This is a genomic window from Arthrobacter sp. zg-Y238 (genome assembly GCF_024385525.1).
GTDB lineage: Bacteria > Actinomycetota > Actinomycetes > Actinomycetales > Micrococcaceae > Arthrobacter_B > Arthrobacter_B jinronghuae.
Map to the genome: position 1 here is coordinate 1 of NZ_JANFLU010000007.1, position 56022 is coordinate 56022.

General features: G+C 66.3%; 59 protein-coding genes, 2 tRNA genes and 1 rRNA gene (1 of these 62 only partly in view). 47 read left to right on the forward strand and 15 right to left on the reverse strand.

The genetic code is table 11. From position 1 onward, the window contains the following. Positions 1-266: 266 nt before the first annotated feature. The 9 genes from rrf (at position 267) to thiL (ending at position 6462) form a co-directional block, all read left to right on the forward strand. A 5S ribosomal RNA gene (rrf, locus tag NNX38_RS06980) occupies positions 267-383 on the forward strand. Positions 384-467: 84 nt separating this feature from the next. Further along, positions 468-1217 (forward strand): DUF1648 domain-containing protein, encoded by a 750-nt coding sequence (locus NNX38_RS06985; protein ID WP_255797354.1) that lies wholly within the window; start codon positions 468-470, stop codon positions 1215-1217. A 45-nt stretch (positions 1218-1262) separates the two neighbouring features. After that, entirely contained in the window at positions 1263-2036 is a 774-nt protein-coding gene (locus tag NNX38_RS06990; RefSeq protein WP_227923562.1) for a fumarylacetoacetate hydrolase family protein, read from the forward strand. Positions 2037-2077: 41 nt separating this feature from the next. Continuing rightward, the gene (locus tag NNX38_RS06995; protein ID WP_255797355.1) at positions 2078-2638 is read left to right on the forward strand and encodes a hypothetical protein; all 561 of its coding nucleotides are present in this window, start codon (positions 2078-2080) and stop codon (positions 2636-2638) included. A gap of 39 nt (positions 2639-2677) precedes the next feature. Beyond that, positions 2678-4195: a glutamate--tRNA ligase gene (gene gltX / locus NNX38_RS07000; protein ID WP_255797356.1), complete on the forward strand. Its 1518-nt coding sequence runs from the start codon at positions 2678-2680 to the stop codon at positions 4193-4195. Between the two features lie 10 nt (positions 4196-4205). Then, positions 4206-4931, forward strand: a complete 726-nt coding sequence (locus tag NNX38_RS07005; RefSeq protein WP_255797357.1) for an HAD family hydrolase — start codon at positions 4206-4208, stop codon at positions 4929-4931. Between the two features lie 112 nt (positions 4932-5043). Further along, a tRNA-Gln gene (locus NNX38_RS07010) sits at positions 5044-5115 on the forward strand. A gap of 124 nt (positions 5116-5239) precedes the next feature. Continuing rightward, positions 5240-5312: transfer RNA gene (locus tag NNX38_RS07015), tRNA-Glu, on the forward strand. A 136-nt stretch (positions 5313-5448) separates the two neighbouring features. Continuing rightward, positions 5449-6462, forward strand: coding sequence for a thiamine-phosphate kinase (thiL, locus tag NNX38_RS07020; protein WP_255797358.1), 1014 nt, complete (start codon positions 5449-5451; stop codon positions 6460-6462). Between the two features lie 35 nt (positions 6463-6497). Here thiL and NNX38_RS07025 read toward each other — a convergent pair whose 3' ends face one another. Continuing rightward, on the reverse strand, positions 6498-6926 hold the full coding sequence (locus NNX38_RS07025) for a potassium channel family protein (RefSeq protein ID WP_255797359.1): 429 nt from the start codon (positions 6924-6926) through the stop codon (positions 6498-6500). A gap of 47 nt (positions 6927-6973) precedes the next feature. Continuing rightward, a complete protein-coding gene (locus NNX38_RS07030) occupies positions 6974-7693 on the reverse strand; it encodes an IclR family transcriptional regulator (RefSeq protein WP_227923577.1) in 720 nt (239 codons plus the stop codon). Positions 7694-7806: 113 nt separating this feature from the next. On the opposite strand from NNX38_RS07030, the gene leuC reads away from it, so the two are divergent. From leuC to NNX38_RS07060, 6 genes are all read left to right on the forward strand, one after another. Next, entirely contained in the window at positions 7807-9258 is a 1452-nt protein-coding gene (gene leuC / locus NNX38_RS07035; protein WP_255797360.1) for a 3-isopropylmalate dehydratase large subunit, read from the forward strand. A gap of 10 nt (positions 9259-9268) precedes the next feature. Beyond that, positions 9269-9868, forward strand: a complete 600-nt coding sequence (gene leuD, locus NNX38_RS07040) for a 3-isopropylmalate dehydratase small subunit (protein WP_255797361.1) — start codon at positions 9269-9271, stop codon at positions 9866-9868. 274 nt (positions 9869-10142) lie between these two features. Further along, a complete protein-coding gene (gene murA / locus NNX38_RS07045; RefSeq protein WP_255797362.1) occupies positions 10143-11483 on the forward strand; it encodes a UDP-N-acetylglucosamine 1-carboxyvinyltransferase in 1341 nt (446 codons plus the stop codon). 9 nt (positions 11484-11492) lie between these two features. Continuing rightward, complete coding sequence (locus tag NNX38_RS07050) at positions 11493-12287, forward strand: 1-acyl-sn-glycerol-3-phosphate acyltransferase (RefSeq protein WP_255797363.1); 795 nt, start codon at positions 11493-11495, stop codon at positions 12285-12287. Then, positions 12284-13327, forward strand: a complete 1044-nt coding sequence (locus NNX38_RS07055; protein WP_255797364.1) for an NAD(P)H-dependent glycerol-3-phosphate dehydrogenase — start codon at positions 12284-12286, stop codon at positions 13325-13327. The genes NNX38_RS07050 and NNX38_RS07055 overlap by 4 nt, the downstream gene beginning before the upstream one ends. 11 nt (positions 13328-13338) lie before the next feature. After that, entirely contained in the window at positions 13339-14481 is a 1143-nt protein-coding gene (locus tag NNX38_RS07060; RefSeq protein ID WP_255797451.1) for a D-alanine--D-alanine ligase family protein, read from the forward strand. Here NNX38_RS07060 and NNX38_RS07065 read toward each other — a convergent pair. Then, entirely contained in the window at positions 14478-14957 is a 480-nt protein-coding gene (locus NNX38_RS07065; RefSeq protein ID WP_255797365.1) for a DUF3515 domain-containing protein, read from the reverse strand. The two genes, NNX38_RS07060 and NNX38_RS07065, sit on opposite strands and share 4 nt — an antisense overlap. Positions 14958-15039: 82 nt before the next feature. On the opposite strand from NNX38_RS07065, the gene NNX38_RS07070 reads away from it, so the two are divergent. From NNX38_RS07070 to rsmD, 4 genes are all read left to right on the forward strand, one after another. Beyond that, on the forward strand, positions 15040-16062 hold the full coding sequence (locus NNX38_RS07070) for an LCP family protein (protein ID WP_255797366.1): 1023 nt from the start codon (positions 15040-15042) through the stop codon (positions 16060-16062). Positions 16063-16266: 204 nt separating this feature from the next. After that, complete coding sequence (locus NNX38_RS07075; protein WP_255797452.1) at positions 16267-17226, forward strand: DAK2 domain-containing protein; 960 nt, start codon at positions 16267-16269, stop codon at positions 17224-17226. Beyond that, positions 17216-19441, forward strand: coding sequence for an ATP-dependent DNA helicase RecG (locus tag NNX38_RS07080; protein ID WP_255797367.1), 2226 nt, complete (start codon positions 17216-17218; stop codon positions 19439-19441). Before NNX38_RS07075 ends, NNX38_RS07080 begins: the two co-directional genes overlap by 11 nt. A gap of 48 nt (positions 19442-19489) precedes the next feature. Further along, complete coding sequence (rsmD, locus tag NNX38_RS07085) at positions 19490-20098, forward strand: 16S rRNA (guanine(966)-N(2))-methyltransferase RsmD (protein ID WP_255797368.1); 609 nt, start codon at positions 19490-19492, stop codon at positions 20096-20098. Here the strand turns inward: rsmD and NNX38_RS07090 are convergent. Together NNX38_RS07090 and NNX38_RS07095 are read right to left on the reverse strand one after the other, a co-directional pair. Then, positions 20095-20886 (reverse strand): fused MFS/spermidine synthase, encoded by a 792-nt coding sequence (locus NNX38_RS07090; RefSeq protein ID WP_255797369.1) that lies wholly within the window; start codon positions 20884-20886, stop codon positions 20095-20097. The genes rsmD and NNX38_RS07090 overlap by 4 nt on opposite strands. Beyond that, positions 20883-22136 (reverse strand): aminotransferase class I/II-fold pyridoxal phosphate-dependent enzyme, encoded by a 1254-nt coding sequence (locus tag NNX38_RS07095; protein WP_255797370.1) that lies wholly within the window; start codon positions 22134-22136, stop codon positions 20883-20885. The genes NNX38_RS07090 and NNX38_RS07095 overlap by 4 nt, the downstream gene beginning before the upstream one ends. 40 nt (positions 22137-22176) lie before the next feature. Here NNX38_RS07095 and coaD point away from each other — a divergent pair, with 40 nt between their 5' ends. From coaD to mutM, 5 genes are all read left to right on the forward strand, one after another. Continuing rightward, positions 22177-22659 (forward strand): pantetheine-phosphate adenylyltransferase, encoded by a 483-nt coding sequence (gene coaD, locus NNX38_RS07100; RefSeq protein ID WP_255797371.1) that lies wholly within the window; start codon positions 22177-22179, stop codon positions 22657-22659. A gap of 236 nt (positions 22660-22895) precedes the next feature. After that, complete coding sequence (locus tag NNX38_RS07105; RefSeq protein ID WP_255797453.1) at positions 22896-23462, forward strand: DUF177 domain-containing protein; 567 nt, start codon at positions 22896-22898, stop codon at positions 23460-23462. A gap of 2 nt (positions 23463-23464) precedes the next feature. After that, positions 23465-23668 (forward strand): 50S ribosomal protein L32, encoded by a 204-nt coding sequence (gene rpmF, locus NNX38_RS07110; protein ID WP_146364453.1) that lies wholly within the window; start codon positions 23465-23467, stop codon positions 23666-23668. An 85-nt stretch (positions 23669-23753) separates the two neighbouring features. Further along, positions 23754-24461: a ribonuclease III gene (gene rnc / locus NNX38_RS07115; protein ID WP_227923609.1), complete on the forward strand. Its 708-nt coding sequence runs from the start codon at positions 23754-23756 to the stop codon at positions 24459-24461. Between the two features lie 12 nt (positions 24462-24473). After that, a complete protein-coding gene (gene mutM, locus NNX38_RS07120) occupies positions 24474-25460 on the forward strand; it encodes a bifunctional DNA-formamidopyrimidine glycosylase/DNA-(apurinic or apyrimidinic site) lyase (RefSeq protein WP_255797372.1) in 987 nt (328 codons plus the stop codon). On the opposite strand, the gene NNX38_RS07125 is transcribed toward mutM, so the two are convergent. From NNX38_RS07125 to NNX38_RS07135, 3 genes are read right to left on the reverse strand one after another with little or no spacing between them, the layout of a single operon-like run. Further along, complete coding sequence (locus tag NNX38_RS07125; RefSeq protein ID WP_255797373.1) at positions 25396-25848, reverse strand: VOC family protein; 453 nt, start codon at positions 25846-25848, stop codon at positions 25396-25398. The genes mutM and NNX38_RS07125 overlap by 65 nt on opposite strands. A gap of 47 nt (positions 25849-25895) precedes the next feature. Next, a complete protein-coding gene (locus NNX38_RS07130; RefSeq protein ID WP_255797374.1) occupies positions 25896-26198 on the reverse strand; it encodes a transcriptional regulator in 303 nt (100 codons plus the stop codon). Further along, complete coding sequence (locus tag NNX38_RS07135; protein WP_255797375.1) at positions 26198-26668, reverse strand: hypothetical protein; 471 nt, start codon at positions 26666-26668, stop codon at positions 26198-26200. The genes NNX38_RS07130 and NNX38_RS07135 overlap by 1 nt, the downstream gene beginning before the upstream one ends. Before the next feature lie 134 nt (positions 26669-26802). On the opposite strand from NNX38_RS07135, the gene NNX38_RS07140 reads away from it, so the two are divergent. The 4 genes from NNX38_RS07140 to NNX38_RS07155 all read left to right on the forward strand — a co-directional run bounded on the left by NNX38_RS07140 (position 26803) and on the right by NNX38_RS07155 (position 30786). Then, on the forward strand, positions 26803-27315 hold the full coding sequence (locus NNX38_RS07140) for a helix-turn-helix domain-containing protein (RefSeq protein ID WP_255797376.1): 513 nt from the start codon (positions 26803-26805) through the stop codon (positions 27313-27315). 1 nt (position 27316) lies between these two features. Further along, a complete protein-coding gene (locus NNX38_RS07145; protein WP_255797377.1) occupies positions 27317-28402 on the forward strand; it encodes a serine hydrolase in 1086 nt (361 codons plus the stop codon). Further along, positions 28402-29082: a hypothetical protein gene (locus NNX38_RS07150; RefSeq protein WP_255797378.1), complete on the forward strand. Its 681-nt coding sequence runs from the start codon at positions 28402-28404 to the stop codon at positions 29080-29082. Before NNX38_RS07145 ends, NNX38_RS07150 begins: the two co-directional genes overlap by 1 nt. A 120-nt stretch (positions 29083-29202) precedes the next feature. Beyond that, positions 29203-30786, forward strand: a complete 1584-nt coding sequence (locus NNX38_RS07155) for an HNH endonuclease signature motif containing protein (RefSeq protein WP_255797379.1) — start codon at positions 29203-29205, stop codon at positions 30784-30786. A 62-nt stretch (positions 30787-30848) separates the two neighbouring features. On the opposite strand, the gene NNX38_RS07160 is transcribed toward NNX38_RS07155, so the two are convergent. Genes NNX38_RS07160 through NNX38_RS07175 form a run of 4 tightly spaced genes read right to left on the reverse strand, consistent with a single transcriptional unit; the run spans position 30849 to position 36322 of the window. Beyond that, positions 30849-31667: a serine hydrolase domain-containing protein gene (locus NNX38_RS07160; protein ID WP_370646385.1), complete on the reverse strand. Its 819-nt coding sequence runs from the start codon at positions 31665-31667 to the stop codon at positions 30849-30851. Positions 31668-31677: 10 nt separating this feature from the next. Continuing rightward, complete coding sequence (locus NNX38_RS07165; protein ID WP_255797381.1) at positions 31678-32676, reverse strand: NAD(P)-dependent oxidoreductase; 999 nt, start codon at positions 32674-32676, stop codon at positions 31678-31680. Next, a complete protein-coding gene (locus NNX38_RS07170) occupies positions 32673-35303 on the reverse strand; it encodes an alpha/beta fold hydrolase (protein ID WP_255797382.1) in 2631 nt (876 codons plus the stop codon). Before NNX38_RS07170 ends, NNX38_RS07165 begins: the two co-directional genes overlap by 4 nt. Further along, a complete protein-coding gene (locus NNX38_RS07175; protein WP_229951615.1) occupies positions 35297-36322 on the reverse strand; it encodes a 3-oxoacyl-ACP synthase III in 1026 nt (341 codons plus the stop codon). The genes NNX38_RS07170 and NNX38_RS07175 overlap by 7 nt, the downstream gene beginning before the upstream one ends. 214 nt (positions 36323-36536) lie before the next feature. Here NNX38_RS07175 and smc point away from each other — a divergent pair, with 214 nt between their 5' ends. Then, positions 36537-40154 (forward strand): chromosome segregation protein SMC, encoded by a 3618-nt coding sequence (gene smc / locus NNX38_RS07180; protein WP_255797383.1) that lies wholly within the window; start codon positions 36537-36539, stop codon positions 40152-40154. On the opposite strand, the gene NNX38_RS07185 is transcribed toward smc, so the two are convergent. Together NNX38_RS07185 and NNX38_RS07190 are read right to left on the reverse strand one after the other, a co-directional pair. Continuing rightward, positions 40151-40882 carry a glutamine amidotransferase gene (locus NNX38_RS07185; RefSeq protein WP_255797384.1) on the reverse strand — a complete coding sequence of 244 codons (732 nt, stop codon included), beginning with the start codon at positions 40880-40882 and terminating at the stop codon, positions 40151-40153. The two genes, smc and NNX38_RS07185, sit on opposite strands and share 4 nt — an antisense overlap. Next, a complete protein-coding gene (locus tag NNX38_RS07190; RefSeq protein ID WP_255797385.1) occupies positions 40879-42108 on the reverse strand; it encodes an MFS transporter in 1230 nt (409 codons plus the stop codon). Before NNX38_RS07190 ends, NNX38_RS07185 begins: the two co-directional genes overlap by 4 nt. A gap of 62 nt (positions 42109-42170) precedes the next feature. Here NNX38_RS07190 and ftsY point away from each other — a divergent pair, with 62 nt between their 5' ends. The 17 genes from ftsY to NNX38_RS07275 all read left to right on the forward strand — a co-directional run bounded on the left by ftsY (position 42171) and on the right by NNX38_RS07275 (position 55194). After that, on the forward strand, positions 42171-43358 hold the full coding sequence (gene ftsY, locus NNX38_RS07195) for a signal recognition particle-docking protein FtsY (protein WP_229951591.1): 1188 nt from the start codon (positions 42171-42173) through the stop codon (positions 43356-43358). Positions 43359-43568: 210 nt separating this feature from the next. Beyond that, entirely contained in the window at positions 43569-44867 is a 1299-nt protein-coding gene (locus tag NNX38_RS07200) for an ammonium transporter (RefSeq protein ID WP_255797386.1), read from the forward strand. Next, complete coding sequence (locus tag NNX38_RS07205) at positions 44864-45202, forward strand: P-II family nitrogen regulator (protein WP_146364419.1); 339 nt, start codon at positions 44864-44866, stop codon at positions 45200-45202. Before NNX38_RS07200 ends, NNX38_RS07205 begins: the two co-directional genes overlap by 4 nt. A gap of 176 nt (positions 45203-45378) precedes the next feature. Continuing rightward, positions 45379-46962: a signal recognition particle protein gene (gene ffh / locus NNX38_RS07210; protein WP_229951593.1), complete on the forward strand. Its 1584-nt coding sequence runs from the start codon at positions 45379-45381 to the stop codon at positions 46960-46962. A 135-nt stretch (positions 46963-47097) separates the two neighbouring features. Further along, positions 47098-47640 carry an NUDIX domain-containing protein gene (locus NNX38_RS07215; RefSeq protein ID WP_255797387.1) on the forward strand — a complete coding sequence of 181 codons (543 nt, stop codon included), beginning with the start codon at positions 47098-47100 and terminating at the stop codon, positions 47638-47640. Positions 47641-47648: 8 nt separating this feature from the next. Continuing rightward, on the forward strand, positions 47649-48221 hold the full coding sequence (locus NNX38_RS07220) for an alpha/beta fold hydrolase (protein WP_255797388.1): 573 nt from the start codon (positions 47649-47651) through the stop codon (positions 48219-48221). Next, on the forward strand, positions 48221-48718 hold the full coding sequence (locus tag NNX38_RS07225) for a GNAT family N-acetyltransferase (protein ID WP_255797389.1): 498 nt from the start codon (positions 48221-48223) through the stop codon (positions 48716-48718). Before NNX38_RS07220 ends, NNX38_RS07225 begins: the two co-directional genes overlap by 1 nt. Positions 48719-48786: 68 nt before the next feature. Next, entirely contained in the window at positions 48787-49674 is an 888-nt protein-coding gene (locus NNX38_RS07230) for a VOC family protein (protein WP_255797390.1), read from the forward strand. A gap of 194 nt (positions 49675-49868) precedes the next feature. Then, positions 49869-50276 (forward strand): 30S ribosomal protein S16, encoded by a 408-nt coding sequence (gene rpsP / locus NNX38_RS07235; RefSeq protein ID WP_255766527.1) that lies wholly within the window; start codon positions 49869-49871, stop codon positions 50274-50276. A gap of 1 nt (position 50277) precedes the next feature. Further along, complete coding sequence (locus NNX38_RS07240; protein ID WP_146364407.1) at positions 50278-50520, forward strand: RNA-binding protein; 243 nt, start codon at positions 50278-50280, stop codon at positions 50518-50520. Between the two features lie 178 nt (positions 50521-50698). Next, positions 50699-51262, forward strand: coding sequence for a ribosome maturation factor RimM (gene rimM / locus NNX38_RS07245; protein ID WP_255797391.1), 564 nt, complete (start codon positions 50699-50701; stop codon positions 51260-51262). Continuing rightward, positions 51263-52042, forward strand: coding sequence for a tRNA (guanosine(37)-N1)-methyltransferase TrmD (gene trmD / locus NNX38_RS07250; protein WP_227923667.1), 780 nt, complete (start codon positions 51263-51265; stop codon positions 52040-52042). It begins immediately after the preceding gene. 238 nt (positions 52043-52280) lie between these two features. Then, positions 52281-52640 carry a 50S ribosomal protein L19 gene (rplS, locus tag NNX38_RS07255; protein ID WP_146364401.1) on the forward strand — a complete coding sequence of 120 codons (360 nt, stop codon included), beginning with the start codon at positions 52281-52283 and terminating at the stop codon, positions 52638-52640. A gap of 5 nt (positions 52641-52645) precedes the next feature. Then, positions 52646-53356, forward strand: coding sequence for a signal peptidase I (gene lepB, locus NNX38_RS07260; RefSeq protein WP_255797392.1), 711 nt, complete (start codon positions 52646-52648; stop codon positions 53354-53356). A gap of 11 nt (positions 53357-53367) precedes the next feature. Next, entirely contained in the window at positions 53368-54132 is a 765-nt protein-coding gene (gene lepB, locus NNX38_RS07265; protein WP_229951602.1) for a signal peptidase I, read from the forward strand. After that, the gene (locus tag NNX38_RS07270) at positions 54129-54866 is read left to right on the forward strand and encodes a ribonuclease HII (protein WP_255797393.1); all 738 of its coding nucleotides are present in this window, start codon (positions 54129-54131) and stop codon (positions 54864-54866) included. Before lepB (NNX38_RS07265) ends, NNX38_RS07270 begins: the two co-directional genes overlap by 4 nt. A gap of 7 nt (positions 54867-54873) precedes the next feature. After that, positions 54874-55194 carry a DUF2469 domain-containing protein gene (locus NNX38_RS07275; RefSeq protein ID WP_227901490.1) on the forward strand — a complete coding sequence of 107 codons (321 nt, stop codon included), beginning with the start codon at positions 54874-54876 and terminating at the stop codon, positions 55192-55194. On the opposite strand, the gene NNX38_RS07280 is transcribed toward NNX38_RS07275, so the two are convergent. After that, positions 55166-55756 (reverse strand): GNAT family N-acetyltransferase, encoded by a 591-nt coding sequence (locus NNX38_RS07280; protein ID WP_255797394.1) that lies wholly within the window; start codon positions 55754-55756, stop codon positions 55166-55168. The genes NNX38_RS07275 and NNX38_RS07280 overlap by 29 nt on opposite strands. A 43-nt stretch (positions 55757-55799) precedes the next feature. Here NNX38_RS07280 and NNX38_RS07285 point away from each other — a divergent pair, with 43 nt between their 5' ends. Continuing rightward, positions 55800-56022, forward strand: partial view of a 2'-5' RNA ligase family protein gene (locus tag NNX38_RS07285; protein ID WP_255797395.1) — the beginning only. Its footprint extends 365 nt past the window's final position; 223 of the gene's 588 nt are visible here — the first part of the coding sequence; its start codon is at positions 55800-55802; its stop codon lies off the right edge, out of view.

The window sequence follows — 56022 nt, forward strand, 5'->3', positions numbered from 1 at the left end:
ACACCAGCACCTGGACGGACACGACTTCAAACGGTCCGTCAAAGTATAAAGGGTGTTGTAGATCATGCTGCTTGCGTCCACTATGTGGTTCCCGGACAACAACCGTTGGTTGCTGTGCCTGGAACACGAACCATTGCCCCTTGTCCAGGGGGCGGGTTCACATTTTTACCGCACTGCCCGGCACCCCTCTTTTTTGGGGTGGTTCCGGGGGAGTGTTGTAACCATTGTTTTCCCCTCCCGCCTTTGGCGGGTGCGGGTAGAAGGGTTACGGCGGTCATAGCGTGGGGGAAACGCCCGGTCCCATTCCGAACCCGGAAGCTAAGACCCACAGCGCCGATGGTACTGCATCCGGGAGGATGTGGGAGAGTAGGTCACCGCCGGACAATAATTAGTACAGAGGGTCAGGTCCCGCGCCATTGGTGCGGGACCTGACCTGTTTAACCCGCAAATCCGGATAGGTTAAATGCATGGAATCCAGAGTCGAGACAAAAATCACCAGCGGGCGCGGTCTTCTCTGGCTGATCCATTTCGCTGCAGTGCTTGTTCTGGCGGCCTGTTTTGCCTATGGGACCACGATTTACGATTCCCTGCCGGAAACGATTCCGACCCACTGGGGGGCCGGCGGCCGCCCGGATGCCTGGGGCGCCAAGTCCTTCGGGACCGCCTTCTTCCCTCTGCTGATGGGCGCCGGTACCAGTGCACTCCTGGCCTTGGTGGCCGCCGTCGTACCCGCCATGGTGCCCCCTGAAAAGAATCCGTCGGACTGGGAGCTGTATCTCCGGGAGGGAATGATCCGCGGCACGGTTGTTGCCCTGGGTGGGACTTCTGTCCTGATAGCGGCGCTGATCGGCGCGCTCACGGTTGCCGGCTGGCTGGCCCCGGACCATGTGCCCGCCGGGCCGGCCCTGGTGATGATTCCGCTGATCCTTGGCTTCTTGGTCCTTTCCTATACTGCTGCCGCCCGCTGGGCACGGCGCACGGCTGAGCGGCACGGTGTCCGCCCCACAGTCGAGGAACAGGAAGAGGATAAGCGGTGGGTCGGCGGCATCCTCTACAACGATCCGAATGATCCCCACATCCTGGTACCCAAGCGCAGCGGGTCCGGCACCGGACTGACGGTGAATGTCGGCAACCGCAGGGGGCGCACTGCCGTCGTGGTGTTCCTGGTGGTCTTTGTTGTCCTTCCTGCTGTTTTCGGAGTCTTCCTGGCCCTCTAGGTACCGCCTGCCGGCGGAGTCCGTTTCTCCACTAGGCTTATACCCATGCGTATTGCTCGATTTGTACAGGACAGCGACCCCGCCTTCGGCGTGGTCGGCGGAGAAGAAGGCAGCGAAGAAATCGCCGTCATTAAGGGTGACCCGTTCTTTTCGGGCGTCCAGCTGACGGGGGAGCGGCACAAGCTGGAAGACGTGCGCCTGCTGGCCCCGATCATCCCGCGAAGCAAGGTGGTCGGCATCGGCCGCAACTACGCGGACCACGCCAGCGAAATGGGCAACGACGTGCCGCCGGCGCCGTTGATGTTCCTCAAGCCCAACACCTCGGTGATCGGCCCCAACGATCCCGTGGTGCTGCCGTCCTTCTCGGACGAGGTTTCCTACGAAGCCGAACTGGCCGTTGTTATCGGACGCATCTGCAAGGATGTCCCGATCGAGCGCGTGGACGAAGTCATCTTCGGTTACACCTGCGCCAACGACCTCACCGCCCGTGATGCCCAGCGCACCGACGACCAGTGGGCCCGTGCCAAGGGCTTTGACACCTCCTGCCCGCTGGGCCCGTGGATCGAAACAGAGCTGGATCCCGAGAACACCGCGGTCCGCGGTTACCTCAACGGTGAACTGGTCCAGGACGGCAACACCAACTCGATGATCTGGGGCGTCAAGGAACTGGTTTCCTACGTCTCGCAGGCCTTCACCCTGCTGCCGGGCGACGTCATCCTCACCGGCACCCCCGCAGGCGTCGGCATCATCAGCGACGGCGAACGCTTCGAGGTTGATATCGAAGGCATCGGCCGGCTGGTCAACACTGTCCGCAGCTGATGCCCCGCGGAGCGGCCCGGGAGTCCGGCCGGAACACAGCCGTGTCTGGGCTGATCTGGTCCTTGATCCTCCTGGCCGCTCCGTTTCTCGGCTTTCCACCCGCTGCCGCCCTTCCGTGGGGTGCCGGTGCGGCGCTGCTGATGGGTGTTTTCCCGGCAGTCCTGGTCACCTATCTGCAGCACACCAACGACCTCCGCAGCCTGCCGCCGTCGTCCCTGCCGCCCGCAGTGCTGGGTGCGGCGGCGCTGGCGTTTATGTTCCAGCGGCTCATCCTCTGGCTGGACGGGCCGCTGCCGCTCTCCGCAGCGGTCTTCGCCCTGCTGGCTGCCGCGGTCGTGCTGCTGGTCGCCAATGCGTTCACGTCCTGGTCCTGGCTGGACCTCACCCTGGGGGCGGGCATCGTGATCCTCGGTTCGACGGCGCTCCTGCTGTTCCCGGGACTGGCGGGCACCGTGGCAGGTGTCGTTCTTGCCGGCGTGCTGGCACTTTCCCTTACTGCCCGGCTGCGGCAGGGACGCCCGGCAAGACATCTCGCCGCCGCTGGTGCCGGAGCGGCAGCCGGCGGGGGAGTCTTCCTCTGGCTGCTGTCCTACGCGCAATAAGGCGGCCGGCGGACGGAAGAGTCTAAACTGGGAAACATCATGACTAACGCTCCCACACCCTTAGCTGACCTTCCCACCGTTACCGATGACACGCCCGTACGCGTGCGCTTCTGCCCGTCTCCCACGGGCACCCCGCACGTCGGCCTCATCCGGACCGCCCTGTTCAACTGGGCCTATGCCAAGCACACCAAGGGCACCATGGTGTTCCGCATCGAAGATACCGACACTGCACGTGACAGCGAGGAGAGCTACCTCCAGCTCCTCGACGCGCTGAAGTGGCTTGGCATCACGTGGGATGAAGGCGTGGAAGTGGGCGGGCCGCACGAACCCTACCGCCAGTCCCAGCGCGGCGAGATCTACCAGGACGTCATCGCGAAGCTGCGCGACGCCGGCTACGTCTACGAGTCCTACTCCACCCCGGAAGAGATCGAAGCGCGCCACCGCGCCGCCGGACGCGACATCAAGCTGGGCTATGACAACTATGACCGCGACCTGACCCCGGAACAGATCGAAGCCTTCCGGGCCGAAGGCCGTTCACCCGTGCTGCGCGTCCGGATGCCGGATGAAGACATCACCTTCACGGACCTGGTCCGCGGCGAGATCACCTTCAAGGCCGGAACCGTTCCCGACTTCGTAGTGGTCCGGGCCAACGGTGCACCGCTCTACACGCTGGTCAACCCGGTGGACGACGCGCTCATGGGCATCACCCACATCCTGCGCGGCGAGGACCTGCTGTCCTCCACCCCGCGCCAGATTGCGCTTTACCGCGCCCTGATCGACGTCGGCGTGGCCAAGTACATGCCCCTGTTCGGTCACCTTCCGTACGTCATGGGTGCCGGCAACAAGAAGCTGTCCAAGCGCGATCCGGAGTCCAGCCTCTTCCTGCACCGGGAACGCGGCTTCATCCCCGAAGGCCTGCTCAACTACCTGTCCCTGCTGGGCTGGTCGCTGTCCGCAGACGAGGACATCTTCACCGTCGACCAGCTGGTGGAAAACTTCGACATCCACAACGTGCTGGCCAACCCTGCCCGCTTCGACCTGAAGAAGGCCGAGGCCATCAACGGCACCCACGTACGCATGCTCGAGGCCGAAGACTTCCGTAACCGGCTGGTTCCCTACCTGCAGCAGGCCGGTCTGGTAGGGGAGACCCTCACGCCGCGTGAAGAGGAAATCCTGACCGAAGCCGCGCCCCTGGTACAGGAACGCATCACTCTGCTGGGTGAGGCTCCGGACATGCTCGGCTTCCTGTTCAAGGCCGACGACGCCGTCGACGTTGGCGACGACGCCCGGAAGGGCCTGCCGGCGAACCTGGCAGAGGTGCTCGACGCCGCCCTGGCAGCCCTGGAATCCGTGTCCGACTGGACAGCGGAGAACATCCAGGCAGCTCTGCGCCAGGCACTCGTGGAAGACATGGGCATCAAGCCGCGCCTGGCCTTCGGTCCGGTGCGCACGGCCGTCTCCGGACGCCGGATTTCGCCGCCCCTGTTCGAGTCCATGGTCATCCTTGGCCGGGAATCCTCGCTGGCACGGATCCGCGCGTTCCGCGCAGCAGCCTAGGAACACCGAAATGGGCAGGTTCCTCGATGCGGTTTTGTTTGACATTGACGAGACCCTCATCGACCTGCAGGCTGCCATGGGCACCACGCTCCAGGCGGTCAGCGCCGATGACCTGACCCATTTCACGGCGGCGGACTGGGAGGCCTATACCTCCTTGTTCTCCGCCGACCCCCAGGGGCACTACAACGCCTACCTCGCTGGCCGGCTGAGCTTTGCCGACCAACGGGTACTTCGTCTGCAGCACGCCCGTGAACAGGCGGGGCTGGCACCCCTGGACAGCGATGCGGCCCGGGCATGGAACCAAGCCTATGAACAAGCCCTGCCGCAGTACTTCCGCGCCTTTGACGATGTGGATCCGCTCCTTGATGCCTTGGAAGCGCGCGGCATTGCGTACGGGGCGGTCAGCAACAACGTGCACGACTACCAGCGGGCCAAGCTCGACGCCGCCGGACTGCAGCGCATCAAGGTCCTGGTGGGCATTGACACCGTCGGTGCCGCGAAACCGGAACCGGCAATCTTCCATGAGGGAGTGCGCCTGCTCGGCAGCACGCCGGAACGGACTGCCTACGTAGGGGACAACCTGCAGGTAGACGCCGTGGGAGCGGCAGGCGCCGGCCTGGTGGGCGTCTGGCTCGACCGTACGGGCAATCCTTCTCCGGTGCGCGACGAGCGAGCAGCAGCGCCTTCGGAGGTGCCAACCATCGGGTCGCTTGGCGAGCTGCTGGAGCTGATCTGATGCGGCCCTCGGGTCCGTTTTGTACTTGGTCCGAAACCCGTGTATAGTTATATCTCGTGCTGAGGGGCTGCGGCCGGGGATAACTCCTCGAGAAGCAGCCGGGAAAGTGCATTGGGATATGGTGTAATTGGCAACACATCGGTTTCTGGTACCGACATTCTAGGTTCGAGTCCTGGTATCCCAGCGGTAATCAATTGGTGGTTTAGCCCCGATTGGTCTCCTCTGACGGAGTATGAAATACTCTACAGGCCGGTTCATCGAAACCGGCAAGGAAGTGCCTGGGTTGAAAGACTCGGAGCACTGTACACGGCCCCATCGTATAGCGGCCTAGTACGCTGCCCTCTCACGGCGGTAACGCGGGTTCGAATCCCGCTGGGGTCACAGATTGCCGGCTCCGGACATTATGTCCGGGGCCGGTTTTGTTTTGCCCTGCTGATATTGGCTGCGATGCTGCCAGGATTACCGCCGTGCTAATTTCGAAACTGAAGCCGCAAAACAATAACCAGAGGAACAGCCCGTGCCGTCCGAAGCCCTGACCGTGGACCAGCTCGATGAGAAGGCGCTCCTGGCCCGGATCTTTCCGAGGCTCGGACCGACTACGGCACTCGTGGGTCCCGGTGATGACGCCGCCGTAATCGCTGCGCCGGACGGCCGGACCGTAATCTCCATCGACACCCTCGTCCAGGACGCCGACTTCCGTCTGCTCTGGCCCTCGGGGTACCGAACTACCGGATACAACGTGGGCTGGAAATGCGCAGCGCAGAACCTTTCCGACATCAACGCCATGGGTGCCGTACCTACCTCGCTGGTTGTCAGCCTCACGCTTCCTGGCAGCACCGAGGTGGCATGGGTGGAGGATCTGGCGACCGGACTTGCGGCGGCCGTACAAACACTGATGCACGACGCCGGCCGCTGCTCGGTGGTGGGCGGAGACCTGGGCCGGGGCAGCCAGATTGTCGTCACGGCCGCCGTCACCGGTGATCTAGAGGGCCGCCGGCCGGTTCTGCGTTCCGAAGCCCGTCCCGGAGACGTTCTGGCACACTCCGGGGCACTGGGAGCTGCCGCAGGCGGGCTGGCCGTGCTGGAAAGCAGCCTGGACTATTCAGCCGTCCGTGAGGAAGCCGACCAGCTCCTCGCCACGCTGGTGGCCTCGCAAAACCGGCCCCATCCGCCCGTGCACCGCGGTCCGCGGGCGGCGGTTGCCGGCGCCACGGCCATGCTGGATGTGTCCGACGGCCTGGTGCGCGACGCCGGCCGGATCGCACGTGCCTCGGGCGTGGCCATTGACCTCGACGCCGGCTATCTCACCTCCCGGGCCGAGGTGCTGGCTCCGGCCGCGGCCCGGCTGGGAGCGGACCCGCTGGCCTGGGTGCTGGGCGGGGGAGAAGACCACGGCCTGCTGGCAACCTTCCCGCCGGACGCGGTCCTGCCAGAGGGGTTTGTGCGCATTGGAGAGGTAACGGACGGCGCGGGAGTCACGTTTGGCGGAGAGGCGCCGCCGGCCATCGGCTGGGACCACTTCGCCGGCTAGCTGCAGGCGGCTGGCTCCGCTGCCACGGCAGCCGCTCAGGAGTCCGGCATGATGCGCCGGTTGCGGATCCTTTCGGCAAGGTCCAGCAGCTGCTCCCGTGACAGGTCCGGCAGGTGCTCCAGCTCCTTGACGAAGTCATCCAGTGCGGTGGTGGCACGGGCCTTGAGGAGTTCGGTATAGAAGCCCACAATAATGCCGGTCATGAGGGCCACCACGAGGATCCCGTAGAGGGTCACGACCACCGTGATAATCCGGCCAGCCGGTCCGGTGGCCACATAATCGCCGAAGCCGACGGTGGTGAAGGACACGAACAGGTACCAGAGGCCGTCGCCGAAATCGCTGAATTCCGGTTCGAGCCGCGGCAGCAGGAAGCTGGCGACCCCAAGGACAATCAGGAAGCCAAAGAAAATGTAGTCCGCGCCGGAGATTCGGATAATGTGCCACAGCACCCGCATCCGCTTCATGGGAACTCCCTTGGGTTTTCGATCCCCAACGGTTTCCCAATATAGGGTTACTCGCCGCTGTTGCGCAGTGCCTCGGTGAGCTGGGCTCCGGCCTTGGCCACCACTTCGGCGTGAACGCGGCCCGGCTGGCGGGTGAGGCGTTCTATCGGCCCTGAAATCGACACGGCGGCAATCACCCGGCCGGACGGCCCGCGCACCGGAGCGGAAACGGAGGCGACGCCGGGTTCACGTTCGCCCAGGCTCTGGGCCCAGCCGCGGCGTCGGACGCCGGCCAGGACGGTAGGGGTGAAGCGGGCATTCTGCAGGCCCTCGAGGAGCCGGTCATGGTCCTCCCAGGCCAGCAGGCACTGGGCGGCGGAACCGGCTTTCATGGACAGCTGGGTGCCCACCGGTATCGTGTCCCGCAGGCCGATGGGCCGCTCGGCGGAGGCGACGCAGACCCGCCACTCACCCTGCCGCCGGAAGACCTGCGAGCTTTCGCCCGTGGCATCGCGCAGCGACAGCAGCACCGGTCCGGCGGAGGCTATCAAACGGTCCTCACCGGCCGCGGAGGCGAGTTCCACCAGGCGTCCGCCCAGGACAAACCGGCCCTGGATATCGCGGCCGACCAGCCGGTGGTGCACCAGTGCCAGCGCAAGCCGGTGCACCGTGGGGCGCGCGAGTCCCGTCGCGGAAACCAACTGCGCGAGCGTGGTGGGGCCGGCTTCCAGTGCATCCAGCACCATGGCCGCTTTATCGATGACGCCTACCCCGCTGACTGTGTCCATAAGCTGATACTGCCGTCTCACTATCTGAGATACAAATCGAAAAGCTGGACCGCCGGCTCCGCCTGCTGGTTCTCTTGAGGAACTAGGGACTGAACCAAATGAGGGGTAGCGGTATGGGTGAGCATGTGGCAGGCAGGACGCTGGCGCAGAAAGTCTGGGACGAGCACGTGGTCCGCAAGGGGGAGGACGGTGCTCCCGACTTGCTCTACATCGATCTCCACCTCGTCCATGAAGTCACCTCCCCGCAGGCCTTCGAGGGCCTGCGGCTGTCAGGCCGCGGACTGCGCCGCCCGGACCTGACCATTGCCACCGAGGACCACAACACTCCCACCCTGGCCATCGACAAGCCCATTGCCGACCCGGTGAGCCGCACCCAGATTGAAACACTGCGGGCCAACTGCGCCGAGTTCGGTGTGCGTCTGCATCCGCTGGGGGATGCCGAGCAGGGCATCGTCCATGTGGTGGGCCCGCAGCTTGGCCTGACCCAGCCGGGACTCACGGTGGTCTGCGGCGACTCCCACACCTCGACACACGGCGCGTTCGGCGCGCTGGCGATGGGTATCGGCACCTCCGAGGTTGAGCACGTGATGGCCACCCAGACCCTGTCCCTCAAGCCGTTTCGGACCATGGCGATCAATGTCGAGGGAACCCTGCGGCCCGGTGTTACGTCCAAGGACATCATCCTGGCGGTGATCGCCAAGATCGGCACCGGCGGCGGCCAGGGCTACGTGCTGGAATACCGCGGCTCCGCCATTCGCGCACTGTCGATGGAAGCGCGGATGACCATCTGCAACATGTCCATCGAGGCCGGTGCCCGGGCCGGGATGGTCGCCCCGGACGAAACCACCTTCGCCTACCTCAAGCACCGCCCGCACGCACCTCAGGGCCGGGACTGGGACGCCGCCGTCGAGCACTGGAAATCCCTTGCCACGGACACCGACGCCGAGTTCGACGCCGAGGTTTTCCTGGACGCAGACACCCTGGAGCCGTTCGTCACCTGGGGAACCAATCCCGGACAGGGAGTCTCGCTCTCCGAAGCCGTGCCAGCACCCGAAGATTTCAGCGATGAAAACGCCCGCGCCGCCGCCGAACGCGCGCTGGCCTACATGGACCTGGCCGCCGGCACCCCCATGAAGGACATCCGCGTGGACACTGTCTTCCTGGGCTCCTGTACCAACAGCCGCATCGAGGACCTGCGGATAGCCGCGGATATTATCCGCGGCCGGCAGAAGGACCCCGCAGTCCGGATGATGGTGGTGCCCGGCTCCGCACGGGTGCGTCTGGAGGCCGAGGCGGAGGGATTGGACCGGGTATTCAAGGACTTCGGTGCCGAATGGCGGTTTGCCGGCTGTTCCATGTGCCTGGGCATGAATCCTGACCAGCTCGAACCGGGGGAGCGCTGCGCCTCCACCTCCAACCGCAACTTCGAGGGCCGGCAGGGCAAGGGCGGGCGTACCCACCTGGTGTCCCCGGTGGTGGCAGCAGCCACTGCCGTCAGGGGAACCCTCAGCTCACCCTCGGACCTCGACCCGCTGCCGGGCGCCGTCGTCGGCACCGCAGCCTAGGAGAACCGTTATGGACAAGATCACCACCCACACCGGAATCGGCGTCCCGCTGCGCCAAAGCGACGTCGACACCGACCAGATCATCCCGGCTGTCTACCTCAAGCGGATCACCCGCACCGGATTCGAGGACGCGCTCTTCGCCGGCTGGCGGAAGAACGAGGACTTCATCCTGAACCGGGAACCCTACCGCCAGGGCTCCGTGCTGGTGGCCGGACCCGACTTCGGCACCGGCTCCTCCCGTGAACATGCCGTCTGGGCCCTGAAGGACTACGGCTTCAGGGCAGTGCTCTCCTCCCGCTTTGCGGATATCTTCCGCGGGAACGCCGGCAAGCAGGGCCTCGTCGCGGCCCAGGTGGCGCAGGATGACATTGAGCTGATCTGGAAGGTCCTGGAAAACTCCCCGGGAACAACAGTCACCGTTGATCTGCAGGCCCGGACGGCGGTCTGCGGCAGCGTCACAGCTCCATTTGAAATTGACGAGTACACTCGCTGGCGTCTGCTGGAAGGATTGGACGACATTGCCCTGACCCTGCGCCACGAGTCCGACATCACGTCATTCGAGGCCGAGCGTCCCGCGTACAAGCCCACCACGCTCCCTGCCCTGCACTAGTGCGGTTTCGGCGGAGGCACGCCGCCCCGGAATGATCAGCAGGCTTCCGGTTTGCACTCTGGAGGTTTTTCTGCCCCTCCCAGAGCCCCGATATCATTGATAGGCCCCGCTTCGGCGGGGCCTATCCGCTTTCGACTGCGGGCATGACCGGAATCACACCGGTTCCGGCCTGTCGGAGGGCGGCGTTATTTCAGTAAGCAGACCCTTGCTCATATGCTTGAGTGCAGTCTCTTATTGCTTCCGGGGCCAATCTATTTTAAGAAATCAGGTGTTCATGGGTAGCGTCCTCACCATCCGAGGCGGTGTTCCTCTCTCAGGGAAGGTACCGGTCCGCGGGGCGAAAAATCTGGTCCCCAAGGCGATGGTTGCGGCCCTGCTTGGCAACGGCCCGTCCACACTGCGCAACGTTCCTGAAATCAAGGACGTAGAGGTAGTTACGTCCCTGCTGCAGCTGCACGGCGTTGAGGTCACCAAGGACCCTGTCACGGGCGATCTCACCATGGACCCGAAGAACGCCAAGACGGCGGCGTCCAAGGACATCGACGCCCACGCCGGCGATTCCCGCATCCCGATCCTGCTCTGCGGGCCCCTCATGCACAGCCTGGGTGAAGCCTTCATTCCTGACCTCGGCGGCTGCAAAATCGGCGACCGGCCCATCGACTACCACCTGCAGATGCTGCGCAACTTCGGTGCAGTGGTGGAAAAGCGCCCCGGCGGCATTTCCATTTCCGCGCCCAAGGGCCTCAGCGGCGCCAAGCTTGAACTGCCCTACCCGAGCGTCGGAGCCACCGAACAGGTGCTCCTGACTGCCGTGAAGGCCGTGGGTATCACCGAGCTGCGCGGTGCAGCCGTTGAACCCGAGATCATGGACCTGATCGCCATCCTGCAGAAGATGGGCGCCATCATTTCCGTGCAGACGGACCGCGTGATCCGGATCGAAGGCGTTTCCGAACTGACCGGCTACAACCACCGGGCGCTTCCGGACCGCAACGAGGCCGCTTCCTGGGCTTCAGCGGCCCTCGTCACCAAGGGCGACATCTATGTGGAGGGCGCGGACCAGAAGGACCTCACCGCGTTCCTCAACACGTACCGCAAGATCGGCGGAGCGTTCGACATCGACGACGGCGGCATCCGGTTCTACCACCCGGGCGGCCCGCTGAACCCGCTGGTACTGGAAACCGACGTCCACCCCGGCTTTATGACGGACTGGCAGCAGCCGCTGGTGGTCGCCCTGACCCAGGCCGAGGGTGTGTCCATCGTGCACGAAACCGTGTACGAGAACCGCTTCGGCTTCACGGATGCGCTTATCCGGATGGGTGCCAACATCCAGGTCCACCGTGAGTGCCTGGGCAGCGTCCCGTGCCGTTTCGGCCAGCGCAACTTCCTGCACTCGGCTGTCATTGCCGGATCCGTGCAGCTGCGCGGTGCCGAGATCGACATCCCGGATCTGCGCGGCGGCTTCAGCCACCTCATTGCGGCGCTGGCTGCCGAGGGCACCTCGCGGGTGACCGGCATCGAGCTGATCAACCGCGGGTACGAGCACTTCCAGGGCAAGCTCGAGGGCCTCGGCGCGGACTTTGACGTCGCTTCCGGCGGATCTGCCGGACTCCGGTAGCCTGACGGAATGACGGAATCGAATAAGTCACGGGTTGTTTTTGCGCTGCTCGCCGGATCTCTCCGGCCGGTATTCAATATCTTCCTGAAAAAGCAGTGGCAGGGGGCAGAGAACCTGCCCAAGGATCCGGGCTTCATTGTCTGCCCGAACCACGTGACTGAAATCGATCCGGTGGTGGTGGGGCACTTCCTGTACAACCAGGGCCGCCCGCCGCACTTCCTGGCGAAGGCATCGCTCTTCAAGGTGCCCGTGCTGGGGCCGGCACTGTCCGCCACGAACCAGGTCCCGGTGGAGCGGATCACCACCGGGGCCGCCGGTTCGCTGGATGCCGCCCGTGAAGCCCTGGCGGCAGGGCGCACTCTGGTGATCTACCCCGAAGGCACCCTCACCCGGGATCCTGATCTCTGGCCGATGAAGGGCCGGACCGGGGCCGCGCGGCTGGCCCTGCAGACCGGGGTGCCCGTCATCCCGATCGCCCACTGGGGTGCGCAGGAAGCCTTCCCGCGCTACGCGAAGTTCCCCAAGCTGTTCCCGCGCAAGCGGGTGCGGCTGGTGGTCGGCAAGCCCGTGGACCTGTCCGAATTCGCCGGACTGCCGGTCACCAAGGCTGTGCTCGACGCAGCCACGGAACGGATCATGTCCGAGCTCACGGACATGGTCTCCAAGCTCCGCGGTGCCCAGCCGCCCACCGAGCGGTGGAACCCCGTGGCCAGGGGCCAGCGGCAAGTGGGACGTTCCTTCGAAAACGGAGCCGGCGGATCCGGCACATCAACCAAACCAATCCAACCGGAGGCCGGACAGTGACCCCCCGCAGTGAACACCCCGCCGTCGTCGCCGTCCTGGGCGCCGGCAGCTGGGGTACCGCCTTTGCCAAGATTGCCGCCGACTCGGGCGCCGAACGCGGCACCGATGTCCGGCTCTGGGCGCGCCGCCCCGAGGTGGCCGCTGACATCAACGGCAGGCACCGCAACACCCAGTACCTCAAGGACACCGTCCTGCCCGCCAACCTGCGCGCCTTCACGGACCTCGGCGAGGTGCTCGCCGGAGCCGAAATGGTGGTCCTCGCCGTCCCTGCACAGTCCCTGCGCGCGCAGCTCAAGGACGTTGCTGGACGGATCCCCGCGGACGCCGTCGTCGTGTCGCTGATGAAGGGACTGGAGCGGGGCACTGATGCCCGGATGAGCCAGGTGATCGCCGAGGAACTGGGACTGCCCGCCGAGCGTATCGCGGTGGTTTCCGGACCGAACCTCGCCATGGAAATTGCCCGCCAGGAGCCCACCGCGTCCGTGGTGGCCTGCACCGACCTGGACACGGCCGCCTGGATCGCCGAGGCCTGCACGGCGCCGTATTTCCGTCCCTACACCAACGAGGATGTGGTGGGCACCGAGATCGGCGGCATCGTCAAGAACGTTATTGCCCTCGCGGTGGGGATCTGCGACGGCAAGGGCATGGGGGACAACACCAAGGCCTCCGTGATGACCCGCGGACTGGCCGAAACCACCCGCCTGGCCCTGGCGCTGGGCGGCAATGCGGAGACCATGGCCGGCCTGGCCGGTATGGGTGACCTGATTGCCACCTGTTCCTCGCCGCTGTCCCGCAACCACACGGCCGGTACGCTGCTGGCCCAGGGCCTGAGCCTTGCCGAAGTCAACGCGTCCATGACCCAGACGGCCGAGGGCATCAAGTCCGCGCAGGCCGTGCTGGACCGTGCCACCCAGCTGGGCGTCTATATGCCCATCACCGAAAATGTTGTCGCCGTACTGCAGGGCGTAATTACTGTTGATGAACTGGGTCCGCGGTTGCTGGCCCGAGAACTGAAATCCGAAGGTGTGTCCGCTCCGTGACTGTTGAACCCCTGCCCGCCGGTACCATCGAGGACCGTTCCGCACCCGTGCGCCCCCGGGTAGCCGTCCTGTTCGGCGGACGCTCCAGCGAGCATGCCGTCAGCTGCGTGACAGCCGCCGGTGTGCTGCAGGCCATCGATACGTCAAAGTACGACGTCGTCCCCATCGGCATCGCGAAGAACGGCCAGTGGAGCCTGGTTTCGGATGATCCGGCCGAGTGGTCCCTGCGCGCCGCGACCCTGCCCGAGGTTCCGGCGTCGAAGGAATCCGTGGTGCTCTCCTCGCAGGACGGCAGCCGCGAACTGGTGGCCCACGCCGCCGGCAGCCTGCCCCGCAGCCTGGGCTCCATCGACGTGGTGATGCCGCTGCTGCATGGCCCCTTCGGCGAGGACGGAACCCTCCAGGGCATGTTGGAAATGGCTGACGTGAGGTATGTGGGAGCAGGTGTCCTGGCGTCCGCCGTCGGCATGGACAAGCACTACATGAAGGTGGTCTTCGAAGCCGCAGGCCTCTCGGTGGGCCCCTACGAGGTCATCACGGACCGGCAGTGGCTGCGCGATCCGCAGTCCTGCCTGGACCGCGCCGGTGCCCTCGATTTCCCGCTGTTCGTCAAGCCCGCCCGCGCCGGTTCGTCCATGGGCATCACCCGCGTCACGGACGCAGCGGAACTGCCGGCAGCCATCGAAGCGGCACGCCTGCACGATCCGAAGGTCGTAGTGGAAGCCGGGATCATCGGCCGGGAGATCGAAGTGGCCGTCCTCCAGGGGCGGGGCACCGAGGATCCGCGCACCAGCCAGCCCGGCGAGGTTGCGGTGCGCGACGGCGGCCACGAGTGGTACGACTTCGAAGCCAAGTATGTGGACGGCGCAGCGGCAGACCTCAGCTGCCCGGCCGACCTGCCGGCGGATATCACGGCCCAGGTCCGCACGCTCGCCGGAACCGCTTTCGAAGCAGTGGGCGGTGAAGGCCTGTCCCGGGTGGACTTCTTCTACACCCCGGACGGCCAGCTGATCATTAATGAGATCAACACCATGCCCGGCTTTACACCCATCAGCATGTATCCGCAGATGTGGGCCAAGTCCGGACTGCCGTACACCGAACTGATCGATGAACTGATTTCCCTGGCGCTGGACCGGAAGACGGGGCTGCGCTAGCCCTGTTCGGCTTCCAGATCCAGGGTGTCCTGGGGGCTTAGGCACTGGCTGGTGGGCTCGATTTTCGACACCGCGTTCTGCAGCTGGACCAGGAGCGTGGACGAGGCAACCTCGTTTGGATCGAAGAGAACTTCCACCGCCGGCTCCCGGCCGTAGGTGGTGGCGGTCCAGGTGTCTTCGCCCTCACGCAGGATCCAGTCGATGCCGTTCACCGAGGCGCAGGGATCGGTTGTCGGGCCCGGCACGGGGACGCCGCACTTCAGGATCGCCCGGGACGGGTTGCCCCACGCAGCCGTCGACTGGCTGTCCGTGTCCCGCAGGGCGTAACCCGCTATCTCGTCCGGCAAGGCCACCATGACGGCGGCGCAGTCCGGGTTGGCAGCGTCCGGAGCCGGATTAACGCTGGCTACCGGGCTGCAGCCGGCGGCGGCCACTGCCGAGAGAACGAGTACTGCTGGTAACGCATAGGACTTCATGTTTCCAGCGTATCCGCCGCGGCGCCCCGGACCTGAATCGGTCTGGATAGACTCATACCTGCCCCGAGCTGAGGAAAAACACGTGAGCGAGCACCCCTTTTCCGCCGAAACTGACGTTCCCGCAAATACCAGGCGCAGGACATCGCGCCCGGTACGAAATATGCTGCTGATGATTCCGGCCCTCGTGCTGGTTGCCGCACTTGCCGCCGGTGGCTTCCTGTGGCATCTGGCGTGGACTTTCGACAATTCGACGAAGACCATTACCAATGCGCTTCCAGAGGCACGGCCGGAGAAGGGCGCTGCCGCAGGAGACTCGCAGAATATCCTGCTGATGGGCACCGATACCCGGGATCCCGCCTCCAGCGACGCACGGTCGGACACGATGATGCTGGTCCATATCCCGGGCGACCGGAGCGGCGTTTACGTCATGTCGATCATGCGTGACACGTGGGTGGAGATCCCCGGGTACGGGGAACAGAAGATCAACTCCGCCATGGCTCTCGGCGGAGTGTCCCTGACTGTGGACACTGTGCAGACCCTGTTCGATATCCCTGTCGACCACGTGGCGATCATCGACTTCGAAGGGTTCCAGGGTCTAACGGATGCTCTGGGCGGTGTCACGCTCAACAACGACATCGCTTTCCAATCCGAGGGGGACCACGGCGAGTACTTTGCCGCCGGGCAGATCACTGTGGAGAGGGAGTCTGCGCTCAAGTACGTCCGCGAGCGGTACGCCTTTACCGACGGCGACTATCAGCGGGTCAAGAACCAGCAGGCTTTCCTCAGCGGCGTGGTCTCCGGTGTCCTCAACACGCAGACCCTGACCAACCCGGTAAAGATCAGCAACATAGTGAGCGGGATTTCGCCGTACCTGAGCGTGGATGAAGATCTGGACGCCGCCGCTGCAGGGGCTTTGGCCGTGAGTCTCCGCAGCGTCCGGTCCGGGGATGTCCATATGTTCACGTTGCCGAACGCCGGAGTGGGAACGTCCCCCGACGGGCAGTCCATTGTGGTGCCGGACTATGCAGCCATCGCCGAAATCGGTACTGCGCTGGACTCTGACGACCTTGCCGACTACGTCCGGTCCGCAGCACCCCGGAACTGATCCGGCCCAACCGGCGGTAAATCGTTATCGGCCACTGTCAGTGCCCTGCGGTAGGCTTCCTAATGACATAGACGGTTAGCGGCAATGACGGCGAAGACCGGATAGGACGGGCCCCGATGAGCGGCACCAGCAGGACCAGAGACAGCTCTACAAGCAGGAAACGGGATTACCTTGCAGACTAAAATCACCGCCAACGCGCAAGCGCTGAAGCGATGGTTGAGCAACGCAGAGGTCTCCTTGGGTAACCACAGCGACCGCCTCAATGCCATCAATATCTTTCCCGTGGCCGACGGCGATACCGGCACCAACCTCTACCTGACTCTCTGCGCCGCCTCGAGGGCTATTGCGGAAGAGGACACCGCCGACATCGGCGAGCTGCTGGGAACAGCCGGCCGTGCCGCAATGGAAGAAGCACGCGGCAACTCCGGCACCCTGTTTTCCGTCTTCCTCACCTCTATGGCAGAACCCCTGGCCGGCGCAACCCGGCTCTCCGCGCCGTTGCTCGCAGCCGCCCTGCAGCGGGCGCAGCTGCGCTCCTGGTCGGTGCTCAGCGATCCGGTGCCCGGCACCATGCTCTCCGTCCTCGAGGCCGCAGCGCACGCCGCCTCCGACAGCGAACCCGCCGTCACCGGAGACGACAGCAACGTAGGACTCGCACTCACGCTGCGGGCCATTATGGACGCCGCCCTGACCGCCGTCATCCATACCGAGAGCCAGCTGGACGCGCTCGCCGCCGCCCACGTGGTGGACGCCGGCGGCGTCGGCTTCCTGCTGGTACTGGACGCCCTGCGTGCCGCAGCCCTGGGCGAGGAACTGCAGGAAGAACTGCTGGACGGACTGCACGGCTACGACGTCCAGGATCCGCACATCCACGCCCACATGCCACGCATGGAAGGCGTGGAAGTCATGTGCACCATCACCCTGAGCCCGCTGGATGCCGCCACACTGCGGCTGCAGCTGGACGAGCTGGGGGACTCCGTCATCATGAGCGCCGTGAGCCCGGTGGGAGACGGCTACCGCTGGCGGATCCACGTGCACACCCCCGACGCCGGTACGACCATCGATCTGCTGCGCACTCTCGGTGATCCCGAGAATCTGACCATCACCGAGTTGTCCGCTGACGGACACGAAACCAAAGAAGTCCCCGAGGCACATGGACTCTAGGCTCCCCGGAGAACTCGACTTTCCGCTGGACCGACGGATCGGCAAAATCACGGCCAATGCCATGGAGAAACAGCTTGGCCTTAAGACCGTCGGCGATCTGCTCCACCATTTCCCGCGCCGGTATCTGGAGCGCGGTGAACTCACACCCATCGCGGAGATACCGTTCGACGAAGACGTCACCCTGATAGCCCGGGTGCAAAGCAACAACCGCCGGCAGATGCGGGCCCGCAAGGGGACAATCGTCGAGGTAGTCGTCACAGACGACACCGACGGCAGCCTCGGGCAGCTGCATCTGACGTTCTTCAACGGGTTCAATGCTTCTAAGGAACTCACCGTCGGCACCCGGGCCATGTTCTCCGGCAAGGTGGGCGCCTACCGGGGCCAGCTTCAGCTGACCAATCCCAGCTATGTGCTCCTGGATGAAGACTCGGTGGATGAGGACGAAGCCAAGCGCCCCATCCCGGTCTACCGCGCGTCGGCCAGGGTGGCCAGTCCGACCATCGCCAAGTCCGTGTCGATGCTGCTGGACAGCATGGAAGGCGCCCGGCTGCGGGATCCGATCCCGGCGGCGATCCGGGAGCGCGACCGCATGCCGGACATCGTTGCGGCTTACAACAGAATCCACCGGCCGGCCACCATGGAGGAGGCCTACGCCGCCCGGCACCGGTTTCGGTACCAGGAAGCCCTGGTCCTGCAGACCGCACTGGCCCGGCGTCGTGCCCTGACCGCCGAAGAGGAAGCCACCGCGCGTCCGGCAGTGCCCGGGGGTCTCCTGGACCGCTTTGACGCGGCCCTTCCTTTCACCCTGACTCGCGGCCAGGCCGAAATCGGGCGGGACCTATCCACTGAACTGGGCGGGGACCACCCCATGAACCGCCTCCTGCAGGGCGAGGTGGGTTCGGGCAAGACCCTGGTGGCCCTGCGCGCCATGCTGCAGGTGATCGACGCCGGGGGACAGGCCGCACTGCTGGCACCCACCGAAGTCCTGGCATCGCAGCACTACGAGTCCATCACCGCCATGCTCGGCCCGCTGGGCCGCGGCGGACAGCTCGACGGCGACCCGGACGGCACCCGCGTGGCGTTGCTCACCGGCTCGATGAACACCGCCGGGCGCCGGGCGGCGATGCTGGACGCTGCCAGCGGCGCGGCCGGAATCATCATCGGCACGCACGCCCTGCTGTCCGAGAACGTTTCGTTTGCCGACCTCGGCCTGGTGGTGGTGGATGAACAGCACCGGTTCGGCGTCGAGCAACGCGATGTGCTGCGCACCAAGGGGCACAGCACCCCGCACCTGCTGGTCATGACGGCCACCCCCATTCCCCGTACCGTGGCGATGACTGTCTTCGGTGACCTGGAGGTCTCCACCCTCACCGAGCTGCCGGCCGGGAGGGCCCCCATCTCCACCTACGTCTCGCCGCTGGCGGAGAAGCCGCAGTGGGAGCAGCGGATCTGGGCCCGCGCCCGGGAAGAGATCGACGCCGGCCGACAGGTGTACGTGGTCTGCCCCAAGATCGGAGCCAAGGAGGAGGAGCCCGGTACGGACCTGGCATTGTTCGACTCGAAGGAAGCTGCAGAGGGACGGGCGCGTGCCGAGCGGCAGGAGCTGACCTCCGTCACCGAGCTGGTCGAGTATCTCACCACTGTGCCGGCGCTCGCAGGCAAGAGCATTGCGCCCCTGCACGGCCGGCTGGACCCCAATGACAAGCACGAGACCATGGCTGCCTTCAACCGCGGCGACATTGACGTGCTGGTCTCCACCACCGTCATCGAGGTGGGCGTGGACGTACCCAATGCCTCGCTCATGGTGATTATGGACGCCGACCGGTTCGGCATCTCCCAGCTGCACCAGCTGCGCGGCCGGGTGGGCCGAGGCGGGCTGCCCGGTACCTGCCTGCTCGTGACGCAGCTGGAACCGGGACATCCGAGCCGGGAGCGGCTGGAAGCCGTGGCGGCCACCACCGACGGTTTCGAACTGTCCCGCAAGGACCTTGAACTGCGCCGCGAAGGCGACATCCTCGGCGCCAGCCAGTCCGGCGGCCGCTCCACCCTGAAACTGCTGCGCGCCGTCCAGGACGAAAAGCTCATTGAAAAGGCCCGTGCCGACGCCGTGGCCCTGGTGGCGGCGGATCCGGACCTGCGCGACTATCCGGCCCTGGACGAAGCCATCGAGGCCTACCTGAACCCCGAAGCCGAAGCATTCCTGGAACGCGGCTAACGGGCACCGGAAACCGGACGGGGCACCGGCAGCGGATAAAGTGAAGGCATGAGCCGCATTATTGCCGGGGCTGCCGGCGGATCCTCCTTGTTCAGCGTTCCGGGTGACGGAACGCGACCCACCACGGACCGGGTAAAGGAAGCCCTCTTTTCCCGCCTCGAGTCCTACGGCATCCTGCAGGAAGCCCGCGTGCTGGACCTGTTCGCCGGGTCCGGTGCCCTGGGTGTGGAGAGCGCCAGCCGCGGTGCGGCCGCCGTCGACCTGGTGGAACTGGCTGACAAGCCCGCGGCGACCTGCCGGCAGAACGCGGAACTGGTCAACAAGATCCTGGGCAGAACCTGCGTGAACGTGCACCGGGCCAAGGCCGAAACCTTCCTGCTCCGGGTCCCGGCGGACGTGCGCTGGGACGTGGTGTTCATCGATCCGCCCTACGCGTTCACCGAAGCCGAGCTGGCTACCGTCCTCACTCCGCTGGCAGGGCACCTCGCAGTCGGTGCGGTAGTGGTGCTCGAACGCTCCACGCGTTCCCCCGAGCCGGTCTGGCCCGAAGGCCTGGAGCGCTTCAGCGAGCGTAAATACGGTGAAACCACCCTGTGGTTCGCCGAACCTGCCGACGACGACGCAGAGTCCGACGACGCCGCGGCGGCGCAGGCCTAACCTGTGAAGCGGTCCAGGTCCTCGCCCGTCAGCACTGCTGCCGGGTGCGGGCCGGTCGCCAGGAGCTGCTGCGTCCACTCGGCGGGCCAGGGGAACCGGGTTGCCGCGAGCACAATGTTGCCGGGGTAGCGCCCCGTGAACATGTCCCGCTGACCCAGCGCCGCCAGGGCGCCGTCCGCATCCAAGCCGCCCGTACCCAGGGCGGCCTGCAGCTCGCGGACCTGCCGGCGGGCGAAGGCCAGCGGCGGATCGTCCCCGACGTTGACCAGCAGCACTCCGGCGGGGGAGAGCAAGGCAATCAGTTCGGCGTAGAAGTCCGACGTCGCCAAGTGCGCGGGCGCATCGGGGCCGGCGAAGATGTCCAGCACAATGGCGTCGAAGGACCGGCCGTCAAAGCGGTCCAGTGATTCCCGCGCGTCTCCGATGACGGTCTCGAGCCGGGTGCCCTCCGGCAGCGGAAGATGCGCCAGGACGAAGTCCAGCAGTTCCCGTTCCAGCTCCACCGCCGCCTGTTCGGACCCGGGGCGGGTGGCCTGGAGGTAACGGGTGAGGGTCAGCGCTCCGGCACCCAGGTGCAGTGCTCGCAGCGGCTCCCCGGCCGGTGCGGCCAGGTCCAGGACGTTGCCTATCCGGCGCAGGTACTCGTAGAAGATTTCCTGCGGGCGGGCCAGGTCCACGTGGGACTGCTCCGCCCCGCCGATGCTCAGGATGTAGGCGCCGGGGGTGAAGCCGTCTTCGGTGATGGTGGCGTGGGCGCCGATGCCCCGCAGGAGCCGGGACGCGTTCACAGCAGCCCGCCCAGCCGGGCGAGACGCTCGGAGGCGGAGTCCAGGACGTCCGTTTTCTTGCAGAACGCGAACCTCAGCAGCGACCGGGTGCGCTGCGCTCCTTCGGCGTGGCAGAACACGGCCACCGGAATGGCCGCCACGCCGATCAGTTCCGGCAGCCGCCGAGCCAGTTCCGTGGCGTCCGTAATCCCCAGGGGCGAAGTGTCGGCGGTAACGAAATACGTTCCGGCGGAGGGCAGGACCTCCATCCCGGCGGCCCGCAGCCCCGAACCGAGCAGGTCCCGCTTCGCCTGCAGCGCGGCGGCGGCGCCGGTGAAGTAGGAATCCTCCAGTCCCAGGCCGACGGCGACCGCGGACTGGAAGGGGGTGCCCGAGGTATAGCTCAGGAAGGTCTTGACGGTGCGGACCGCTGCCACCAGCGGCGCCGGGCCGGTGAGCCAGCCGATCTTCCAGCCGGTCACGGAAAATGTCTTACCCGCCGAGGAAATGGTCAGGGTCCGTTCCGCGGCGCCGGGCAGCGTGGCTACGGGGATGTGCACCGGCCCGAAGGTCAGGTGTTCGTACACCTCGTCGGTGACGATCACGGCGTCGTGCTTCGCTGCCAGATCCACAATCTGCTGCAGGACCTCGCGGGGGAGGACGGCGCCCGTGGGGTTGTGCGGATTATTGACCAGCACCACCCGGGTGCGGTCGGTGAACGCCGCTTCGAGGGCGCCGTCGGCGGGGAGGAAGTGCGGAGCCTCGAGGGCGACGGTGGTGTGCGTGGCGCCGCTGAGCCCGATGACCGCGCCGTAGGAATCGTAGAACGGTTCGAAGGTCAGTACCTCGTCTCCGGGACCGGTGAGGGCCAGGAGGGCCGAGGCAATGGCTTCCGTGGCGCCGGTGCTGATGATGACCTCGGTGTCCGGGTCCACGTGCAGCCCGTAGAACCGCTCCTGATGAGCCGCGACGGCGTTGCGCAGCACCGGCAGGCCCTGTCCCGGGGCGTACTGGTTGGCGCCGGAGGCAATGGCCTCCCGCGCGGCGTCGAGCATTACGGCCGGGCCGTCTTCATCGGGAAAGCCCTGGCCGAGGTTGATGGCTCCGTGCCGTCCGGCAAGGGCGGTGATTTCCTCGAAAATGGTCACCCCGAGATTGCCGTCCGCCGCGAGCAGGTTGGCTCCCGCGGCGGTCCGCTGCCAGGGCTGGGCGGCGGCCGTGCCGGTGCCGGGCCGGGCGCGGAGCAGGGACGCGGCTGTGCTGATACTCATGCCTCAAGTATTACCCGCCCGCACCCGGTAGATTCGACCTATGCGACGTGCTGTATGCCCCGGTTCCTTTGATCCCATCCACAACGGCCATGTGGAGGTGATTGCCCGTGCGGCAACACTCTTCGACGAAGTCATCGTGGCGGTGTCCACCAACTATGCGAAGAAATACCGTTTCAGTGCCGAGGAACGCCTGGAACTGGCGGCGGAAACCTTTGGGGCGCTGCGCGGGGTTTCCGTGGTCCCCATGGGGGACGGGCTCCTGGCCGACTTCTGCCGGGAGCACGGCGCCTCCGCGATTGTGAAGGGACTGCGGTCCGTCCAGGACTATCAGTACGAACTGCCCATGGCCGTCATGAACAGGCAGCTCACCGGCGTCGAAACCGTCTTCCTCGCCGCGGAAAGCAGCTACACCCACCTTTCCTCGTCCCTCATCAAGGAAGTGGCCTCCCTCGGCGGCGACGTCGCAGGCTATGTTCCGCCGACGGTGCTGAAGCGCCTGACGGAAGGCCGGACGGCAAGCTAGACCGGGTTGGCGCAGGCGGGGCGGATCAGCCCTGCCGGGAAGCACCCGAAGGCCGATTAGCCGGATGCCCTGTGGCGGGTAAACTGGTCTGTGGAGCACGTGCCCGCACGTGCTCCCTGGCTGCGGTGCAGCCGCAGTTTGAGAGATTCCGGCAAGTCAGGCTAAGATGATATGTCGGTCTATGTTCTACAGGAGTTCTCATTAGCGAATTTTCGCGGTCCAATCCGGAAACTCCCCTGGCTATCAACGTCAGGGACCTCGGGCGCAGCCCGGGAACGATGCGGACCTTGCATGAACATGTACCGGCACCGAAAGACTTCGGTGTTGCGCTTATCGGCGTTCCGGAAGGATCCGACCTCGAGCTCGATCTGAGGCTGGAGGCCGTGCACGAAGGGATTCTGGTATCCGGCGTAGTAATCGCCCCCGTAAAGGGCGAATGCGGCCGCTGCCTGAAGCCACTCGCGTACGACCAAGAAGTCGATGTGCAGGAACTCTTCTACTACGAGGACGCTGAGTCCTTCGAAGAAGAAGATGAAGAAGAGCAACACCGGATCGAGCGAGATGTCATCGATCTTGAGCCGGTATTGCGGGACGCAGTGGTTCTTACCATGCCGTTCCAGCCGGTGTGCCGGGAAGACTGCGAAGGCCTTTGCTCCGAATGCGGAGCGCGCCTTGAGGAGGATCCGGGTCACCACCATGAAGCAGTGGATCCTCGCTGGGCAGCCCTCGCCGGGCTGACCGGCACGGCCGCAGAAGATACTGCGGCACCAAGTACAGAGTCAGACGAGAGAGAAGAGAGTTAGCCGTGGCTGTTCCGAAGCGGAAAATGTCCCGCGCGAATACACGTGCACGCCGGTCCCAGTGGAAGGCGACCGCGCCCAACCTGGTGAAGACCGTGGAGAACGGCCGCGTCACCTATAGCCTGCCGCACCAGGCCAAGGTCGTAACCGACTCCGCCGGCACCGCGCTGTTCCTTGAATACAAGGGCCGCAAGGTCGCGGACGTCTAAGACCAGTGTTCGGCCCGGTTTTGCGCATCATTAGTGTTGTTGCGGACGGGCACGTGAATACTGCTTTTCGGGTTGTATCCAAAAAGTGAAGAATACTGAAGAGCTTATGAAGCGTCTCGGTGTCGATATCGACGCCGGGACGCTTCGTCTTGCACTCACGCACCGTTCCTACGCTTACGAGCAGGGCGGCATCCCCACGAACGAGCGCCTGGAATTCCTGGGTGACTCCATTCTGGGGTTCTCGGTAACCGATGCCCTCTACCGGGATAATCCTGATCTTTCCGAAGGCGAGCTGGCCAAGCGCCGCTCCGCCGTCGTAAGTACCCGTGCCCTTGCCGGCATTGCCCGCGGCCTGGGGCTGGGGGAGTACATCCTCCTGGGCCAGGGCGAAAAGCTGACCAACGGGCGCGATAAGTCCTCCATCCTTGCGGACACCACCGAGGCAATCATCGGTGCCGTGTACCTGGATCACGGAATCGAAGCCGCGCGCCAGATGGTGATGCGCCTTGTCGGGCCGCTGCTGTCCAACGCCGAGGCGCTCGGTGCCGGTACCGACTGGAAGACCAGCATCCAGGAGATCGCTGCCGGCCGGAAAATGGGCGACATCGAATACCGGGTCTCCGGATCCGGTCCCGACCATTCCCGCAGCTTCGTAGCGGTCCTGCATATCGGCGACAAGGCCTACGGCACGGGCGTCGGCCATTCCAAGAAGGAAGCCGAGCAGGAAGCCGCCGCTGCCTCCTGGAAGATGATCAACGCCAAGGAAGCCGACTCCGCGGCTGCCGGTTCCTAGGCACTCCCGGGCATGCCTGAGCTTCCCGAAGTCGAGGTGGTCCGCCGCGGACTGGCGTCATGGGTCCGCGGCCGCACCATCACCGGCGTCGAAGTCGTGGATTCCCGTTCCGTGCGGCGCCATGCTGCTGGTCCCGAGGATCTCGTCGGCAACCTCGAAGGCGCGGTGGTGGCCGACGTCGTCCGCCGCGGGAAGTTTCTCTGGCTGCCGCTGCTCGAGGCTGCTCCTACGCCGTCTGTTCCTGCGCCGGCCGACGACGTCGTACCCTCCTTTGCGCTGATGGCGCACCTCGGGATGAGTGGCCAGCTGCTGATGGAAGACTCGGCCCTTCCGGATGAGAAGCACCTGAAGGTCCGGTTCACGCTCAGTCCCGCCGTTGATGCCTCCGGCGTTGCGATGCCGGACGAACTGCGCTTTGTGGACCAGCGCATCTTCGGGGGTGTGTTCCTCACCGATCTGGTTCCGACGCCCGACGGCGCTCCCGGCGGCCTGTCCGAGACCGGACTTCCGCTCGTGGCTGCCGAGGCCGCGCATATTGCGCGCGACCCTCTGGATCCTGCGTTTTCCTTTGACGAGTTCTACCGTCGGCTGCGGCTGCGGAAGACCGGGATCAAGCGTGCCCTGCTGGACCAGGGGCTGATTTCCGGGGTCGGGAACATTTATGCCGACGAGTCCTTGTGGGCGGCACGCATGCACTTTGCCCGCGCCACGGACACTATGCGCCGGGCCGATGCGCTGCGGCTGGTCGAAGCCGCCCGGGACGTGATGACCCGTGCCTTGGCTGCGGGAGGCACCAGCTTTGATTCGCTGTACGTCAATGTGAACGGTGCCTCGGGATACTTCTCGCGGTCCCTCAATGTCTATGGCCGTGAAGGGCTGCCCTGCCCGCGCTGCGAGGAGCTGGGGCTGCATACCCTGATCCGGCGGGATTCGTTTATGAATCGGTCCTCATACAGCTGCCCTGTGTGCCAGCCTCGGCCTCGGAACGGGCGCTGGTAGTTTGCCGTTCCACGAACTGGATTGGATGTCCGTCGAAGTCCTCGACGAATGCAACCTGCAGTTTTCCGTCCAGGAACGGGTGCGGTCCTTGTAGGGGCTTTGCTCCGGCGTCGAGTGCAGCCGCGTAGGCCGCTGCGGCGTCATCCGTCCAGAGCGTGAGGCACGCGCGGTGTCCGGCCGTGACCGGGGTGAGTCCGTGCGCTTCGGCCGCCGGTCCGGGCAGTGCAAGCCCGAGTTCGAAGCCTTCCAATGACATTTCGATTTTTACGGGCGCTGTCCCTGCCCCTGTTGCACGGGATTCTTCAGTGAAACCGAGGGCCACGTAGAAGCGTGCCGCCCGCGCGACGTCGGCGACGAACAGGACGACCTGCGGATTGTAGATTTTCACGGCTGTCCTCATCTCGGGCGCCGGTAGGTTCACCGGCCGTTTCAGCGCTACGGATTGAGGAGGTCCCCGGCGGCAGCCAGTTTGCGGAGTTCCTCGATGTGGGCCTTGAATGCCTTCTGACCCGCTCTGTTCAGGGCCACCCAGGTGCGGGTGCGGCCGTTCACGGAACCCTTGCGGACGGTGACAAACCCGGCCTGCTCCAGCACCTTGACGTGTTTGCTTAGTACCGAGTCGCTGAGCTTCAGGGCGTCCCGGAGTACGCCGAATTCGGCTTCGCCCACTTCGGCCAGGATGGAACAGATCCGCAGCCGGGTGGGGACATGGATAACCTCATTGAATCCGTCGCCCATCAGCCGGCGTTCCGTAGGGCGCGCTCCAGGCGGGCGTCCATGGCCGGTCCCGCCACCAGCGTCAGGACCAATACGAGGACTGCCGCGACGTATGCAATCCATGCCCGGGAGTAGGTCGAGTAGAGCACAACTGCCGCGACGCAGATAAGCAGAAATACAGCGACGTAGGTCCAGGACAACCCCCGGCTTCCCGGATGGGTGTAGACATCAACCACCACGCGGCCGCGGGACTGGAGCATCGGCAGTACACAGAAGAGTATTCCGGACACGGCGAAGAGTCCGGTGGCCCAGTCGGCTTCCTTGGAGAAGACGAGGCCGATGACGAACATCGCCATTCCTACTGCCTGGGCGGGATAGAGCCATGCCGGTGACCGGACGTGCGGAGCCAGCGCCTGCTTGGACAGGGTGATGGATTCGAGGGCCTGGCGTGCTTCGTCGGGGGAGGGACGGGGGCCTTGAGCGTGGGTCATGCCGTCAGCCTAGACTTTCCGCAACGGAAAGGGAAGGGTTTCCGGTGTGGAAAGTCGCGGGAGCCTCCGCTCGCGTCTTCAGAAAGAATTACGAAACTCTTGTAATTGTTTCGGAATTACGTAATTCTCTATCCATGACGACAGGAGACGACACCCGACTGGAGGCGTTGGAAGCACGCGTGGCAGCCCTGGAGCAACGCGCGGGAACCGCGGAGCCGACGTCGGCCGCGGACGGGGCAGACGTGTTCTGGGCCCTCGAAGGGGTGCGGAAGCGCCATCCCGAGCCGGGAGCCGTGCTGTTCACCGGCACCGCCACTACCGCCGCCGGTGCCCACTACGAGTACCAGTACGGGTTGGAGACCGGGCATCTGCTCGACGTCGACTGGACGCAGTTCGCTGACTCCCTTGCCTCCCTCGGCCATCCCGTCCGTCTGGCTGTGCTCCACGCCGTGCTCGGCGGAACCGAGACCGTGGCAGAGCTGGTGGAGGAACTGGGTTCCGGAACCTCCGGACAGATCTACCACCACGTTCACCAGCTGACCGCCTCGGGCTGGCTCACACCGCACGCCCGGTCCCGCTACCAAATCCCGCCGGCCCGGGTCATCCCGCTGCTGGCGATTCTGACTGCTGCCTCCGGAGGTAACTGACATGTCCAAATACAGACGTATGACCGTGGCCGTCCTTGCCGCTGCAGCGGTCCTGGCCGCCGGGCTCCTTGCTGCCCCGTGGACGCCGCGCCTGTCGACGCAGGTTTCCGGGGATGCAGCACTGGCTGAGGCCGTCCGTCCCCTGCTGCAGAAACCTGCCGATGCGGTCAGCGTGGCCTACCTGGAAAACGGCGCTGTCCGGTTTGCCGGGTTCGGTGCCGACGAGCGGACGGAGTTCGAAATCGGTTCGGTGTCCAAGACGTTCACGGCGGCACTGCTGGCGGACGCCGTCGAGCGCGGCGAGGTGACGTTGGAGACCACCGTGGCTGAAATCCTGGGCCCGGACCTGCGGGACCCGGAGGCCGAGATCGGAACCGTCACCCTGGCCGAGCTGGCCAGCCACCGGTCGGGGCTTCCCCGGCTAGCCACCGATCCGGAAGCGCTGGTCTCCCTGCTCGCCGGCACCGTCCTCCACCGCGACCCCTACACCGCCTCGCCCGCCGAGGTGCTGGAGCAGGCACAGTCTGCGTCGGTGGGCGGAAGGGGAACGATGGCCTACTCCAACCTCGGGTATGCCTTCCTCGGGCAGCTGCTCGCCAAGGCGGCCGGGATGGAATACACCGATCTGCTGGAGCAGCGGATTTTCGAGCCGCTGGGAATGAAGGACACCTACGTGCCGATGACGGCCGACAACCTGCGTGCAGGTGCTCCCACCGGCCGGAATGCAAGCGGACTGCCAGAGGGTGCCTGGACCGGCAACGGCACCGCACCGATGGGTGGGATCCGGTCTACCGCAGCGGATATGTCGCTCTACCTCCGGGCGCTGCTGGCGGGCACCGCCCCTGGTGCCGGCGCCCTGGAACCGCAGTGGGATACCGGTGAGGACGGCGAGCAGGTGGGCCTGGCATGGTTCACGCAGGTCTCATCCTCGAGTGGGCGGGCCGCGACTTGGCACAACGGCCAGACCGGAGGTTTCTCATCCATGGTGGCGATGGATCGTGAAGCTGGCACAGCCGTGCTGATCCTCTCCAATGTGGCTGTCGGGCAGGAAGAAGCTGCGTTGGCTTTGCTGAAGGAAGGTCTCTGATGACATTCATGTCCTGGATCCTCGGCGCTTGGCTGATGGTGACCTGTCTGTCCGTGGCGGTTCCCGTCTGGAAACGGGCGGGACAGCCTTCAGGCCCCAGTCGGCGGTCCCTGCTGGCCGGTTTGTTGGATGCGGCTTCGCTCGCGGGCCTCTTGCGGCTCGTGGTGCCGTGGACTCCCGGGTCGGTGGTCCTCTGGGTGGTGGCGATCGTCGTGCTGGCGGCGGCAGTTGCCGGAGCGGTTCTTCGCTGGCCGGAGCTGCCGGGCCGGGGGTCTGAGTCTGAGGGGCCGGCGCAGGAGATGGCATCCGGGGGTTCGAGGGGACCTGAGGGCGCGGAGCCGGAGGAATCGGAGTTGGTTCCGAAGCCCGACGTCGCCGTGTCGGAAGTGCCGGACCAATCCCGGCTGCAGCAAAGCGCCAGAGCGGAGACCGCAGCAGGGCGAGGCTCGGCGATGGAGGCCGGACCGGTGGAGCGGTCCCGGCGGCCTCTCCTTCCTGTGCGGGAAAGGGCAGCCGCACCCGACACGGGGAAGTCCGATCCTGGCAACCCTGACCAAGGAAAGCCTGGCCGGAAGGCGGCGGCCGGAAAGAAGATAAAGAAGGAACCCGGAAATCTCGCGTTGGCCGGAAGCGGGGCGCTGCTGCTCGCCGTCGTCGTGATTTCTTCTCTAGCTGGTTGAGGCCGGTTTGGGCTGTATGAGTGTCGCCTGGAAAGGCCTTGTAAGCGAACTGAAAAACAGGTGGCGGAACGGGTATTTCTTCCCTAGCTCCGACGCCCGAGTCTCGATAGACTCGAACACATGTTCGAATACTCTCGACCTGCAAACCATCAGCGGACCGGCCGATTGACTGCCGACACCGCGTTGGTGAACGCGTGGGTCGAGGTATTGGGCGACCAAGCTGAGAGCCTGTCCAGCGGGGAGCCCGAAGACCGCGAGCTGATTGACCGGATCCGGGCACTGGAGGAACTCAAAGCCGCGGCTTCGGCGGCACAGGCCCGGGCCGCTGCAGTGTTCGATGCCTCGCAGCGCCGGAAGCAGGCCGAGGCCGGAGTACTGCGCGAGGACCTGGGCCGCGGTGTCGCTTCCCAGATTGCCTTGGCCCGCAGGGAGTCGCCGAGCCGAGGGGGACGGCTGCTGGGGTTTGCCAAGGTACTGACGGAGGAGATGCCGTGCACCCTGCACGCGCTGACCCGCGGGAAAATCAGTGAATGGAGGGCAACGCTGCTGGTCCGTGAAACGGCTTGCCTGAGTTTGGAGGACCGGCGGCGGGTGGATGAAGAAGTGGCCGGAGATCCGGAAGTGCTTGAAACTCTGGGGGACCGGCAGATCATTTCCCGTGCCAGAGGTGCCGCCTACCGGCTGGATCCTTCAGCAGCGGTCAAGCGCGCGGCCAAAGCCGAATCGGAACGTTTTGTCTCCTGCCGTCCTGCACCGGACACCATGACCTACCTGACCGGACTTCTGCCCGTGGCCCAGGGCGTGGGTGTTTATGCGGCATTGTCCCGTGAAGCGGACCGGCTGCGTGCCTCCGGAGATTCCCGGGGCCGGGGCCAGATCATGGCGGACACCCTCGTTGAGCGCGTGACCGGACAGACTGAGGCAGGCCAGCTGGAGGTGGAAGTTCAGCTGGTGATGACGGATCGGACGCTGTTCGGCGGAGATTCCGAGCCGGCCGTGGTCCCCGGATACGGCCCGGTGCCTGCGCAGTGGGCAAGGGACCTGGTTCGGGGAAGGCATCCGAGGCAAGACGCCGAGCAGGACGATTCCGACCGTGGAGCGGAACCCGGACAGAACCACGGACAGATCCCGGATCGGGGCCAGCATCGTGTTGCAGGGCGGACAACGAAGCGGGACAAACAAGACGAACGCTGGCTTCGGCGTCTGTACGCAGATCCCGATACCGGAGAACTCGTCGCAATGGATTCACGGGCACGCTTGTTCCCGACTTCGTTGGGACGGCTTATCGCGGCTCGGGACCAGACCTGCCGAATGCCGTGGTGCGGAGCGCCCATTCGGCATTTCGACCATATTCGTCCCCACCGTGACGGCGGGGAGACCAGCACCGCGAATGGGCAGGGCCTCTGCGAGGCGTGCAACCAGGCCAAGGAAGCACCTGATTGGAAGGCGCGAACGGTCGATACTCCAGGGAAAAGCGGACCGCACACCGTCGAGACCACCACCCCAACGGGGCACACCTATCGGTCTACTGCGCCGCCGCTGCCTGGGGTCAGAGCTGTAGCAAGAGCCGGGGATCGGGCGGGAACCGAGACTGGAATCGAAACCGAAGATCAATCCAGCGCAGGAACACGGCCCGTCAAACGCTCAGGATCTCCAACCACGTTCCTGGAAGGCTGCATCGTCGATCTGATCTGGGCCGCGTGATGGACCTGCGTATGGGCGTTCCGGCGCTGGGAGTATTCCGGCCGGCTTGGGGAACCAGGACCCTACCGGTCCGCCAGTTCGGCAAGAATCTCATCGGTAAAGGGAGGCCACACCTCGGCGGCCCAGGGACCGAAATCGCGGTCGGTAAGGCAGACAGCAGCAGCACGAACCGCAGGATCCACCCAAAGGAAGGTTCCGGACTGGCCGAAGTGCCCGAAAGTGGCCGGCGAGCTGTTAGCGCCGGTCCAGTGCGGAGACTTCTGTGCCCGGATTTCGAAGCCGAGGCCCCAATCGTTCTCTTTCTGCCGGCCGAAACCGGGAAGCACCCCCGCGAGGCCGGGAAAGACCACCTGCGTGGCTTCCGTCAGCCGGCCCGGATCGGTGAGCGTGGGAGCCTGCAGCTCGGCAGCAAACCGACTGAGGTCCGCTGCCGTGGAGACGGCACCGGCAGCAGGGGAGCCCTCCAGTGTTGTGGAAGACATGCCCAGCGGAACCAGCACGCCTTCCCGCAGGTATTCCCCGAAAGCCATGCCCGTGGCCTGCTCCAGTGTCTCCCCGAGTACCTCAAAACCTGCGTTGGAATACAGGCGCCGGGTGCCGGGGGTGTAGCGGATCGTGCGCTCGCCGAAGTCGTAGCCCCCGGAATGGGCCAGAAGGTGCCGGACGGTAGAACCCTCAGGGCCCGCAGGCTGATCGAGTTCCAAGGCTCCCTCATCGAGGGAAACCAGTACGGCATACGCGCTCAGCAGCTTGGTGACCGAGGCGAGTCGAAAACGGCGGTCCTGGTCGCCGGCAGTGCCGAGCACCTCGCCGTCGGCGGTCACGACGGAGACAGCGGCATGGTCAACAGGCCAGGACTCGATCTTCTGCAGGCTTTTCACGGAAATCATCCTAGGAGTAGTGCCGGGCAAGCCGGGCCATGCCGTCTTCAATCGAAACTTCGGGGGTCCAGTCCAGCACTTCGCGGGTTTCGCGCTGGTCAAACCAGTGCGACGTCGAGAGCTGCTCGGCCAGGAAGCGGGTCATGGGAGGCTCATCGTGGACGAGACCCCGCCGACCGGCCACCAACCAGGCCTTCTCGATCAGGCTTCCGGCGCCTCGGGCAGCCTTGCCGGGAACGCTCCAGCCCGGTGCAGCCACTCCTGCAGCTGCACAGATACCGGCAATCAGTTCCCCTACCGGCCGCGGCTGGCCGTTCGTGACCACGAGGGCACGGCCGGCTGCGGCATCCATCCGCTCCAGTCCGCGGACAATGGCCGCCGCCGCGTTGTCGATGTACGTGGTGTCGATCAGCGCCGCACCGCCGTCCAGCAGCGGCAGGCGGCCGGACCGGGCACGGTCGATCACGCGTTCCACCAGCTGCGTGTCGCCGGGCCCCCAGACGATATGCGGCCGGATGGCAGTGACCCGGAAATCGGACGAATTCTGCGCCAGTGCAAAGAGCTCGGCCTGGGCCTTGGACGCAGCATAGAAACCGCGGGCACGGGCAGGGTCTGCAGTACCCGCACCGGCACCGGCAATCGGCTCGCCGAAGTGCGCCACGGACGGAGACGAGACGAAAACGACGTCGCGAACCCCGGCCGTCTGCGCAGCCTGCAGCAGGACCTGCGTACCCGCGATGTTGGTTTGCTCGAACTCATGCCACTCGCCGGTAAAGGAGACCTTCGCCGCAAGATGGATTACTGCGTCCATCCCGTCGACGGCGCGGGCAGCCGCAGCGGGATCGGCAACGGAACCGGACACGGAATCCCTGCCGGGCCGGCCGGGACGGCGCTGGAAGGTGCGGACCTTGTGGCCCTTGGCTTCCAGCAGGTCCGCAACCGCACCGCCCAGCAGGCCGCTCGCACCGGTGACCAGGACGTTCCGGGGCGGCAGGACCGGCGAACTCATCGCCGGCCCTTGCCCAGCCGCGGCACCGGACCGCCGGCCAGCAGCCGGGAGGCCCAGTCAGCCAACGCCGTACGGTCGATCTTGGAATTGTGCCGGATATCGGTAGGCATCTGCGGCAGCACCAGTACGGCAGCCAGATCGAGCCCCACGAACTCGGCCACGCGGGACCGCACAGCTGTGGTCAGCTCGGAAGACGCGGTCCCGGCCCGGCGGGCCGGCGGTTCCGTCTCCAGAACAGCCACGGGCACCTGGGCGCCGGCGGGTCCGACGCCGACCAGCGCCACCCTGCCCACGCCGTCGACCGTCTCGGCCGCCTGCTCGGCTGCCACCGGGGTCCGGACCCCGTCCGCGGTGGTGAGGATGTGCCCGAGACGCCCCTCGACCCACAACCGGCCCTCGTCGTCGAAGTGGCCGACGTCGCCGGTGCGGTGCCAGCCGTCAATGGACGAACTATGGCTTTCCGTGATCCAGAGCCGGTCGTAGCGGTCCTTGACGTGCGGGGCGCTGACCAGGATTTCACCGGTGCGGTTCGGAACGGTCAGCGGTTTATTGCCCACCGAACCGTCCGGGAAGACTTCGGCAATGGCCACCTCGGCCCGGGACACCGGAGTGCCGACGCAGACACCGTTGCCGGCACCAGCGGCACGGATGCCCTCAAGGTCGATATCGGTGACCGGCAGTGCTTCGGTCATGCCGTACGGGGTGTGCAGGGAGGCCTTCGGCACCAGGTCCTGCACCTGCGCCAGAAGCGGCTCGGCTATCGGAGCACCGGCGGAAAGCAGCAGTTCCACCTGTGCCAGCGCGGCCCGCTGCGGAGCGTTCAGCTGGCCGGAGGTGGCCAGCACGTTGGTCAGCGCCGCAGGGGAAGCAAAGATGGTGGTGGCATCCACGGCGACGGCGGCATCGGCCAGGGCTGCGGCGGTCAGGGTGCGCGGGGAGGTGACGTCCATGTCCGGCGTCACTGATGTGGCACCCAACGCCGGACCCAGCAGAGCGAACGGCGCGAAGCCGGCCACCAGCGAGGTCCCGGCACGGAGGTTATAGGTGTCCTTGATGGCATCACGCATGGCGGCCAACTGCCGGTGCGTGTACACCACACCCTTGGCAGGGCCAGTGGACCCGGAGGTGAACAGGACGGCGGCGTCCGCGTCGGGTTCCGCGGGGTACCACGGCGCTTCGGAACCGGATCCGTCGGCAATGAGACCCTCAACGGAGTACCGGACACCCAGCAGCCGTTTACGGGCGGGCGACAGCTCGGACACGCTGATCCGGGTTCCCGGCCAGCCCAGCGCCCGGGCACCGACCAGTGCCCGGTCGATGCCGATCAGGAACGCCGGCCCGGCGCCCTTGATGGCGCGGCCGAGTCCCTTGGTGCCCAGGCCGGCGTCGGCCACCACAATGACGGCGTTCAGGCGCAGGCACGCGTAGATCAGCGAGGTCAGTTCAATGCCCGGCGGAACCAGCAGGTTCACCCGGGTACCCGGACGCACGCCCGCTGCGGCGAGTCCCGCGGCGAGGGCATTCACCCGCTCCGCGAGCCCGGCCCAGGACAGGATGCGCGGCTCCACTGCCGCGCCCTCGCCTCCGCCCAGCGGTGCCATGTCGACGACGGCGGCGCTGGTGTCGCCCGCACGCTCATCCAACTCGGCAAGCATGGGGCGGAACGGCTCAGTGCGCCGGAGTGCGGAATCGGCAGGGGCTTCGACGGCGGTCTGCAGCCAGGAGAAGACGGGGGAGGCAATATCGACGTCTTCGGGGAGCAGGTGCCCGGCACCCTCGAACCGGTGCACGGAGGATTCCGGCAGCCGGTCCAGCAGGTCGCGCAGGTAGCGGTCGGAGAAGACCGGATCCTTAGGACCCCAGAGGACCAGAGAGGGAACATTGAGCCGGCGGATACCCTCAGCAACGGTGGTCAGCGCCCGCCAGCTCGGGTGGGAATCCACGGCGGGAATGTCGGCAACGAAGTTCGCAACGCCCTGTCGGCGGGCCGCCCCGCGGTACGGCAGCGCAAACGCTTCCCGTACCGGAGCAGGCAGTGCGGGCTGCGCGAGGGAATGCGTAACCCGGATAAAGGCATCGGTGCTGCGCGTGCCCCAGGGATGGACGGCCGGATGCAGGGCCAGCTTCAAGGCCGGCGGCAGCGAATACCCGGCAGGGTGCACTGCAGTGTTGGTCAGGACCACGCCGGCGAGCTGACGGCGGTGCCGCAGCGCCCAGCCCAGGGAAATCAGTCCGCCCCAGTCGTGGCCGACAGTGACCACGGGTCCGGTGATTTCCAGCGTGTCCGTGAGGTTGCCGAGGTCGGTGATCCGGTCCTCCAGCCGACGGAAGGCACCGGTACGTTCGGAGAAGCCCATGTCCAGCTGGTCAACGGCCACCACGCGCCACGGCTTGTCGGCGGACGCGCCGGCAGCCAGCAGGGTGCGCCAGAGGTAGGACCAGGTGGGGTTGCCGTGCACACACAGCAGGGTCCCGGCCGGTTCGACGCCGGCGGCGGTCAGATCGGGTCCGTTATCGAGGATGTGCCACTTGCGGACGGTGCCCGCGACGTCGACGGCGGCGGTGGAGGGAACGTGGACAAACGTGGACCAGGCGGCGGAAACGCCCGGCCAAAGCTCCTCTACCACGCAATCTCCATCATGGTCGTGTTCAGCCCGGAGCCCACGCCCATGCACAGCACGCGGTCGCCGGGGTTCAGCGAACGGGATTCCTGGGCCAGGGTCATCGGCAGGGACGCAGGCCCCACGTTGCCCCAGTTCGGGAACGTGATCGGCACCTTTTTACGGTCCAGGTCCACGGCCTTGATGATGGCGTTGGTGTAGGAGTTGGACACCTGGTGGGTGACGTAGCGGTCCATGCCGGACCAGTCCCAGCCGTTGCCGTGGGCTTCATGCCAGGCGTCCACCACGAGTTCCAGGCCGCCGTCCAGCAGGCCCTTGGTGTCGGTGTACATGCCGTCGATGCCGCCCACGCACAGCTCGTGGTGCTGGGTGCCGGCACGCGAAACGCCGCCGAGGATGCGGTGCGAGCCGGGGTGCCGGTCCGCCCGGCCGATAACAGCGGCAGCGGCACCGGAGCCGAGCGTGAGGGTCGCGAATTCCCGCAGGTAGTCGTCACGGGTGGAATCCGGGGCGTTCAGCCGCTCGAAGGTGGCTTCCTGCACGCCCTGGGAGTCCTCGCCGGCCACAATCAGGGCATAGTTGATCTGCCCGGAGTCGATCATGTTGGACGCCAAAGTGATGCCGTTGACGAAGCCCAGGCAGGCGTTGGCAAGGTCGAAGTTCATCGCGGAGGAAGGCAGCCCCAGGCCGTTATGGATCTTCACGGCCACGGACGGCTCCAGGTTCCGTCGGGTGACCGAGGTGTTGATGAGCAGCCCGATTTCGGATGCCTCGACGCCGGCTTCGGCCAGGGCCTTGGCACCTGCCTCGGTGGCGCCGTCGTCGAACGCGGTGCCGGGAGCCCACCAGCGCCGTTCACTCACGCCTGCCACCCGCTCGAGCAGGCGCTTGGAAAGCCGCAGCCGTTTGAGCGACGGCTCGAGGCGCCCGTCGAATTCACTGGAACTCATAACCACCGGAGCTTCAACGCTGTTCACGCTGAGGATGGCCGAGTTGGAGTGCTGGAAGTTGAAGTTCCCGGTCAAAATGCCTGCCTTGTCTGCTGCTGAACCTATCGCGCTGGCGGCCGCCGTGAAGCCTGCATCCACGCCCTAAAATCATATGACTCTTGTAGAAGCCTACTTACCGGCCCCGCGATTCCGCAGGCAAAAGCCCGATTACGCTCTCCGAGTAGAGCGGAATTTTGACGCTAACCGCGTAGATTTAAGGAATCAACCCCGGCAGGAGAGATTAACCCCCGTGCATCTGAAGACCCTGACCATGCGAGGATTCAAGTCCTTTGCATCGGCCACCACCTTTGAGTTCGAACCCGGTGTCACGGCGGTGGTCGGTCCCAACGGTTCCGGGAAGTCCAACGTGGTGGATGCCCTGGCCTGGGTGATGGGCGAACAGGGCGCCAAGACGCTGCGCGGCGGAAAGATGGAAGACGTGATCTTCGCGGGCACGTCAGGTGCCTCCGGCCGTGCACCGCTGGGGCGGGCCCAGGTGTCACTGACCATCGACAACGCCGACGGCGCCCTGCCGATCGAATACTCCGAGGTCACCATTTCGCGTACCCTCTTCCGCACCGGCGGATCCGAGTACGCCATCAACGGCAGTCCCTGCCGCCTCCTCGATATCCAGGAACTGCTCTCGGACTCCGGTCTGGGCCGTGAGATGCATGTCATAGTCGGGCAGGGCCAGCTGGACAAGGTGCTGCACGCTTCAGCGGAGGAGCGACGGGGCTTTATCGAGGAAGCCGCCGGGATCCTCAAGCACCGGCGGCGCAAGGAAAAAACCCTGCGCAAGCTGGACGCCATGGCCGCGAACCTCGCCCGCGTCACCGACCTCACTGCCGAACTGCGGCGCCAGCTCGGACCGCTGGGCAAGCAGGCGGCCGTCGCCCGCCGGGCCAAGACGGTGCAGCAGGATGTCCGGGACGCCCGGTCACGGCTCCTGGCCGATGACCTCGCTACCCTTAAAGCTGCCTACGACAAGGAAGCAGCGGACGAAAGCGCCCTGAAGGCACGCCGCACGGTGGTGGAGGCTGCAGTGGAAGAGGGCCGGGAGCGCCAGGCCGCCCTGGAAGCCATGGCAGCCGAAGCGGCACCGCAGCTGAACGCCGCACGGGACACCTGGTACGAACTGTCCTCTCTGCAGGAGCGGTTCCGTTCCCTCGCCGCGCTTGCGGCCGAGCGTGCCCGGCTGCTGGGGGCAGCGGAACCTGCGGCCGGCAGCGGCCGGGACCCGGAACAGCTGCAGGCCTCCGCGGACCGGGTACGCGCTGAAGCCGCAGCCCTGGAGGAGGAAATCGAAGACCGGCGGGCACGGCTGGAGGACGCCGTCGAGATCCGCGAGGCAGCCGAAGAGGACGCAGCTGCGGAGGAGAAGCGGTACGCCGGGCTGCTCCGGGCCGCCGCGGACCGGCGGGAAGGCCTGGCCCGGCTGACCGGCTCGGTGGAAGCCGCCCGCTCAAGGGTGGCCTCGGCACAGTCCGAAGCGGGCCGGCTGCGGGACTCGATCACCGCCGCCGAGGAACGCCGTACCCGCGCCCGGGAAGAGTTCGAGCAGCTGGAAGGCTCAGCTGCGGGAGCTGAGGCCGGCGAAGCGGACCTGGATGCCGAGTATGAAGACGCGCAGGCAGCTCTCGAAGCAGCCGAGCAGGAGCTCCGGCAGCTGCAGCAGGCCGAGCGGGAAGCGGTCCGTGAAACCGAGAACCTCGCCGCCCGCCGCGAGGCCCTCGCCGTCGGCCTGGACCGCCGCGACGGCAGCGCCTCCCTGCGCAAGGCCGGGCTGGACGGCGTGCTGGAGCCGCTGGCGGAACTGGTCAGCGTCAAGCCGGGCTCCGAACGGACAGTGGCGGCAGCGCTGGGAACCGCAGCCGATTCCCTGGCCGCCGCGGATCTCGACGCCGCCGCCCGGGCCCTGCAGCACCTGAAGGAGACAGGGGAGGGCCAGGTGGAACTGCTGCTGGGCGGGGTGCCCGCTCCGGCAGCGGAACTGCCCGCGGACCTCCCGGCCGGCGCGGTGCCGGTGCTGTCCCTGATCAGCGCCGATGCCAAGGTGCAGGAAGCGTTGAACGCGCTGCTGGGCAATGCCGTGGCAGTCCCGGACCTGGCCGCGGCCGTGAGCCTGGTGACCTCCTCGCCCGGCGCCGTCGCGGTGACCCCCGACGGGGATGTGCTGAGCGCCTTCAGTGCTCGGGGCGGGTCCGTCTCTGCGCCGGGGCTGCTGGAAATCTCCGCCGCGGTGGATGAAACGGATGCCCGCCTGGCAGCGGCACGCGCCCGGGCGGAGGAAGCCGGCGCCGGCATCGGGGCTGCGGCCGCCCGGGTCGGGGCCTGCCGGCAGCGGGCGGACGCCGCCCTCGCGGCGCTGCATGAGTCCGATGCACGGCTGGCCGCGGTGGCGGAACGGCTCGGCACTCTGGGTTCCGCGTTGCGCGCCGCCTCGGGCGAGGCCGAGCGGCTCTCGTCCCTGGTGGCTGCCGCGGAAGCCAACGTCGTGGCAGAAGAAGCGAAACTGGCGGCCGTCTCCGAACGACTCGCCGCGGCAGGGGAGGAACACCGCCCCGAAGAGGAACCGTCTGCGGACCGGCGGAATGCATTGGCGCTCGCCGCCGCCTCCGCACGGCAGGCGGAAATGGATGCCCGGCTGGGCCTGCGCTCGGCCGAAGAACAGCTCAAGGCCGTTGCCGGCCGTGCGGAGGCCCTGGAACGCGCTGCCCTGGCCGAACGCCGGGCCCGGGCAGCCGCGGCGGAACGGGCACGCCGCCGTGCCGTACAGCATGCCCGGGCGGTTGCCGTCGGGGCGGCGGCAGAGGCAGTGCTGGCACATCTGCAGGTTTCCCTGGCGCTGGCCGCCGAGGAACGCAACCGTGCGGAGGAAACCCGGACCGCACGGGAAGCCGAACTGTCCGCCGTCCGCAGCGCCAACAACGACGCCGCCGCGGAACTGGCACGGCTCACGGACTCCGTCCACCGCGACGAGCTGGCCCGTGCACAGCAGCGGCTGCGCATTGAGGCCCTCGAAGCCCGCGCCCTCGAGGAGCTGGGCATGACCGCGGAGCACCTGGTGGCGAACTTCGGTCCGGACCAGCCGGTGCCGGTGCCCGCCGAACCGGTCAGCGGCGACAAGTGGGCGGCCCTGCGCACGCCGGTGGACGAGGACGGCCATCCGCTCCTGGACGGCATCCCGTATGTCCGGGCGGAGCAGGAGAAACGGCTCAAGCGAGCCGAGCGGGACCTGGCGGCGCTCGGAAAGGTCAACCCCCTGGCGCTGGAGGAATTTGCCGCCCTGGAGGAACGCCACCAGTTCCTGTCCACTCAGCTGGAAGACCTCAAAGCCACCCGCAAGGACCTGCTGGACATCATTGCCGACGTCGACCGCCGCGTCGAAGAGGTTTTCACCGCCGCGTACCGGGACACTGCCGAGCAGTTCAAGCACGTGTTCGGCACACTGTTCCCGGGCGGGGAGGGACGGCTGGTGCTGACCGATCCGGACAACATGCTGACCACCGGCATCGAGGTCCATGCCCGGCCGGCCGGCAAGAAAATCAAGCGGCTTTCCCTGCTCTCCGGCGGGGAACGCTCACTGACGGCGGTGGCACTGCTGGTGGCCATCTTCAAGGCCCGGCCCTCGCCGTTCTACGTGATGGACGAGGTGGAGGCAGCGCTGGATGACACGAACCTCGGCCGGCTGCTCACCATCTTCGAAGAACTGCGGGAGTCCAGCCAGCTGATTGTCATCACCCACCAGAAGCGAACGATGGAAGTGGCGGACGCGCTCTACGGCGTGACCATGCGCGGCGACGGGGTGTCCACCGTGATCAGCCAGCGGATCGAGCGCGGGACGGAGCCCGAAGCCGTCCGGAGCTAGGACGCGTAACGGCTTACGAAGTTGCGCAGCACCCGCGGCGGCACGTGTACGGCCGATCCGCGGGCAGCTTCCATCACGGTCTCCGCCTCGTCCGGCTCAAAGTAGCCGGCGTGCCGGTACACGGAGATCCGCGTCAGCAGCCCGGCCACGTCCAGTTCCGGATGGAACTGGGTGGCGTAAAGGTTGGACTTCACCCGGAACATCTGCACCGGGCAGGTCGCCGAGCCGGCAAGGTTCACCGCATGCGGCGGCAGCTCGGCCACGGCTTCCTTGTGTCCCACATAGGCGGCGAAGGTGTCCGGTACGCCTTCCAGGAGCGGGTCGCGGCGGCCTTCGGGCGTCAGTCGGACCTCGACCGGGCCCACGGGCTCGCCGTACCGGCGGTCCACTGTCGCCCCCTGGTGCCGTCCCAGCGTGCCCACTCCGTAGCAGGCGCCGAAGAACGGAAAGTCGCGGGCCACGACGTCGTCCAGCAGATTGGCCATTTCCGACTCCACCCGTACCTGGACCGGGGACTTGGACTCCTCGGGATCGCTCGAGTTGAACGGGCCGCCGCCCACAATCACGCCGCTGTAGGAATCCAGGTCCACCGGCGGCAGCGGGCCGGCTTCGAGGCGGACCCGGTGCAGCTGCTCCTCGGCGAGCCCGCCGAAGCGCAGGAAAGAGGCGTACTCCTCCTCGGCGGCGTCATCTTCGGCGCGGGTGGCCAGGAGCAGGAAAGGCTTCATTCCTCGATGGTAGTGGGGGCCGGGGCCGCTTTCCGGGCAGGAAGGGTTTCCCGTGCCGTCAGCCAGGCGATGAAGCCCATGGCGGCAATGGCACCGGTGACGCCGAACGCCCAGGAGTAGCCCAGTGAATCGGCGAGCATACCGGCCAGGATGGGGCCGGCAATGGCACCGGTATCGCTGGCCATCTGGAAGGTGGCCAGGACCTTGCCGCCGCTGCGCCCGCTGCCGATGATGTCACCCACCGCGGCCTGCTGGGCGGGATTGAGCAGGCCGGTGCCCATGCCTGCGATGACGGAGATGATCAGGAACTCGGGCACGCTGGAGCTGAACCCCATCAACGCGGTGGCCACGGCGTTGACGCCCAGTCCAATGAGGGCCAGGGGCTTGCGGCCCCAGCTGTCGGCCAGCCGGCCGGAGAAGGTCAGGACGACGGCGGTGCCCACCGCGAAGGCGGTCAGGGAAATGCCCGCAACCTCCGGTCCGGCGGACAGCGCTGCGGCAGCGAACAGCGGCACCAGGGCGTTGCGCACGCCGAACGAGGACCAGCCGTTGGCGAAGGAGGACACCAGCGCCGCCCGGTAGGTCGGATCGCGCAGGGCGGCGGTGACGGTGAGCACCGGCAGTGCGGCGGGCTTGGTGTCATCGGGCCCGGCCGCCGGCCGGGCGTCCTTCAGCCGGAGGAAGACGACGCCGGCGGCCAGCACCAGCGCGGCTGCGTAGACGAGGAACGGAACACGCAGTCCGAACCCGGCCAGCAGGCCGCCGAGCAGCGGGCCGCCGATATTGCCGAGCAGGAAGGAGGAGGCATAGGCGCTGGAAACCCTGCCGCGGATCTCCGCAGGTGCGAGCCGGATGATGAGCGCCATGGCGGAGATGGTGAACATGGTCGACCCGATGCCGCCCAGGCCGCGGAAGACCAGGAGCTGCCAGTAGCTCTGCGCAAAGGCGCATGCGGCAGTGGAGACGGCCACGATCAGCAGGCCGGCAATGTACACCGGGCGCTCGCCGAGCTTTTCCAGCAGCATGCCGCCCGCCGGTGCGAACACCAGCCGGGTGAACGCAAACGCGCTGACGATGACGGCGGAAGCCGTGACGCCGACGTCGAAACTCTGCGCGAACTGCGGCAGCACCGGCGCCACCAGGCCAAAGCCCAGGGCTATGACGAAGGCGGCCGCGATGAGGACCTGGATTTCCTGCGGGATTCGGATTCTGGAAGAGCGCACCATGATAAGGCGATTCTCTCAGATCCCAGGGGATCGGATGAGCGGCATGTGAGAAGCTTGGGAGCGTGAATGAGACCCTTTCGATAGTGATCTATGTCCTTGTTGCGATCGCCGTTGTCGGCTTCTCCGCGACACTGCTGGTACGGACCCGGCGTACACCCAAGAGCATGTACCCCACCCGCCGGGATGCCAACGATCCGGTCACCGGAACCGGCGGCGGCACCGACACCCTGGAGGCACCGCCGGGGGAGACCGACGTCGTCGTCCCGGATGACCTGCGTGACCTCGAGGAAGCCCCTGCCCCGCAGGCGCCAGCCATCGAGACGCCCGAACCGGTGCAGGGCCGCCTGGCCCGGCTGCGGGCACGGCTGGCGAAATCCAACAACGCGCTGGGCAAGGCGCTGCTGGCGCTGCTCTCCCGCGACACGATCGACGAAGACGTCTGGGATGAGATCGAGGAAACCCTCCTCCTCGCAGACCTGGGCACCGAACCCACCATGGAACTCGTGGACGCGCTGCGTCAGCGGGTCAAGGTCTCCGGCAGCCAGGACCCGCAGGAAGTCCACGCGATGCTGCGCGAGGAACTGATCAAGCTGGTGGATCCGACCATGGACCGCTCGCTGGCAGTGACCCGCCACGCCGAGACCCCCGCCATCGTTATGGTGGTGGGCGTCAACGGCGTCGGCAAGACCACCACCGTGGGCAAGCTGGCCCGCGTCCTCGTGGCCGAAGACAAGGACGTGCTGCTGGGTGCTGCCGACACGTTCCGTGCCGCCGCCGCCGAACAGCTGGCTACCTGGGGGCAGCGCGTAGGCGTTCCCACAGTACGCTCCGAGATCGACGGCGCTGACCCCGCCTCCGTAGCTTTTGAAGCGGTCAAGGCCGGCATCGAAGGCGAAGTGGACGTGGTCCTGATCGACACCGCCGGGCGGCTGCAGAACAAGGTCGGCCTGATGGACGAGCTCGGCAAGGTCAAGCGCGTCATTGAAAAGCAGGCCGCGGTGGACGAGGTCCTGCTGGTCCTGGATGCCACCACCGGCCAGAACGGGCTGACCCAGGCGAAGGTCTTCGCCGAGGTAGTCAACATCTCCGGCATTGTCCTGACGAAGCTGGACGGCACCGCCAAGGGCGGCATCGTCGTCGCCATCCAGCGGACCCTGGGCGTACCGGTGAAGCTCGTGGGACTGGGCGAAGGCGCAGACGACCTGGCGCCGTTCGAGGCAGAAAGCTTCGTGGACGCACTGCTGAGCTAGGCAGGCACCCGAACGCACAGCCCCGTTTCCCGCAAGGGAAGCGGGGCTTTTGCGTGCCCGGAAACGTTCCGGAAACGTCACCGTCACGATCCTTTTACCTCGGCGCCCGGTTTGTAACTTCCCGGCAACACCGCCGGGCCCGGCCGGAAATCTGGCCCCGGCAGAGTTCGTTGTGCGGGAGATGCCCGCCATATGTGAAGGGACGTGAAGATGGATCTGTCAGCAGGTCACGTCTGGGTAATGGTTTCGGCGGCGCTTGTGCTGCTTATGACGCCGGGCGTGGCATTTTTCTACGGCGGCATGACCCGCGCCAAGGCCGCGTTGAACATGATGATGATGAGCTTCGTCTCGATCGGACTCGTCGGCGTGGTCTGGATCCTCTGGGGCTTCTCCATGACCGGCGGGAACGGTATCGCCGGACTGTTCGGCAACCCCTTCACCTCCTTTGGACTCAAAGACATCCTCGGCAGCGAGGACCTCATCACCGCCGGCTACGGGGCCACGTTCGCCATCATCACCGTTGCCCTGATCAGCGGCGCGGTGGCCGACCGGACCAAGTTCGGCGCCTGGGCGGTGTTTGTGCCGGTGTGGGTGACCCTGGTTTACTGCCCGCTGGCGTTCATGGTCTGGGGCGGCGGACTCCTCGGTGCCGAGGGGGCCGTGGGCTCGGTGGTCGGTGAAGCCATCGACTTCGCCGGCGGCACCGTGGTCCATATCAACGCAGGCGTGGCGGGACTCGTCCTGGCCCTGATCCTCGGCAAGCGGAAGGGCTTCGGGAAGGACCCCAACCAGCGTCCGCACAACATCCCCTTCGTGATGCTCGGCGCCACGCTGCTCTGGTTCGGGTGGTTCGGTTTCAACGGCGGCGCCGCGGGCACTGCCGAAGAAGCGGGGCTGATCTGGATCAACACCCTCGCCGCACCGGCCGCAGCGATGCTCGGCTGGCTCCTGACCGAACGGCTCCGTGACGGCCGGGCGACGTCGCTCGGAGCCGCCTCCGGCGTCGTGGCAGGACTCGTTGCCATCACCCCGGCCTGCGCCAACGTCAGTCCGCTCGCCGCGGTGGGGCTCGGCCTGGTCTCCGGTGTCCTGTCCGCCCTCGCCGTCGGGCTCAAGTACCGGTTCGGCTATGACGACTCGCTCGACGTCGTCGGCGTGCACCTCGTCGCCGGCCTTGCGGGCACCCTGGCCCTGGGCTTCATCGCCCTGCCGGTCGACGGCGCGGGCGGGGGCTTGTTCTACGGCGGCGGTTTGGGCCAGCTCGGCGCCCAGGCTGCAGCCGCGGCAGTGGCCATCGTCTTCTCCGGCGTCCTCACGCTGCTCATCGGCCTGGCGATCCACAAGACCATGGGCTTCCGGATCTCGGAGGAGGCGGAGGTCAACGGCGTGGACCTGAGCGAACACGCCGAAACCGCCTATGAATTCGGCGGACTCGGCACCGGCGGCTCCTTCAGCCCCTTCCAGGACACGGCACGCACCACCACAACCAAGGAGACGGTCAACTCATGAAACTCGTAACCGCTATTGTCCGGCCGGAAAAGCTTGACGCCGTCCGGGGAAGCCTGGAGAGCTACGGGGTCCAGGGATTGACGGTAAGCTCCGCCAACGGGTACGGCCGCCAGCGCGGACACACCGAGGTCTACCGCGGCGCCGAATACACCGTGGACCTGCTGCCCAAGGTCCGGGTGGAGATCCTGGTGGCCAATGACTGGGTCAACGACATTGTGGATGTGCTGGTCTCCACGGCCAACACCGGACGGGCCGGCGACGGCAAGGTCTGGGTGGTGAACGTGGAGGAAGCCCTCCGGGTCCGGACGGGGGAGCGGGGGGACTCGGCGCTCTGACTCTCCCTCGAGAGGAAAGGAACCTACCGCCCGGCTGGTGCTCCAGCCGGGCGGTCCTGCGATCCGGCGAAGCGATCCGGCAGGGCAGGAGGGGCGAATAGCGGGACCGGCTTGGTACCCTTAACAGCTGGGCCTGCCAAACATGGCGAAGAACTGACGAAAGAAGTGCGCGGCACGTGTTCAATTCACTGTCTGACCGGTTGACTTCAACCTTCAAGAATCTCCGCGGCAAGGGCCGGCTCACCGAGGCCGACGTCGATGCCACCGTACGCGAGATCCGCCGCGCCCTGCTGGACGCCGACGTCGCCGTTCCGGTGGTGCGTGCCTTCACCGCCTCCGTCAAGGAACGCGCCCTCGGCCTGGAGGTCTCGCAGGCGCTGAACCCGGGCCAGCAGGTCGTCAAGATCGTCAACGAAGAGCTCAAGGGCATCCTCGGCGGCGAGACCCGGCGGCTGCGCCTGGCGAAGAACCCGCCCACGGTCATTATGCTCGCGGGCCTGCAGGGTGCCGGTAAGACCACCCTCGCCGGCAAGCTCTCAAAGCACCTGAAGTCCCAGGGCCACAGCCCGCTGCTCGTTGCAGCGGACCTGCAGCGCCCCAACGCCGTCCGCCAGCTGCAGGTCAACGGCGAACGCGCCGGCGTGCCGGTCTATGCGCCGCACCCCGGCGTTTCCTCCGAGTTCGAGGCAGCCACCGGCGATCCGGTGGCCGTCGCCCGCCAGGGCATCGAGGAAGCACGCACCAAGCTCTACGACGTCGTCATTGTCGACACCGCCGGCCGCCTGGGCGTGGATGCCGAGCTGATGCAGCAGGCCGCGGACATCCGCGCCGCGATCAACCCGGACGAAGTCCTGTTCGTCATTGACGCCATGATCGGCCAGGACGCCGTCAACACGGCGCAGGCCTTCAACGAGGGCGTCAACTTCACCGGCGTGGTCCTCACCAAGCTCGACGGCGATGCCCGCGGCGGTGCCGCGCTGTCCGTGGCGTCGGTGACCGGCAAGCCGATCATGTTCGCCTCCACCGGCGAGGGCCTGACCGACTTCGAGGTCTTCCACCCGGACCGCATGGCCAGCCGCATCCTGGATCTCGGCGATGTCCTGACCCTGATCGAGCAGGCTGAGCAGAGCTGGGACAAGGACGAAGCCAACCGGATGGCGAAGAAGTTCGCTGACCAGGAAGACTTCACCCTCGACGATTTCCTTGCCCAGATGCAGCAGATCCGCAAGATGGGCTCCATGAAGAAGATGCTCATGATGATGCCCGGCGCCGCCGGCATGCGTGAGCAGCTGGAAAACTTCGACGAACGCGAAATCGACCGGGTGGAAGCGATTGTCCGCTCCATGACCCCGCACGAGCGGGTTGCGCCCAAGATCATCAACGGCTCCCGGCGTGCCCGCATCGCCCGCGGTTCCGGCGTGCACGTCTCCGAGGTCAACGGCCTGCTCGAGCGTTTCGTGCAGGCGCAGAAGATGATGAAGAAGATGGCTGCCGGCGGCGGCATCCCGGGCATGCCCGGCATGGCAGGGCCCGGCGGGTTCGGCGGCGCCCGCAAGAAGCAGCAGGCAGCCAAGGGCAAGAAGAAGGCCAAGTCGGGCAACCCGGCCAAGGCCGCACAGGAACGTGCAGAGGCGGAAGCCCGGCGTGCCGGAGCCCGGCAGGCCCTGCCCACCGGCAGCGCGTTCGGAGGCCAGGAGGCGGACTTCGACCCGTCCTCGCTGAACCTGCCCAAGGGCTTCGACAAGTTCCTCGGCAAGTAGGGTCCGCGCCGCACCCGACACAACGCCGGACTTCTGGTCCGGCGTTGTGTGTTTAATGACGGATGCGTGCCTTCAGGGCGCTGCGCGGAAGTTCGGCACGAACGCGGAAGTTCGTCACCAGAGGGAGGGACCAGCATGGCGGCACAGGGGCTGAGCGGCTTTTACGGGTCGGTCTTCCGGCGCAGCATCACCGTACGGGTCCTGATCCGCACAACCGACGGCCGCGTGCTGATGCTGCGCAGCGGCAACGCCTGGGAGCTGCCGGGGGGAGTGGTGAAGGGCGGGGAAGATCCACGCTCCGCGGCCCGCCGCATTGCCCGTGCCACCCTGGACCCCGAGTTCGACGTCGGCCGCGTGCTGGTGCTGGACTACGTGCAGGGAGTCCAGGGGCAGGCGGACTCGATCGGTTTCCTGTTCGACGGCGGCATGTTGTCCACCTCCGTGACGTCCTTTACCGGAGCCGGCGGCGAGTGGGAGGCCGGCTTCATTCCCCTCGCGGATTGCGGTGTGGACGAGGGTCGTGGCGGGGAGTGGGGAGCCGCGCTGGAAGCCCTGGAACTGGGCACCATGGTGGAGCTCGTGAACGGTGAGCCTGTCTCCGCGGGGCCGGTCGCCGCGCCGACGCTGCGCAGGATGATGCCGCCGCTGGAGGGCTTCTCCGGAATTCTTGGACATTAGGAGTGGGTTTGGCTCGGGAACGAGTGGTGTTTGTGCACGGCGCCGGCAGTTTCGGCGCGGCGGCGTGGCCCCGGCAGCACGGGCTTGCCCTGGACTATGAGTGCCTGTTCCTCCGGCGCCACGGCTATGACGCCGTCGCCGAGCCGTTGCCTCCGGACCTGGAAGCGGACATCGCCCTGATCCGGGAGGAACTGGGCGACGGCGGGCACCTGGTGGCGCACTCGGCCGGCGCGGTTCCGGCCATGCTGGCCGCACTCCGCGATCCGACCCGGGTCTTGTCCCTGGTCCTGTGCGAGCCTGCGGTCTTCTCCCTGACCCGCGACCTGCCGGCCACAACGGCCCACCGGGCCCTGCTGCAGCCCCTCTTTGACGATGCTCCGCTGGATATTGTTCCGGGTGTACCCACGCTGGTCCTGACCGGGGGATGGGAGCCGCTGTACGAAGAGGTCGCAGATTTCCTGGTGTCTACGGGTGCCGAGCACCGGCAGGTCGGTGGAAACCACCGTCCCCAGGACACGGATGCCGGGCGGCAGGCGATCCGGGACTTCCTGGCCTCCGTCAGCCGGATCGGAGCCAGCTGATGGGCGGACCGTCCATCCGGACTGCCCGTCCCGGAGATCTTTCCGCGCTGCCGGCACTGGAAGCGGCCTCCGACACGCTGCTGGACGGAATGTTGCCTACCGGCCTCCGGGAGCTGCCGCCGCCCGCCACCGTTCCGGAGCTCGCAGCTTCCCGCCACATCCTGGTTGCGGGCGATCCGCCCGCCGGCTTTGCCCGACTGGAGGAGGTTGACGGACAGGTGCACCTTGAGCAGCTCTCCGTCCACCCCGACGCCGCCGGCGCAGGGCTCGGCCGGGCATTGGTCGAGGCTGCCCTGGACTGGGCGCGGGAGCACGGCTACACCTCAATGACGCTGTGCACCTTTGCGGACGTGCCGTTCAACGCCCCGTTCTACGCCAGCTGCGGCTTCGAAGTTGTCCAGGACCCCGACGGCGAACTGGCGGCGGTGCGGCAGCACGAAATCCGCCTCGGGCTGGATTCCTTGGGGAAGCGCGTGGCGATGCGTGCCCGGCTGTAACCGGGGTCGCTGTTGGCTGGGAGGATGCAGCATTGAAGAATACATGAACCTTCAAGTAACCTGATTGCATGAACCTTCAAGTAAATGCCCGGGACCTGCTGCCCGGCGATCTCGCCATGGGCACCGTAATGCTCAAGGTGGGCGATCTGGCAAACGTCTCCGCGTACTACCGCAGCGCCCTCGGGCTGGACGTCGTGGCAGAGTCCGACGGCGGCATGTACCTCGGTCGCGGAAGTGTTCCCCTGGTGCACCTGGCACCGGCGCCGGACCTGCAGGTCGCCTCCCGCGGAGAGGCAGGCCTGTTCCACACCGCCATCCTCTTTGAAACCCAGGCTGACCTGGCCGCTGCGGTTGCCTCCGCAGCGAGGCACGATCCGTCGGCTTTTGCCGGCTCCGCGGACCACCTCGTCAGCGAGGCCTTCTACTTCACCGATCCCGAAGGCAACGGCATCGAGCTCTACTATGACAAGCCCCGGGACACCTGGGGCTGGGACGAGACCGCGGCCGGCCGCGAAGTGCGGATGGCCTCCCTGCCGTTGTCTCCGCAGGCCTACATCCGCGACCACCTCACGGAAGCGGCACTGGCCGGACTCCAGGCAGCCGACGCCGCCGTCGGGCACGTTCACCTGCAGGTAGGGGATACGGACACCGCCGCCGCCTTCTATATCGACACGCTCGGTTTCGAACGGACCGCCGGTCTCCACGGCCAGGCACTGTTCGTCTCCGCCGGCGGCTACCACCACCACATGGCGATGAACGTCTGGAACAGCCGCGGCGCAGGACCCCGCCGCGACACCCTTGGCCTGGGCGAGGTGCTGATTACCGTTCCAACGGCCGACGACGTCGCCGGGGTGGCGGACCGCCTTCGGTTCGCCGGGATTTCCAGCCACTCCACCGGGGCCGAGCTGCGCTTCGAGGACCCCTGGCGCAACCGGCTGCGTGTTGCCGTCGGCTGAAAATCCGCGGATATCCGCCCCGGCCGGGCGAGTCGCAAAAGATGAACTCATCTGGCACAATGGTCAGGTACTCGATCTGCGCGGGCCCTCTCTCCGTGCATGCATCTTGTCCTTTTGAACCCCAACGTTATGGCCCGCCCCACGGGAGCAGAAGTACGGGTTCGCCCCATTTCAGATCAGGAGTGACCACAAAAGTGGCCGTAAAGATTCGCCTTAAGCGCCTTGGCAAGAAGTTCTCAGCACACTACCGCGTTGTTGTCATGGATTCCCGTGCCAAGCGCGATGGCCGTGCCATCGAAGAAATCGGACTGTACCGTCCGACCGAAGAGCCGTCGTACATCGACATCAAGTCGGACCGTGCGCAGTACTGGCTCGGCGTCGGCGCCCAGCCCACCGAGCAGGTCGCGGCACTGCTGAAGATCACCGGTGACTGGCAGAAGTTCAAGAACATCGACGGCCAGGAAGGTACCCTGCGTACCAAGGCCCCGAAGGAACCCTTCGTGGTTCCCGAAAAGAAGTCCGTGATTGTCCCCGAGGCCATCACCCCGAAGGCCAAGAAGGAAGAGGCCCCCGAGGCCTCCACCGAGGCTGAGGCAGAGTAACTTGCTCGCTGAAGCGCTGGAGCACCTCGTGCGCGGAATCGTTGACAGTCCTGAGGACGTCAAGGTTTCCGCCAAGAGCAACCGCCGTGGGGAAACCCTCGAGGTTCGGGTTCACCAGGACGACCTCGGCCGGGTCATCGGCAGGCAGGGACGGACCGCACGCGCACTGCGCACGGTCATCGCAGCCCTTGCCAACGGTGAGCAGGTCCGAGTGGACGTAGTGGACACGGACCGGCGCCGCTGATCCGAAAACGATCACCGACGGCGCAGCGGAAGCGAACAGTTCTTCACTGCAGTACCGGAAGTAAAGCAGTAACAGCAGTACACAGGATCCGGCCCCGACACCAGATAATGGTGAAGGGGCCGGATTTTTTTCAGGCGCCGGCCAATCCAGGCGACGAAAACCCCACAGAGGAGAACCCATGCAGTTACAGGTGGCACGCATCGGCAAGCCGCACGGCATCCGCGGTGAAGTGACCGTCCAGGTGCTGACCGACGCACCCGAGGACCGCTTTGTCCCGGGCACCGAGCTCACCGTAGAGCCGGCCGCCAAGGGCCCGCTGACGGTGATCAGCGCGCGTTGGAACAAGGACATCCTGCTGCTGGGCTTCGACGAAATCACTGACCGCAACGGCGCAGAGGAACTGCGCGGCGTGAAGCTGTTCATCGACACCGAAACGGTGGAAGAGGACGATGACGACGAAGGCTGGTACGAACACGAGCTGGTGGGCCTGAAGGCACGGGTGGGCGACGACGTCGTCGGCACCGTCAGCGCCCTGCGCACCCTCACCGTCCAGGACCTGCTGGTGGTCGAGGACGCACGCGGCGAGGAAATCCTCGTACCGTTCGTCGAGGCCATCGTTCCCGAAGTGAATATCGAGGACGGCTATGTCCTGCTGACTCCGCCCGAGGGGCTCTTCGAGCTGAATAAGCCCGAGGACAAAAAGGACGCAGCCCCGGCCGACAAGAAGGAAGCCGGACAGTAAGTGCGCATCGACGTCGTCAGTATTTTCCCGGAGTACCTGGCAGCCCTTGAGCTGTCACTGATCGGCAAGGCCCGGCAGGAAGGCCTGCTGGACCTTGCCGTGCATGATCTGCGGGAGTTCACCACCGATCGGCACCGTACCGTGGATGACACCCCTTACGGCGGGGGAGCCGGCATGGTCATGAAGCCCGAGCCCTGGGCCGCCGCGCTGGACGCGGTGGCGGGCGACGGCGACGAGCGGCCGGTCCTGATTGTCCCCTCGCCTGCCGGTGCAGTCTTCACGCAGGCCATGGCCTACGAGCTGGCCGAGGAGAAGCACCTTGTCTTCGCCTGCGGCCGCTACGAAGGGATCGACGAGCGGGTGCTGGAATGGGCCGGGGAACGCTTTGACGTCCGTCCCGTCAGCCTCGGAGACTACGTGCTCAACGGCGGGGAGGTCGCAGTGCTGGCCATGGTCGAGGCCGTAGGCCGGCTGGTGCCCGGCGTCGTCGGCAACCCCGAGTCCCTTGTCGAGGAATCCCACTCGGACGGGCTGCTGGAATATCCGGTCTATACCAAGCCCTCCGCCTGGCGCGAGCGTGCAGTCCCGGAGGTCCTGCTCAGCGGCAACCACGGCAAGATCGCCCGGTTCCGCCGGGACGAACAGCTGCGGCGCACCGCAGCACGCCGGCCCGATCTGATCGAAAAGCTCGACGCCGCTTCGCTGGACAAGGCCGACCGGGCCACCCTGGCGGCGCTGGGCTACGAAATCCGCGACGGCAGGGTCTGCCCGCCCGCCTGACGGCAGCGCCGGATTGGTGCCGGTCCGGTGCGTATGGCAAAATAGGGAGTTGTGTCATCTGGGTCCGTACCTGCCACAGGGGGAACGCGGCCAACAGATATGTACACACCGGCATTCCATCCTCGGTCCTGCCGGTCTACTAACTTCGACAGCATCCGTGCAGCCCGCATTTCGGGGCGCATTCTTGCTGCCGTAACCAAAGTGAATGACCTGTGGCGTTCACCAGGAGTGATAAACAATGCACATCCTAGATTCTGTTGACGCAGCTTCCCTGCGTACGGACATCCCCGAGTTCCGCGCCGGTGACACGGTCAAGGTTCACGTAAACATCATCGAAGGCAAGAACACCCGTGTTCAGGTCTTCCAGGGCTTCGTGCTCAAGCGCCAGGGCGATGGCCTCCGCGCGACCTTCACGGTCCGCAAGGTCAGCTTCGGTGTCGGCGTTGAGCGTACCTTCCCGGTACACTCCCCGGTCATCGACAAGCTCGAGGTCGTCTCCAAGGGTGACGTCCGCCGCGCGAAGCTGTACTACATGCGCGATCTGCGCGGCAAGGCAGCCAAGATCAAGGAAAAGCGCGACTTCCGTCCCGCCAAGTAACTTACTTGACTGCAGCATCCGCCTCCGGGGAACCCTCCGCGAAGCACACGAAACGCCGGCCCCGGTTTGTGGGCTGGCGTTTTGTGCTATGTGCTCTCGCCGCAGCTGTGGTCCTCGCCGCACTCGTCCGGGCATTCCTGTTCGACGTCTTCTACATCCCTTCCGATTCCATGCAGCCCCTGCTGGAACCCGGTGACCGGATTCTCGTCTCCCGTACCGCCTACGATTCGGCGGAGATCGAGCGCGGCGACGTAGTGGTGTTCGACGGCCGGGGCTCGCTGGCACCGCTGCACAGCGGGCGTCCGGCAGTGCTCGACGCCGCAGTCACCGTGGGGCGCTGGTTCGGGCTGGCCGGCAGCGACACCGTCTATGTCAAACGGGTTATCGGTGTGGCGGGGGACCGGGTGAGCTGCTGCACGGACGGGGATCCACGGATAACGATCAACGGAACTCCCGTGGACGAGCCGTACGTTTATTCTGGAGACGCTCCCAGCGACCACGCGTTCGACGTCGTCGTTCCGGAAGGCAGGCTGTGGCTCATGGGGGACCACCGGTCCGTTTCGGCGGATTCCCGCTCCCTGCTGGGAGCTCCCGGCGGCGGGCTGATCTCCACGGAGCGGGTCGTCGGGGAGGCCCAGCGGATTCTTTGGCCGCTCGAGCGCGGTACCAATATTGACCGGCTATCCTTAGGAGCCGAGTGGAACACGGAGAAATAAGAGGAAACGCAATGTCGCAGCAACCGGACCAGTCCCCTGACGGGACGCCCGGCTCCGGGGAGCAGCGGGACCACGCAGCGCACTCGACCGCACCGAAGGAAAAGAAACGGGGTTTCGGCGCCTGGCTGCGTGAAGTCCTCACGATCGTGGTGATAGCCCTGGTGCTGTCCTTCCTGATCAAAACCTTCCTTTTCCGGGCGTTTTACATCCCCTCGGGGTCCATGGAAGAGACTCTGGAAATCAACGACCGGATTTTCGTCAACCTGCTGGTCCCTGAACCGATGGACCTGAACCGCGGCGACGTCGTGGTCTTCAAGGACACCAAGGGCTGGCTGCCGCAGACAGCGGAGAAGGAAACGAATCCGGTCAAGGAAGCCCTGACCTTTGTGGGCCTGCTCCCTGACGAGTCCCAGCAGCACCTGGTCAAGCGTGTCATCGGCACCGAAGGCGACCACGTGGTCTGCTGTGACGCCGACGGCAGGATCACCGTCAACGGCGAACCCCTGGACGAGCCCTACCTGTACCCCGGCGCCGCCCCCTCCGACATCCCCTTTGACGTGGTTGTCCCGGAGGGCAAGGTCTGGGTGATGGGGGACCACCGCAACGCTTCTGCGGACTCCCGCGAACACCAGTACGGTGAGGGCGGCGGTTTCGTAGACGTGGCGGACATTGAGGGCAAGGCCGTAGTGACGGCCTGGCCGCTGAACCGCGTCGGCGGGGTCAGCGATTATTCCGAGGTCTTCGAGGACGTTCCGGAACCGAGCGACAGCAAGTGAGTTCCACCGCCAAGCCGCCGACCCTTCGGCATGAGCGTACGTTCGCTGCCTCCGGGCACCGGATCCTGGCCGGCTGCGACGAAGTGGGCCGCGGCGCGCTGGCCGGACCCGTGTCCGTAGGGATGGTGGCCGTGGACCTGGCCACCGTCCGTTCGCTCAAGGGAGTGCGGGACAGCAAGCTGCTCTCCGTAGCCGACCGGAACACGCTGGTTCCGCAGATCAAGAAATGGGCCCTGGCCTGGGGGGTGGGCCATGCCAGTGCGGCGGAGATCGACCTGCACGGGTTGACCGTCGCCCTGCGTCTGGCCGGAACGCGCGCCTGGGACCAGGTGTGCTCAACGCTGCGCCCCGACGTCGTACTCCTTGACGGCAACTACAACTGGCTCTCGCCCGAGCGGCAGGGCAGCCTGTTCGACGATCCCGATGAACCGGCCGGAGGCTGCACGGCACCGGTGCACACCCGGATCAAGGCGGACATGCAGTGCCTGAGCGTGGCCGCCGCCAGTGTGCTGGCGAAGGTGGAACGCGACGCCATGATGGTAGAGTTTGCCGCTTCGAACCCGCACTATTCGTGGGAGATCAACAAGGGTTATGCCACCGAGTCGCACCGCGCGGCCATCGACGTCCACGGACCCACGCCGCTGCACCGCATGTCCTGGCGGCTGGGCTCCAAGCCCCGCCCGGGTGAACCGGTGCTGGAACCGGAAGACGACTTGAGCACAGTTGGGGGATGATAGGAACATGAGCGCCGAAGACCTTGAGAACTATGAAACGGACATGGAGCTCCAGCTGTACCGGGAGTACCGCGACGTCGTAGGCCTCTTCAGCTACGTGGTGGAAACCGAACGGCGCTTTTACCTGGCCAACCACGTGGACCTGCAGGCACGGTCCGCCGACGGCGAGATCTACTTCGACCTCACGCTGCAGGACGCATGGGTCTGGGACGTCTACCGGTCCGCACGGTTCGTCAAAAGCGTGCGGGTGATTACCTTCAAGGATGTCAACGTGGAGGAGCTCACCCGCAACGACGACCTCACACTGCCGAAGGCCGACGAACTGTAAGTTCCGCCTCTGCCTTCGCCCAGCTGACGGATGGGCTCCTTGGGTCATTCCGAGCGAGGCTGGAGATCCAGCCTTCAACCATTTTTCCCCGGTGGTTCAGCAGATACGGCACAGCGACCGGCTGCGGAAAACCGCAGCGCCAGACCGTCTTGTAGCTGCCGGTGTTTCCCGCATGTGCCTTCCACGTAACCACCTCCCAGTCCAGGTCCTCGAAGGCGTGCCCCACTGCCAGCCGGACCGCGCGGGACATCAGGCCGCGGCCCCGGTATTCCGGCGACGTGACGAACCCCAGCGAACCGGAGGCTGCGCCTTCGAAGCGCAGGTCGATGGTCCCTGCATAGCTGCCGCCGACGTCGAGCGCCCAGGACACCGCGTTTTCCTGCGGGACGCAGATAGCCTCCAGATACTGCTGCGCCATCTCCGGCGTGTAGTCCAGCGGAATGGTGGTCCACTGGACCGACAGGGGGTCAACGCAGCGTGCGTAGACGGTGTCGAGGTCGGCGGAGGCGTGCGGACGGAGCAGGAGGGTGTCGTCGCTGAGCAGCGGGATCTCGAAAGCCATCCCGACAGCCTAACGGGTGTACTGCGGACTTAGACTTAGCGTCATGCCCGAGTCCCGGCCCGGCTTCGATGCCAACCTCCGCCTGTACGCCCAGATGCAACCCGACGGGCCGTCACTGGCCCATCTCCTGTCCCTGCAGCAGGCGCTGCCGGACGGCACGCGGCTGGTGCCGCGGCCGCAGCTGCACCTGACGCTGATCCACTTCGGGAAGGTGCTGGACGTGCACCGGGCCATCAACGCCCAAACCGGCATTTCCCGTTCCGCCT

Excerpts from the sequence above, each read along its gene's own strand:
- NNX38_RS06985 (WP_255797354.1), top strand. The coding sequence starts at position 468 with ATGGAATCCAGAGTCGAGACAAAAATCACCAGCGGGCGCGGTCTTCTC.
- NNX38_RS06990 (WP_227923562.1), top strand. The coding sequence starts at position 1,263 with ATGCGTATTGCTCGATTTGTACAGGACAGCGACCCCGCCTTCGGCGTG.
- gltX (WP_255797356.1), top strand. The coding sequence starts at position 2,678 with ATGACTAACGCTCCCACACCCTTAGCTGACCTTCCCACCGTTACCGAT.
- NNX38_RS07005 (WP_255797357.1), top strand. The coding sequence starts at position 4,206 with ATGGGCAGGTTCCTCGATGCGGTTTTGTTTGACATTGACGAGACCCTC.
- NNX38_RS07025 (WP_255797359.1), bottom strand. The coding sequence starts at position 6,926 with ATGAAGCGGATGCGGGTGCTGTGGCACATTATCCGAATCTCCGGCGCG.
- NNX38_RS07030 (WP_227923577.1), bottom strand. The coding sequence starts at position 7,693 with ATGGACACAGTCAGCGGGGTAGGCGTCATCGATAAAGCGGCCATGGTG.
- leuC (WP_255797360.1), top strand. The coding sequence starts at position 7,807 with ATGGGTGAGCATGTGGCAGGCAGGACGCTGGCGCAGAAAGTCTGGGAC.
- leuD (WP_255797361.1), top strand. The coding sequence starts at position 9,269 with ATGGACAAGATCACCACCCACACCGGAATCGGCGTCCCGCTGCGCCAA.
- murA (WP_255797362.1), top strand. The coding sequence starts at position 10,143 with ATGGGTAGCGTCCTCACCATCCGAGGCGGTGTTCCTCTCTCAGGGAAG.
- NNX38_RS07050 (WP_255797363.1), top strand. The coding sequence starts at position 11,493 with ATGACGGAATCGAATAAGTCACGGGTTGTTTTTGCGCTGCTCGCCGGA.
- NNX38_RS07065 (WP_255797365.1), bottom strand. The coding sequence starts at position 14,957 with ATGAAGTCCTATGCGTTACCAGCAGTACTCGTTCTCTCGGCAGTGGCC.
- NNX38_RS07080 (WP_255797367.1), top strand. The coding sequence starts at position 17,216 with ATGGACTCTAGGCTCCCCGGAGAACTCGACTTTCCGCTGGACCGACGG.
- rsmD (WP_255797368.1), top strand. The coding sequence starts at position 19,490 with ATGAGCCGCATTATTGCCGGGGCTGCCGGCGGATCCTCCTTGTTCAGC.
- NNX38_RS07095 (WP_255797370.1), bottom strand. The coding sequence starts at position 22,136 with ATGAGTATCAGCACAGCCGCGTCCCTGCTCCGCGCCCGGCCCGGCACC.
- coaD (WP_255797371.1), top strand. The coding sequence starts at position 22,177 with ATGCGACGTGCTGTATGCCCCGGTTCCTTTGATCCCATCCACAACGGC.
- mutM (WP_255797372.1), top strand. The coding sequence starts at position 24,474 with ATGCCTGAGCTTCCCGAAGTCGAGGTGGTCCGCCGCGGACTGGCGTCA.
- NNX38_RS07130 (WP_255797374.1), bottom strand. The coding sequence starts at position 26,198 with ATGGGCGACGGATTCAATGAGGTTATCCATGTCCCCACCCGGCTGCGG.
- NNX38_RS07135 (WP_255797375.1), bottom strand. The coding sequence starts at position 26,668 with ATGACCCACGCTCAAGGCCCCCGTCCCTCCCCCGACGAAGCACGCCAG.
- NNX38_RS07140 (WP_255797376.1), top strand. The coding sequence starts at position 26,803 with ATGACGACAGGAGACGACACCCGACTGGAGGCGTTGGAAGCACGCGTG.
- NNX38_RS07145 (WP_255797377.1), top strand. The coding sequence starts at position 27,317 with ATGTCCAAATACAGACGTATGACCGTGGCCGTCCTTGCCGCTGCAGCG.
- NNX38_RS07150 (WP_255797378.1), top strand. The coding sequence starts at position 28,402 with ATGACATTCATGTCCTGGATCCTCGGCGCTTGGCTGATGGTGACCTGT.
- NNX38_RS07155 (WP_255797379.1), top strand. The coding sequence starts at position 29,203 with ATGTTCGAATACTCTCGACCTGCAAACCATCAGCGGACCGGCCGATTG.
- NNX38_RS07165 (WP_255797381.1), bottom strand. The coding sequence starts at position 32,676 with ATGAGTTCGCCGGTCCTGCCGCCCCGGAACGTCCTGGTCACCGGTGCG.
- NNX38_RS07185 (WP_255797384.1), bottom strand. The coding sequence starts at position 40,882 with ATGAAGCCTTTCCTGCTCCTGGCCACCCGCGCCGAAGATGACGCCGCC.
- NNX38_RS07190 (WP_255797385.1), bottom strand. The coding sequence starts at position 42,108 with ATGGTGCGCTCTTCCAGAATCCGAATCCCGCAGGAAATCCAGGTCCTC.
- NNX38_RS07200 (WP_255797386.1), top strand. The coding sequence starts at position 43,569 with ATGGATCTGTCAGCAGGTCACGTCTGGGTAATGGTTTCGGCGGCGCTT.
- NNX38_RS07205 (WP_146364419.1), top strand. The coding sequence starts at position 44,864 with ATGAAACTCGTAACCGCTATTGTCCGGCCGGAAAAGCTTGACGCCGTC.
- NNX38_RS07215 (WP_255797387.1), top strand. The coding sequence starts at position 47,098 with ATGGCGGCACAGGGGCTGAGCGGCTTTTACGGGTCGGTCTTCCGGCGC.
- NNX38_RS07225 (WP_255797389.1), top strand. The coding sequence starts at position 48,221 with ATGGGCGGACCGTCCATCCGGACTGCCCGTCCCGGAGATCTTTCCGCG.
- NNX38_RS07230 (WP_255797390.1), top strand. The coding sequence starts at position 48,787 with ATGAACCTTCAAGTAAATGCCCGGGACCTGCTGCCCGGCGATCTCGCC.
- rimM (WP_255797391.1), top strand. The coding sequence starts at position 50,699 with ATGCAGTTACAGGTGGCACGCATCGGCAAGCCGCACGGCATCCGCGGT.
- rplS (WP_146364401.1), top strand. The coding sequence starts at position 52,281 with ATGCACATCCTAGATTCTGTTGACGCAGCTTCCCTGCGTACGGACATC.
- lepB (WP_229951602.1), top strand. The coding sequence starts at position 53,368 with ATGTCGCAGCAACCGGACCAGTCCCCTGACGGGACGCCCGGCTCCGGG.
- NNX38_RS07275 (WP_227901490.1), top strand. The coding sequence starts at position 54,874 with ATGAGCGCCGAAGACCTTGAGAACTATGAAACGGACATGGAGCTCCAG.
- NNX38_RS07280 (WP_255797394.1), bottom strand. The coding sequence starts at position 55,756 with ATGGCTTTCGAGATCCCGCTGCTCAGCGACGACACCCTCCTGCTCCGT.